Source organism: Kitasatospora sp. NPDC127060 (assembly GCF_042724935.1).
In the GTDB taxonomy this organism is placed as follows: domain Bacteria; phylum Actinomycetota; class Actinomycetes; order Streptomycetales; family Streptomycetaceae; genus Kitasatospora.
The window spans coordinates 56,558-101,385 of the sequence record NZ_JBHXEG010000022.1 but is presented as its reverse complement, the minus strand read 5'-3'; the positions used below and the strand labels follow the sequence as shown (position 1 = coordinate 101,385).

Below are 44,828 nucleotides of genomic sequence, written 5' to 3'. Positions count from 1 at the left end.
CGCGGGGACGGGTCGCGATCCGGCTGTCCGACCGGTCCCCGCGCGGGCGGGGTCGGGGGCCGTTCGTACTCGGGGCCGAATCGTTCCCGCAATCGGCGGCGGCGGTCGACGAACCACAGCGCCGCGACGACGAGGACCACCACGACGGCGATCGGCACGATGATCGCGACGAGTTCTCCTGTCGACATCGGGCCCTCCTTGCTTCTTCTTCGGTTCTTCTCCGGGGTGGCGCGCGGCGCTGTCCACGGGGGGGCCACCGAGGTGGTCGTCGTCTCCTCCGATCCGCGGGGTCAGCCGGGTTCGGCCCGGGAGACGTAGTCCCGCAGCCGTTCCACCAGCGGGCGCTCGGGGGGCGGGAGGCGGTCGGCGGGACGTTCGGTCGGGGGCTGGTGGCGGGGCCGGCCGGAGGAGCGTTCCTTGGCCTCGCGCGCGCGGGCGGCGAGCTCCCGCAGTTCGGCCTCGGTGGTGACGGCCCGTACGGCCGGGAAGAGCCGGGCGTCCTCGTCGCCGGCGTGCCGGGTGACCTCCTCGGTCAGTCGGGCCACCAGGCGGTCGAAGTGGGGCGAGTCGACCCCGGTCGGCCGGAGTTCCTGCAGCAGGGCCTCCACCGCGCGGTGGTCGGCGAGTTCGCGTTCCGCCACGGCCGGTCCGTCGGCCATCCGGTCGCGGACCAGCGGGTAGAGGTGGAGTTCCTCGGCGCGGGTGTGGCGCACCAGTTGGTCGGTCACCTGGTCGGCCAGCTCCTTGCGGCGCGGGTCGCCGTGGGGCAGGCCGCTGAGTTCGCTGAAGTGGACCAGTACGGCCCGGTGGTCGGCGGTGAGCTGCTCCAACAGGTCCTCGTCGTGGTGCACGGCTCAGCCCTCCAGGGCGTCGGCGATGCGGTGCAGCACCCCGCCGCCGCTCGGGTGGCGCGGGGCGGTCTCGCCCACGGCCTGCATCCGCTCGCCGAGTTCCCGCAGTTCCTTGCGGCCGAGCGTGGCCCGTACCTTCGGGAACCAGTCCGCCTCCTCCTGCTCGATGTGCCGTTCGACGGCGTCGATCAGGACGGTGGTCTTGGCGTCGTAGCCTCGTCGCCGGGGGACATCCGGCTCAGCTCCTCGCAGAGGAGGTCGGCGACGTGGTGCTCCTCCTTGGCCCGGTCCATCTCCTCGGCGAGCCCTTCCACCTCCCGGCGGATCCTGGGGTAGACGAGTTCGTCCTCCAGGTAGGTGTGGACGGTCAGCGACTCGATGATCCGTCCGACCGTCCCGGCCCGGGCCTGGTCGTCGCCGTCCTGGGCGCGCGCCCGGTACTCGCGGAACAGGCCGCGGACCTCCTTGTGGTCCTCCCGCAGCAGGACGATGGCATCGTTCGACATCGCTCGGTCCTCCTCTTCAACTCCCCCGCAGGCCCGGCGTGTCCCCGGCCGGGGCCGGGCCAAACGCGGGCCGCGGAGAGGACCAACCCGGAGCGGGCCGCCGACCACCGTGGAACCCGGCTCCCGCCATGACGGTCGTCACGGCAGGTCGATGATCATTTGGGCTGGCGTCGGTGTCCGGTCGATTGCGATGATGAGCGACCTGGCGGGGTGAGGTGCCCCACGGGTGTTCGAAGGGGGGGCGCTGATGTCGCCGCACGAGATCGGGTTGTACGCGAGTGCCGCGGTGGTGGTCGGGGTGGGGTTGCGGACGCTGCTGCTGGTCGGGACCGCGGACGGTGCCGGAGCCGGCGGTTCGGCGGGCGGCGGTTCGGCGGGCGGCGGCACCGGACCGGCTGAGGTGCTGGCGGTTGTCCGGGCCGCCCTGGCGCGGCGGCCGTGGGTGACCGCCGTGCTGTTCGCCGTCATGGCGGTGATGGCCGTGGTCCAGTACGCGGTACCCGGCGTCGTCGAGGGTCTGATGCGCCGGCCGGACGCGCTGTCGGACGGGCAGTGGTGGCGTGCCGGGACGGCCCTGCTGGTGCAGTCCTCCGGGATCGGGCAGATCGCGTTCAACCTGGCGGCCCTGCTGGTGATCGGCGCCGTCGCGGAGTCGGTTCTCGGCTGGTGGCGGACCTTGTCCGTCTTCCTGGTCAGCGGTGTGCTGTCCCACGTGGTCAGCCTGGCCGGCTGGTCACCGCGCGGCGGTGGCGACTCCGTGGCCGTGTGCGGCCTGCTGGGGGCTCTCGCCGTCACCTGTCTGCTCCGCAGGAGCGACCTGGGGCTGCCGTTCAAGGGCGTCTGGATCGTGCTGCTCATCCCTGCGGTCGGGGTGTTCCTCTGTCTGCTGCACAACAACCACGGCGCCGGTCTGGTGGCGGGCTGCCTGCTCGGCGTGGTCCTCGCGCCCGGCACGAGGATTCCGCTGCCGCGGCCGGTCGCGGCGTAGCCCGGGCCGATTCCCGCCGGGCCGGTGTGGAACCGCGGATCCGGGGCAGACGCGGTCCCGAGGCCGTAAGCGTCGGCCCGTTACCGGAAACCGAGTGGAGGAGTGCACCCCATGGGTACCGAGGACAAGCTGCGCAACATGGCGGAGAAGGCCAAGGGCAAGGCCAAGGAGGCCGCAGGGAAGGTCACGGGCGACCGGGTGGTCGAGGCCGAGGGCCGGGGCACACAGATGAAGAGCGACCTCAAGCAGGCCGGGGAGAAGGTCAAGGACGTGGGGAAGGACTGACGCCCGTACCCGTCGGCGAGCCCGTCCGGGCGCCAGGGGTGCCAGGAGGTCGCCAGGCGTGCCAGGAGGTGAGGACGATGAGCACCACGGGGGAACCCGTGCCGGCGGACCCGCCTGAGCCGGTCGAGACGCCGGAGTCCCGGATGACCGGCGAGGGCGGTCCGCCACCGGAGCACGAGCAGGACAAGGGGCCGCAGGACGGCCCCGAGTTCGAGGTGACGGAACCGGCCCACGAACCGGAGTCCGGTCGCCGCTGACGCGGCGAACAGCGGTCCCGGGCGTGTCTGACGATTCCCGCCGGGCGCGCGAATTGTCAGACACGCCCCAGGAGCCGCTCGCCGTCCTGGGCGCGCAGGACCTCACAGAGCGCGCGCAGGGCGGCTTCCGCCTGGTCGATCTGCGGGTCGGTGATCCGGACGGACGGCTCGATCCGCAGGGTGGTCGCCGCGCTGGCGGTCGGGAAGACCCGTAGCGCGTGGGCGTTGAGGAGGTGGCCGGCGGCGGCGTAGCCGAGCACCCCGGCCCGGGAGAGTTCACTCAGCACCGGTGACGGGGAGTCGCTCTGGTCGCGCAGTTCCAGGCCGAGCATCAGTCCGCGGCCGCGCACGTCCACCACGACGTCCTTGAAGTCGTCGCGCACACCGGACAGTCGCTCCAGGATGCGTTCTCCCCGTTCGGCGGCCCGCCGGTACAGGGCGCCGCCGTCCGCCTCCAGCAGGTCGAGGGTGCGGGCGGCGATCAGGGTGGAGAAGGCGTCCTTGGCGAAGGTGGAGCTGTGCAGCAGCTCGAACTCGGGCCGGTGGCGCCGCTGGTGGACCAGCGTCACCGCGGCCTTGGCGAGGCCGCCGCCGAGGCTCTTGGCGAGCACGTAGTAGTCGCCGCGCAGCCCGATGGCCGAGCTCGCCAGGAAAGTGCCGGTACGGCCCATGCCGCTCTGCACCTCGTCCACCACGATCGGGCAGTCCGCCTCGGCGCAGATCCGCTGCACCTCGCGCGCGTACCCGGCGGTGAGCGGCCGGACCCCGCCCTCGCCCTGGATCGGCTCCAGCAACAGCGCGCACAGCCTGGGCAGTTGGTACTCGACGACGTCCACGGCGCCATCGGAGACGGCGAGGCCGAGCAGTGCCCGGCGCTCCTCGGCGACCGCCGTGGCCAGCGTCTCCGGGTCCTCGGCGGGGACGAAGCGACAGGGGGCGGCCAGGGCACGGAACGGCTCCCGGACGGCCGGGTTGTGGGTCAGCTGGACGCTGCCGACCAGCTTGCCGTGGAAGCCCCCGGCCAGCGCGAGCAGCACCGGCGGCTCCTCGCCGCGGGCCAGGTTGACGGCGCTGACGGCGGCGGCCAGCGCCTCGAAGTCCCCGCCGCCGGCCAGCCGTTGGGCGGCCGCACTGAGGGGCGCGCCGTCGCGGACGGCCCGGCGGGCCCGCTCGATGCCCTCGCCGATCCGTTCGAACAGCGCGGCCGCCTTCAGGCCGCGGTCCAGTTCGGCGTGCTTGACCGCGGCCTCCACCGCCTCGGCCCCGCTGTTGGCGAAGACAGCCAGGTAGCGGCCCGGGTCACCGGTCTCCCGGCGGAGGATGTCATTGAGCCGGCGGGCGACGGTCTCGGCGTACGGGTGCAGCGAGAACTGCGCGTGCACCGGCACCTGAGCGGCCAGCAACTCCTGTGCGAGAGCCGCCACTTCGGGGTGGTTGTGGCCGAGGATCGTCGCGCCGAAGCCGCCGACGAGGTCGAGCACGGGGATCTCGCCGCCGTCGTCGCCGCGCCGGTAGAGGGTGTCGCCCTCGGCGCGAACGTACTCGACGGCCAGGCCCAGGGTTTCCAGCTGGGCGCGGAGGAAGGGTTCGGCCAGACCGGTGGTGTTCATCGCGGTGCCTCTCTGGGGTGCCGGTCAGAGCCGGGTGTCGATGAAGCGGAGCAGTTCGTCGTCGTCGGCGTCGGCCAGTTCGTCGGCCGCGAGGGTGGCCGCCGCCGCGGCCCCCGGAGCGGCCCCCGGAGCGGCAGCGGCCGGGTCGAGCCGCTGGAGCAGGGTGCGCAGCCGGGCGGCGTGTTCCTCGCGGGCAGCCCCGTCCAGGGCGGCGAGGGCGTGCTCCAGGGTGTCCAGCGCGGCGGTGGCCGCCCGCTGCTCCTGGACGGAGCCCAGGAGGTGGCGCAGCCGCTCTGCGACGGCGGCCGGGTTCGGGTGGTCGTAGACCAGCGTCGCGGGGAGCTTGGCGCCGGTCAACCGGGCCAGCCGGTCGCGCAGTTCGAGCGCCATCAGGGAGTCGAAGCCGGCGTACTCGAAGGGCTCCTCGGCCGGGATCCGCTCGTCCGCCCCGAGCACCTCGGCGGCTTCGGCCCGGACCAGCTCCAGTAGGGCGCCCGGGTCGGTGGCGACCAGCCGTACCGGCTGCGGTTCGGCGCCGCCGGGCGCCGGGGCCGCCGGGTGCGGCGCGGCGAGGTCCCGCAGCAGCGCCGGAGCGGGTCGGCGGATCGCGGCGGCTTCCAGGGCCAGGGGCACCAGTACCGGACGGCCGTCGGCGATGCCCGCGTCGAACAGCCGCAGCGCCTCGGCGGGCTGGAGCGGCCGTACGCCGGTGCGGGCCAGCCGGGCGCGGTCCGCCCGGCCCAGGGCGGCCGTCATGCCGTCGGGGGCGTCCCAGGAGCCCCAGGCCAGCGATACGGCGGACCGGCCGGCGGCCCGGCGGCGGGCCGCGAGGGCGTCCAGGAAGGCGTTGGCCGCCGCGTAGCCGGACTGGCCGGCCGTCCCGACGATTCCGGCGGCGGAGGAGCAGAGCACCAGGGTGACGGGGAGGTCGCGGGTGGCCTGGTCCAGCCAGAGGGCGGCGTCCGCCTTCGGGCGCAGCACGGTGGCGAGCCGCTCGGGGGTCTGTGCGCCGACCACGGCGTCCTCCAGGACTCCGGCGGCGTGCACGACCACGGTCAGCGGTGCCTCGGCCGGGACGCCCGCGACCAGGGCGCGCACCTGCTCGCGGTCGGCGGCGTCGCATCGGACGGCCTCCGCGTGTGCGCCCAACTCGGCCAGTTCGGCGCACAGTTCGGCGGCGCCGGGTGCCTCGGGGCCGCGCCGGGAAGCGAGCAGGAGCCGACGGATGCCGTGCCCGGTCACCAGGTGGCGGGCGATCTGCCGGCCCAGCAGTCCGGTGCCGCCGGTGATCAGCGCGGTACCGGCGCCATCCAGCGCCGGACTGTCCGCCCCGGGTGCGGCCGCGACCAGACGGGGCACCCGGACGGCCGGGCCACGGAGGGCGAACTGCGGCTCGTCCGCCGCCAGCGCCTCGCCCAGGGCCGCGCCGACGGCTCGGGCGCACGCCTCGGGGCTCGCGTCGGCGGGCAGGTCGAGGTCGACGAGGAGGAGTCGGCCGGGGTGCTCGGTCTGCGCCGAGCGCACCAGTCCAGCCACCGCCGCCTGGGCCGGGTCCACCGGCTCACCTTGCTGGGTCGCCACGCCGTATCGGGTGGCCACGACCAGGCGGTGGTCCTCGTGGCGGGGCTCGGCCAGGAAGGCCTGGACGGCCGCCAGCACCCGGGCGGTCGCGCGCCGGGCGCGCTCGGCATCGTCGTCGGCGGCTGCGGCTGCGGCTGCGGCTGCGGCTGCGGCCTCGGGCACCGGCAGGAGCAGTAGCCGGCCCGAGGACTCCGGCGCCGCCGCCAGGTCCGCGACCGGCGTGACGGGGACGGGCTCCGCGCCCCGCACGGGCAGGTCCCGCCAGGCGACCCGGAACAGTGCGCCACCGCCGGCCGCCTGAGCCTGAACCTGCGCCTGGGCCTGGGCCTGGGCCTGGGCCTGCGGCGTCTCCGGCCAGTACCGCCGCCGCTGGAACGGGTAGGTCGGCAGGTCGACCCGGCGCGCGTCGGGCGGGAGCAGCGGCGTCCAGTCGACGGGCACGCCCCGGACGAACGCCTCCGCGAGCGAGCGGGCGAACCGGTCCCGCCCGCCGTCGCCGCGGCTGAGCGTCCCGCAGACCACGGCCGCCGGGCCCGCCCCGGTGTCGGCGAGGGTGGCCTCGATGGCCGTGCTCAGCACGGGGTGGGCGGAGATCTCGACGAAGGCCGTGCAGCCGTCGCCGGCGAGGGCCCGTACCGCCGGTTCGAAGCGCACCGGGTGGCGCAGGTTGCGGTACCAGTAATCCGGGCCGACCGGGCCGGTGTTCCACCCGCCGTCGACCGTCGAGTACCAGGGAACCGCCGGGGCCGAGGCCGGTACCCCGGCCAGGTGGCGGAGCAGCTCCGGTTCCAGCTCCGCCACCTGCGCGGTGTGGGAGGCGTAGTCGACCGGGATCATCCGGACGTCGATGCCGCGGCCCGCCAGTTCGCCGTGGAAGGCGCTGAGCGCCGCGCTCGCCCCGCCGACCACGGTGCGCTCCGGCCCGTTCACGGCGGCGATCTCGACTCCCCGGCCGCAGGCGCGGATCCAGTCCCGGACCCGGCGTTCGGGCAGCGGTACGGAGAGCATCCCGCCGCTGCCCGCGAGCCGCTCGCCGATGGCCCGGCTGCGCAGCGCGACCGTCCGGGCGGCGTCCGCCAGGGTCAGGGCGCCCGCCACGCAGGCGGCGGCGATCTCGCCCTGGGAGTGGCCGAGCACGGCCGCCGGGCGGACGCCGTAGGACTCCCAGAGGGCGGCCAGCGAGACCATCACGGCGAAGGACACCGGCTGGGCGACGTCCACCCGGTCCAGTGGCGGGGCGTCGGGCGCGCCGTGGACGACGCCGGCGAGCGACCAGTCGACGTACCGGGCGAGGGCCTGCTCGCAGGCCGCCATCCGCTCGGCGAAGACCGGCTCGGCCTGCCACAACTCCCGCCCCATCCCGGCCCATTGGGTGCCCTGGCCGGGGAAGACGAAGACCACGTCCTGGTCCGCCCGGTCGGCCGGTACGGCCCCGGTGACCAGCCCGGGTGCCTCCCCGCCCGCCGCCAGGGCCCGCAGCGCCGCGCGCACGGCCGCCGGGTCCGCGGCCACCACGACGGCCCGCCGTTCGAACAGGGATCGCCCGGCAGCCAGCGAGAGCGCCACGTCCTGCGGGCGGGCCCCACCGTCCAGCAGTTCGGCCAGCCGCCCGGCCTGGGCCGCCAGCGCCTCCGGCGTCCGCCCGGACAGCAGCAGCGGCACGAGCGGCGGCACCGACGGCACCGACGACGGCGCCGACTCGGCGTCAGGGGCGCCCGCCTGTTGCGGGGGGGCCTGTTCCAGCACCACGTGAGCGTTGGTCCCGCTGATCCCGAAGGAGGAGACCGCGGCCCGGCGCGGCCGCCCGCGCTCCGGCCAGCGGCTGGTCCCGGTCCGTAGTCGCACCGCGCCGCCGGACCAGTCGACCCGGCTGGTCGGCCGGTCGACGTGCAGGGTGCGCGGCAGCACCCCGTGCTGCAGCGCCAGCACCGTGGCGGCCACGCCGACGGCGCCGGCCGCCGCCTGGGTGTGGCCCAGGTTGGACTTCACCGAGCCGACCAGCAGCGGCTCGGTGCGCTCCGGCCCGTAGGCGGCGATGAGCGCCTGGGCCTCGATCGGGTCGCCCAGCACGGTGCCGGTGCCGTGCGCCTCGACCGCGTCGACCTCGTCCGGGCCGAGTCCGGCGTCGGCCAGGGCCCGGCGGATCACCCGCTGCTGGGCGGGGCCGTTGGGCGCGGTGAGGCCGTTGGAGGCGCCGTCCTGGTTGACGGCGGAGCCGCGCACCACCGCGAGCGGGCGGCGGCCGGCCCGACGGGCGGCGGAGAGCCGTTCCAGGACGAGGACGGCCGCGCCCTCGGCCCAGCCGGTGCCGTCCGCGGCTTCGGCGAAGGGCTTGCACCGGCCGTCGGGGGCGATGGCGCGCTGGCGGGAGAACTCGACGAAGGCGTCCGGCGTCGCCATCACGGTCGCGCCGCCGACCAGTGCCGTGGTGCACTCGCCGGCCCGCAGCGAGCGCACCGCCAGGTGCAGGGCCACCAGCGAGGAGGAGCAGGCGGTGTCCACCGCGACGGCCGGACCGTGGGTGCCCAGGACGTACGCGACCCGGCCGGCCGCGATGCTGGTGGCGCCGCCGGTGACCCGGTAGCCGTCGGCCGCGCGGGAGACCGGGACGCGCTCGGTGTAGCCGTTGGCGAACACCCCGGTGAACACCCCGACGTCCTGGCCGCGCAGGGCGGTCGGGGCGATGCCCGCGTGCTCCAGCGCCTCCCAGCTGGTCTCCAGCAGCAGGCGCTGCTGGGGGTCCATCGCGGCGGCCTCGCGCGGGGAGATGCCGAAGAAGTCGGCGTCGAAGAGCGCGGCGTCGGCGAGGAAGCCGCCGTGCCGGGTGTCGGAGCGGCCGGGGGCCTCGGGGTCCGGGTCGCCGAGCGTGGCGAGGTCCCAGCCGCGGTCCTCGGGGAAGCGGGTGACGGCGTCCCGTTCCTCGCTGAGCAGTTGCCACAGCGCCTCGGGGGTGGTGATCCCGCCCGGCAGCCGGACGGCCATGCCGGTGATCACGACCGGGTCGTCCCCGGTGGCTGCGGAGGGCGTCGGGTCCTCCTCCGCCGGGGCGGCTTCGCCGAGGCGGGTGCGCAGCAGCTCGACCACGGCGGCCGGGGTCGGGTGGTCGAAGGCCAGCGTCACGGGCAGCGTCAGGCCGGTGGCGGCGGCCAGCTGGTCGCGCAGCAGGACGGCCTTGAGCGAGTCCATGCCGAGTTCGGCGAAGCTCGTGGTGGCGCCGTGGCGGCGGCCGGGCGGGAAGCCGAGCGCCGTCTCGGTGGCGGCGGCGACCAGGGCGGGCAGGCCGTCCCGGCCGGTCGGGCGAGGGTCGGTCGGGCGAGGGCCGGTCGGGCGCGCCGCCGCCGACCCGTCCTCGACGGTGGGCAGCAGGGCCCGCAGGGCCGCCTGGTCGGCCTTCCCGGCACCGTTGCGCGGGATCTCCCCGACCAGGTGCAGCCGGACCGGGAGCTTGTGCGGCGCCAGCCGGTCGGCGGCGAACTCCCGCACCGCGTCCAGGGTCGGGGCGTCGCCGGGCTCGGCCACGGCCACCGCCACCACGGTCTCGCCCCACTCCCGGTGCGGCGCCCCGAGGACGGCGACCTCCCGCAGGCCGGGGCAGCCGGCCAGGGCGCGTTCGACCTCGGCAGGGTAGACCTTCTCGCCGTTCTGGATGATGACGTTCTTCAGCCGGTCGACCAGGTACAGGCAGCCGTCGGCGTCCAGCCGCCCGAGGTCGCCGCTGCGGAACCAGCCCTCGGCGTCCCGCAGGGTTTCCTCGCCGCGCCAGTAGCCGGGCGAGACGTGCTTGCCGCGCACCCACACCTCGCCCGGCCGGTCCGGCCCCGCGACGTCCGCGCCGGTCTCCGGGTCGACGATCCGCAGCTGGGTGAAGGGCATCGCCCGGCCCGCCGAGCCGGCCTTGGCGACGGTGAGTTCGGCGGGCAGGTAGCTGGCGAAGCAGGCGGTCTCGGTCAGCCCCCAGGCCTGCTGGAGCATCACCCCGCGCGCGGCGTAGTCGAGGACCAGCCCCGGCGGCACCGGCGCGCCGGCCACCACGGCGCCGCGCAGCGCGGAGAGGTCGGCGGCGGCGAAGCCGGGCTGGCGGGCGAGCAGGGCGTACATCGAGGGGACGGCGAAGAAGGTGTCGACCTTCAGTTCGACCAGGTCGCGCAGGGTGCGCTCGGGGTCGAAGCGCCGGCGCAGCACCGTGGTGCCGCCGTGGCCGAGGTTGCGCAGGGTGAAGCAGTTGAGCCCGCCGATGTGCGACAGCGGGGTGACCACCAGGTTGACGTCGTCCTCGCGGGTGGCCATGGCCGCGTCGATGTTGGCGGCGTTCCACCAGATGTTGCCGTGGGTGAGCCGCACCCCCTTGGGGCGGCCGGTGGTGCCGGAGGTGTACAGCAGGACGGCGAGGTCCTCCGCGTCCAGCGGCGCGGGTTGGCGCGGCGGCTGGGCGGCGGCCAGGGCGGGGCCGAGCGGCGTCCAGGGCGGGCCGGGCGGTTCGATGACCGGGGCGGCCGGGTCGTCGTCCACCAGCAGCAGCCGCGCGCCGGACTCCCGGTCGACCAGCGGCGCGTGGCCCGGCTCGGCCACCACCGTGTGGGCATCGCAGTCCCGCAGCAGTTCGGCCACCTCGGCCGCGCCGAGCCGGTGGTTGACCGGGACGAACACCGCGCCCAGCCAGCTGCAGGCGAGGTAGGCGACCAGCAGCGTCGGGCTGTTCAGCCCCAGGTAGGCGACCTGGCGGCGGGCCGTCACCCCGCCCTCGGCGAGCACCTCGGCGAGCCGCCCGGCCCGGTCCAGCAGCTCGGGGTAGCCGATGGCGGCTTCCTCGTAGTGCAGGGCCGGGCCCGCTCCGGGCCGGCGGGCCGCGCGGCGCAGTGCGTCGATCGGGGTGATCTCCAGATGCATGGTCGTCCTCCTGGTCGGGCGGGGCGCGGTCAGGCGGTGGGTGCGGGCGGGCCGGTGGGTGCGGCGCCGGCCGGCGGCGGCGGGAGCCAGCCGGTCCGGACGAAGAAGTCCACGTAGCGCCGGAACAGCGGCAGGTCGATCGGCGGGCAGGCGATGCCGGTTCCGGCCAGGGCCCGTTCGGCGGCGGAGACGTCCATCAGCGGATGGACGGCCTCGTGGCCGGCGATCCGCTCGAACGGGTCGAGCAGCGGGGTGAGCGCGTTGCCCGGGTCGGCGCGCACCGCGCGCTGCCAGGCCGAGAGCTCCACCTCGGGCAGCGAGTAGCCCAACTCCCTGAGGTATCCGGTCATTTCGCCGTACCCTTCGGTGCTGGTGTTCTGCAGGTGGAAGGTCCGGCCGGCGTTCCCGCGCTGCCCGGCGAGGGTGGTGATGGCCGCGCTGATGTAGTCGACGGGGGCCAGGTGGACGGCGCCCGCGGCCGCCAGCCCGGCCGGGACGGCCCCGGCCTGGACCAGGCCCTTGAGGCTCAACCAGAAGAAGTCCCTGGTCTGGCAGGCACCGTGGACCTGGTCGCCGCAGATCACGTCGGCCCGGTAGACCGTCACCGGCAGTCCGCGCTCCCTGGCGATCGCCACCACCTGCTCGGCCACCCACTTGCTCTGGGCGTAGCCGTTGGCCAGCGCCTGCGGCGGGCCGGTGGGGGCCGAGACGGCGCGCGGGCCGGGCGCCGGGGCCAGGGGCGTGAAGACGGCGGTGGAGGAGACGTGGTGCACCGGCACGGTGCGGTGCCGGGCGGCCAGCCGGAGCACCTCCCGGGTGCCGTCCACGTTGGCGGCCCGCAGTTCGGCGTACGGGCGCAGCCAGTTGACGGCGGCCCCGGCGTGGTGGACCACGTCGACGGTCCGGGCCAGCCGGTCGAACTCCAGCTCGGTCAGGCCGAGTCGGGGCTGCGCGAGGTCGCCGACCACGATCGCGAGCCGGTCCTGGTCGATCTCCTCCCACACCCGGTACCAGCCCAGCCGCTCGCGCAGCCGCTCGGTGGCCGCGGCGTGGTCGGCGGCGCGCACCAGGCAGTGCACGGTCGCCTTGGTGGAGCGCATCAGGTCGCGCAGCAGGAAGGCGCCGAGGAAGCCGGTCGCACCGGTCAGCAGCACCTCCCGGGGCTCGGCGGCCTCCTCGACCACCTCGGCGGCCGGGCGGACGTCCTCGTCCAGACGGACGTCAGCCGCGAAGCCCCCGGCACCGGCGGCCGTCTCGGCCCCGGCGGGTGTCTCCGGCAGGGCGAGCTCCGACACCAGGTGGTCCGCCAGCGCGGCCGGGGTCGGGTGCGCGAACACCGCCCCGGGCGCCAGCCGCAGGCCGGTCAACGCGTCCAGCCGGTTGCGCAGTTGGACGGCAGCGAGGGAGTCGAAGCCCAGCGCGGGGAAGGCGTCCTCGGCGCCGACGGCCGCGGCGTCGGGGTGGCCGAGCACCCGGCCGGCTTCCCTGCGGACCAGGTCGACGGCCTCGGCCCGGCGCCGCTCCGGCGACAGCCCGGCGATCGTCCGGGCCAGGGACTCCACCGCCGCCTCGTCCGTCCCGGCGCGGGGCCGCGGCGGCAGCGGGGCGAGGCCGGTGAACACGGTCGGGAGGTCGGCGGGCCGGCGCCGCAGCACGGCGAGGTCCAGCGGGGCGGCCAGCACGGCGGCCCGCCGGCCGTCCAGCGCCGCGTCCAGCAGCGCCGGGCCGTCGGCCGCGGTGACCGGGCGCAGCCCGCTGCGGGCGATCCGCCGCAGGTCCGCCTCACCCAGGTGTCCGGCCATGCCGCCCCCGCCCTGCCAGAGGCCCCAGGCGATCGCGGTCGCGGGCAGGCCGAGTCCGGCCCGGTGTTCGGCGAGGGCGTCCAGGAAGGTGTTGGCGGCGGCGTAGTTGGCCTGGCCCGGCCCGCCGACGATCCCGGCGACCGAGGAGAACAGCACGAAGGCGGACGGCCGGTGCGGGAGCGTCAGCTCGTGCAGGTGCCAGGCGGCGTCCACCTTGGGGCGCAGCACCGCGGCCAGCCGCTCGGGGCTCAGCGCGCCGAGCAGGCCGTCGTCCAGCACCCCGGCCGCGTGCAGCACGGCCGTCAGCGGCCGGTCGGGCGGGACGGTCGCCAGCAGTGCGGCGAGCGCGGCCCGGTCGGCGACGTCGCAGGCCGCCACGGTGGCCCGGGCGCCGAGCGCGGCGAGTTCGGCCACCAGGGCGGGCGCCCCCGGGGCCGCGAGCCCGCGTCGGCCGGTGAGCAGCAGCCGTGTCACGCCGTGGCGGCGCACCAGGTGACGGGCGAACACCGCGCCGAGGGCGCCGGTGCCGCCGGTGATCAGGACGGTGCCGCCGGTTGGCACGGCCCCGGCCCTGGGCGAGGCCCCGGTTCCGGCACCGACACCGACACCGACACCGGTTCCGGTTCCGGTTCCGGTTCCGGTTCCGGTTTCGACACCGACACCGGTTCCGGACGAGGCCCCCGGCACGGCCCGGGCCAGGCGCGGGACCAGCAGCCGGCCGGCCCGGACCGCCGCCTGGGGTTCGCCGGAGGCGAGCAGTGCGGGAAGGGCGGCGGCAGAGGCCGGGTCGTCGTCGAGGTCGACCAGGACGATCCGGTCGGGCGCCTCGGACTGGGCCGAGCGCAGCAGGCCCCATACGGTGGCGGCGGCCGGGTCGGTGACCCCGGCCACGGCGCCGCTGGTCGCGACGACCAGCGGTACGGTGGCGGTGCGTTCGTCCGCCAGCCATGACTGGGCCAACTGGAGTGCTTTCAGGGCCAGTTGATGAGCCTGGGTCGGGACGCCGCCGCCGGGCGCGGGCACCAGCGGGGCGAGCACGGCGTCGTACTCGCCGATCGTGTCCATTGCCTCCGCGAGGTGCGCGACCCTGCGGGCCGAGGGCGGCACGAACGCGGTGCCGTCGGTGAGCACCGCCCAGGTCACCGGTGGCACGGACGGCGGCGGGGTCACCGGGGTCCAGTCCAGCTGGAACAGCCCGTCCCGGGCGCGGGACCGTTCCTCCGCAGACACCTGGTCCTGCTCGGTCGGCGGCCGCAGGACGACGGTGGCCACCGAGGCGACCGGACGGCCGCCGGGGTCGGTCAGCCACAGCGCCGTGCCGTCCGGCCCGGGGGTGATCCGGGCCCGTACCCGGGTGGCGCCGGTGGCGTACAGCCGGACCCCGCGCCACTCGGCGGCGCGCCCGGGACCGGCGCAGCGCAGCACCGTGTCCAGCAGCTCCGGGGGCAGGCCCCAGTCCTCCGCCGGATCCTCGGTCAAAGCCACCTCGGCGAACGACTCCCCGTCCGAACGCCAGAGCGCCGTCACTCCGTCGATCTCCGTGGGCACCGCTTCCGCGCCCGGCGGCGGCCACGCCTCACCGTCGGGGGCCGGCTCGGCGGAACCCCGGCTGAGCGCGCCCGTGGCGGTCGACGTCCAAGCCCCGCTCTCCCCCGCCCGGGTGTGGACCGCGAAGGCGCGCCGCCCGTCGCCGTCCGCCGGGGCCAGCACCAACTGCGCCTCCACCGCACCGTGTCGGTCATGGACGATCAGTTCGTCGAGCACGCCGTGCCCGGCCTCCTCCCCCGCCCGCAGGGCCAGTTCCACCAGTTCGGCCGACGAGCCGCCGGGGAGGCGTCCGCCGAACACCAGCTCGCCGCGCCCGGCCAGCTCCGTCACACCGGTCAGCAGCGGGTGTCCGAGCGCCCGCCCACCGGGACCGGCGTCCTGGCGCGTGGCCCGGGAGGGCGTCAGCCAGTACCGCTGCCGTTCGAACGGGTACGTCGGCAGCTCGGCCGCCGCCCGCCGGGCCGGGCCGAGCACGGCCCGCCAGTCGACCGGCACCCCGGCCGCCCAGAGCGCGCCCAACGCCCCGATCAGGCCGGGTGCCTCGGCCGAGCCCGCCCGTACGCTCGGCACCGCCGTAACCGGCCGCCCGCCGCCGTCCAGGCAGGCCTCGATCAGCGGCGACAGCACCGCGTCCGGGCCCACCTCCAGGGCCGCCCCGACCCCCTGGGCCGACAGGGTACGGACGGCGTCCAGGAAGCGGACCGGGCGGCGCAGTTGGGCGGTCCAGTGGTCGGGAGAGCACAGCTCCCCGGCGGTGGCGAGGCGCCCGGTCACCGTGGACACCAGTGGCAGCGTCGGGGCGGCCAGCCGGACGCCCGCCACCGCCCGCCGGAACTCCGGAAGCATCGGGTCCAGCCCGGCCGAGTGCACCGCCCGGCTGATCGTCAGCCGACGGGCCCGGCGGCCGCGGCGCTCGACCTCGACGGCGACCTCACCCACCGCCGCGGCGTCGCCGGACACCACCACCGAGGCCGGGCCGTTCACCGCCGCGAGCGACACCCGCCCGCCGTGCCGCGCCAGCAGCTCGACCGCCTCCGCCTCGGAGGCCTCCAGCGCCACCACCGCCGCGTCGGCGGGCAGTGCCTCGACCAGCCGGCCGCGGACGGCGAGCAGGGTCGCGGCGTCCGGCAGCGCCAGCACCCCGGCGACGTGGGCGGCGGCCAGTTCGCCGACCGAGTGCCCGGCCACCACGTCGGGCCGCACTCCGACGGACTCCAGCAGCCGGAACAGCGCGACCTCGAAGGCGAACACCGCCGCCTGCGCGTACCCGAACCGCTCCAGCGCTCCCCCGCCGGCCAGCACCTCGCCGAGCGGCGCCGGCAGGTGCGGGTCCAGCGCGGCGCAGACCTCGTCGAAGGCCGCCGCGAACGCCGGGTACGCCCGGTGGAGGCCGCGGCCCTGCTCCGGGCGCTGCGAACCGTGCCCGGGGAACACGAAGGCGAGCCGCCCCGGCCGTACCGGCTCCGCGCCCGGCTTCCCGTCCGCCTCCTCGGCGAGCGCGCGCAGCGCGCGCAGGAGGGCGTCCCGGTCGGCGCCGACCAGGGCGGCCCGGTGCTTGAGCGCGGCGCGACCGGTGGCGAGGGTCTCGGCCACGTCCCGGGGCGAGGCCTCGGGGCTCCGTGCCAGGTGGTCCAGCAGCCGGGCGGCCTGGGCGCGCAGGCCGCTCGCCGTCGCGGCGGACAGCAGCCACGGTACGGCGGGAAGCGGGGCCGCCTCGGGCGCCGGTTCGGTCTCGGGTGCCGGTTCGGTCTCGGGTGCCGGTTCGGTCTCGGGCGCCCGCTCGGCTTCGGGTGCCCGCTCGGCTTCGGGCGCCTGTTCCAGCAGCACATGGGCGTTGGTCCCGCTCACACCGAATCCCGAGACCCCGGCACGGCGCGGCCGGTCCGCCGATGGCCAGGGCCGCCGCTCGGTGAGCAGCTCGACCCCGCCCGCCGCCCAGTCGACCAGCGGCGTCGGCCCGTCCACGTGGAGCGTCGGGGGCAGCACGCCGTGCCGCAGGGCCTGCACCGTCTTGATCACCCCGCCGATCCCGGCGGCGGCCGTCGCGTGCCCGAGGTTGGACTTGACCGAGCCCAGCAGCAGCGGCCGTCCGGCCGGGCGGTCCGCGCCGTAGACGGCCTGCAGGGCCTGCGCCTCGATCGGGTCGCCGAGCCTGGTGCCGGTGCCGTGGCCCTCGACGGCGTCGACCTCGCCGGGGGTGAGTCCGGCGTCGGCCAGGGCGCTGCGGATCACCCGCTGCTGCGCGGTGCCGCTCGGCGCGGTCAGCCCGTTGGAGGCGCCGTCCTGGTTGACGGCCGTGCCGCGCACCACCGCGAGCACCCGGTGGCCGTGGCGGCGGGCGTCGGCGAGCCGCTCCAGCAGGACGAGCCCGGCGCCCTCGGCCCAGCCGGTGCCGTCCGCCGCCGCCGCGAAGGACTTGCAGCGGCCGTCCGGGGCCAGGCCGCGCTGCCGGGCGAAGTCCACGAAGCCGAGCGGCGAGGCCAGGACCGTCACCCCGCCTGCCAGGGCGAGCGTCGATTCGCCACTGCGCAGCGAGCGCACGGCGAGGTGCAGGGCCACCAGCGAGGAGGAGCAGGCGGTGTCCACGGTGACGGCCGGGCCGTGGAAGCCGAAGGTGTACGCGATCCGGCCGGAGACGACGCTGCCCAGGCGCCCGGTCAGGAGGTAGCCCTCGTACTCGGCCGGGGTGTCCGGGCCGAGGTAGGACTGCTCGGTGGCGCCGGCGAACACCCCGACGTCGGTGCCGCGCAGGGTGGTCGGGTCGATGCCCGCGTGCTCGAACACCTCCCAGGCGGTCTCCAGCAGGAGCCGCTGCTGCGGGTCCATGGCGGTGGCCTCGCGCGGGGAGATGCCGAAGAACCCGGCGTCGAAGCGGGTGGCGGTGTCCACGAAGCCGGCCTCCCGGGCGTAGGACGTGCCGGGCACCTCCGGGTCGGGGTCGTAGAGGGCGTCGAGGTCCCAGCCGCGATCGGTGGGGAACGGTGTGACGGCGTCCCGGCCGTCCAGCACCAGCCGCCACAGGTCGTCGGGCGAGGCGACGCCGCCGGGGAGGCGGCAGGCCATGCCGACGATCGCGATCGGCTCACCCGCGGGCGGGGGCGACGGCAACTGCGGCTGAGCGGACTCCAGTTCGGCGATCCTGCGTCGTGCGTCGCGCAGGTCGGCGGTGACCCAGCGCAGGTAGTCGACGAGCTTCTCCTCGTCCGACATGGTGGCTTCCTCTCTCGGCGGGCGTGCTGTCAGCTCCGGATCGACCGGCGCCGTCAGGTCCGGGCCCGGCCGAGCTCGTTGTCGATGAGGTCGAACAGCTCGTCCTTGGTGGCGGTCTCCAGCCGCCCGAAGCGGTCGAGGAGGTGCCGCAGGCGTTCGGTGACGGCGAGTACTTCCGCGCCGCCGGCCGGCAGGCCCGCCAAGGCCTCCTCCAGCCGGTCGACTTCGGCGAGCGCGGTCAGCCGGTCGGTGCCGGACGGCCGGTCGGTGCCGGACGGCCGGTCGGTGCCGGACGGCCGGTCCGCTGCGGCCATCAGGTCGAGCAGCAGATCGGCCACGGCCTCCGGGGTGGGATGGTTGAACAGCACGGTGACCGGAAGCTCCAACCCGGCCAGCGCCGCCAGTCGGTTGCGCAGTTGGACGGCGGTGAGCGAGTCGAAGCCGAACTCCCGGAAGGGGCGGCCGACTTCGATCGTCATCGGGTCGGCGATCCGCAGGACGGCCGCCGCCTCGGCGCGCACCGCGTCCAGCAGGTGGGCGCGTCGCTCCCCGGCCGGTAGGTCGGCGACGTGCCGGGCGAGCGCCCCCGCGTCGCCCGCCGCCGACGCAGACGAAGCGGACGAACCGGAGGAGGCCGAAGAGGTCTCGGGGTCAGCGGTCGTGGTCGGCTCCAGCCAGTAGCGCTCGCGCTGGAACGGGTAGGTCGGCAGGTCGACGTGCCGGGTGCCGCTCCCCGCGAAGAAGGCGGACCAGCCGACGGCCGCCCCGGCCACGTACCGCCCGACCAACGCCCGGACGACGGCGTACGGCGCCTCCTCGCCGGGCGCGGCCTCGGCTCCCAGGACCAGTACGTCCTCCAGTCCCTCCGCGATCGGGCCCTCACCCGCCAGGGCGCGCTCGGCCCAGCCCTCCGCGTCCGCCCACCGCTCGACGGGCTCCTCACGACCGCTCGCGGCCGAGATCAGGGGCAACGTCGGCGCGGCGAAGGCCAGCGCCGCGACCTCGCGCCGGAACTCCGCGCGGGCCGCCGGCTCGTCGCCCTGCCGGAGCAGGCGCTCGCGGGCCGCGAGCAGGGCCACCGCGTCCGGCGCCGAGAGCACCCCGGCGAGGTGGGCGGCCACCACTTCGCCGCCGCCCCGGCCGACCAGTGCCGCCGGGCTCAACCCCCAAGCGACATACAGCCGGTGGAGCGCCATCTGCGCCGCGAACCCGCCCGCGGCGGCCTCCTCGCCGGCGTCCCCGACCGCCTCCTGGTACGCCTCCTGGTACGCCGTCGCGAACACCGGGAAGGCGGATCGGAGTTCGGCCACCGCGCCAGGACCGGGCCCGTCCCCGTCCGGGCACAGGAAGACCGTCCGCGCCTGCCGCTCCGCGCGCCGGGCCTCGCCCGCAGCAAGGTCTCCGGCCAACTCGCCCAGCGCTTCGACGAGTTCGGCAGCCGTCCGGCCGACCACCGCCGCCCGGTACGGCAGCGCCGCCCGGCCGACGCCCAACGTCCGGGCGACGTCCCGGTGATCCGGAGCCGGGCCCGGCCCGCCGACCAGCGACAGCAGATCGCGCGCCCGCTCCGCCAGAGCCCGGGCGGAGCGGGCCGAGAGCACCCACGGCACCACCGGCGGCGCGGCCCGCACTGCCGAGGGGTCGACCGGCTCCTCCGGCGGGGCCTCCTCCAGGATCACGTGCGCGTTCGTTCCCCCGAGCCCGAAGGAGGACACCGCCGCCCGGCGCGGACGGTCGACCGTCGGCCAGTCACGGGCCTCGGTGAGCAGGGCGAGCGCCCCCGACTCCCAGTCCACGTGCGGGGAGGGCTGTTCGGCGTGCAGCGTCGCGGGCAGTCGGCCGCGCCTCAGCGCCTCCACCGTCTTGATCACCCCGCCCACCCCGGCGGCGGCCTGGGCGTGCCCGAGGTTGGACTTCAGTGAGCCCAGCCAGACCGGCCGCTGCGCCGGGCGCTGCCCGTACGTGCGCAGCAGTGCCCGGGCCTCGATCGGGTCGCCGAGCGCCGTCCCGGTGCCGTGGGCCTCGACGGCGTCGATGTCCTCGGTGGTCAGGCGGGCGTCCGCGAGGGCGGCGCGGATCACCCGTTCCTGGGCGGGACCGTTGGGCGCGGTGAGGCCGTTGGAGGCGCCGTCCTGGTTGACGGCCGAGCCCCTGACGACGGCGAGCACCCGCCGACCGTCCCGGCGGGCGTCGGACAGCCGGGCGAGCATCAGCAGCCCGGCGCCCTCGCCCCAGCCGACGCCGTCGGCGCTCGCCGAGAAGGCCTTGCAGCGACCGTCCGGGGCGAGGGCCCGCTGGCGGGAGAAGCCGAGGAAGGCGGCGGCGGTGGCCATCACCGTGACGCCGCCGGCCAGGGCGAGGTCGCACTCGCCGCGGCGCAGCGCCGCGCAGGCGAGGTGGAGGGCGACGAGCGAGGAGGAGCAGGCGGTGTCGACGCTGACGGCGGGGCCCTCCAGGCCGAAGGCGTAGGCGAGTCGGCCGGAGAGGACTCCGGGGGCGCTGCCGCTGAACAGGTAGCCCTCGAAGTCTTCCCGGGGCAGATCGGGCCGGCTGCCGTAGTCGTTGTACATCACTCCGGCGAACACCCCGGTTCGGCTGCCACGGAGGGTTTCGGGCGCGATCCCGGCGTGTTCGCAGGCCTCCCAGGCGATTTCCAGCAGGATGCGCTGCTGGGGGTCGGTCCCGAGGGCCTCCCGCGGGGACATGCCGAAGAATTCGGCGTCGAATCGATCGGCGCCGTACAGGAATCCGCCTTGTTCGACGTAGCTCGTGCCGACGGTGTCGGGGTCGGGGTGGAACAGGGAATCGAGCGGCCAACCCCTGTTCGCCGGGAATCCGGAAACGGCGTCGACGCCCTCGGCGACCAGTTTCCAGAGCAGTTCGGGCGAGTCGGCGCCGCCGGGGTAGCGGCAGGCGGTGCCGATGATCGCGATCGGTTCGCACTGGCGCTCCTCCAGGGCCCGCAGCCGCTCCCGGGTGTCGACGGCGTCGGCGACCACGCGCTTGAGGTACTGGCGCAGGGTGTCATTGTCGGCCACGTGGGTCTCCGGTCCTGGGGCGGGCGGGCGGGGGCGGCGTGGGATCGGACGATCGCGCACGCACCCTAGCCGGGTAGCTGATCTCTATCAGATCTGACCCGCCGTCAACATTTCGAGCAGGAAAGTATGCAGAGCATGCAATCGGCTCGGCTTTTCCAAGGCAACGTCAAAATGTCTGTTCCATAGGCCAGTTCGGATACGATCACCGGGCCTCCCCGCCCATTCCGACACCTCGGGAACGCTCTTGGCACTCGGCAGGTCGACCCGGCTGCCCTCGCTCACCGGTCTGCGCTTCATCGCGGCGGCAGCGGTGGTGGCCCAGCACTCCAGCCTGATCTGGTCCCACGGGCACGGCGAGAACGCAACCCTGCTCCGACTGGGCTTCGCCGCGGTGACGTTCTTCTTCCTGCTCAGCGGCTTCCTGCTGACCTGGGCGTGGCGGCCGGACCAGCCGGTCCGGGTGTTCTGGCGCCGCCGGCTGGCCCGGATCATGCCCACCCACCTGGCGACCCTGCTCGCCGGGGTGCTGCTGCTCGCGGCCGCCGGGCAGGCCGTGCCCCTGCGGGCCTGGCTGCCCAACGCGCTGCTCCTGCAGACCTGGCCCCCCGACTTCGACCTGCTCGACCCCGGGGTGAACGGGGTTTCCTGGTCACTCTGCTGCGATCTGGCCTTCTACCTCCTGTTCCCCGCCGTCGCCCGCCGCGCGGCCGCGATCCGCCCCGAACGGCTCCGGCACTGGGCCGCCGCGATCGTCGCCGTGATCCTGCTGATCCCGCCACTGGTCACGGCGGCGCGCCCGCTGCTCGACGGGCCGCCCTTCGGACTCGGCGTGACGCTCCGTCAGATCTGGTTCTGCTACACCTTCCCGCCCGCGCGGATGCCGGAGTTCCTGCTCGGCATGGTGCTGGCCCGGCTGGTCCGGGAGGGCCTGCTCGACCGGGTCCGGACCTGGCACGGCGCCGCCGCCTTCGCGCTGCTCTACCCTCTCGACCAGCTCTCCCCCCTGCTGTTCGGCGTCGCCGCGATCACCGTCCTCCCGCTGGCCGCGCTGATCGTCGGGGCCGCCAACGCCGACCGCCTGGGCCGGCCCTCCCGACTCGCCCACCCGCTGGCCGAGCGGCTCGGGGCGCTCTCGTTCGCGCTCTACCTGACGCACTACCTGGTGATCGAGCACGGCGACGCGCTGCTCGACCCGCACGGCACCGCCGACGGGCTCCGCCCACTGCTGTACACGGCCGTCCTGGCCCTCACCTCGCTGGCGGCCGCCTGGCTGCTGCACGCCGTCGTCGAGGAGCCGATGGTGCGCGTCCTGAACGAACCGCGCCGCGCCCGGCCCGCCGAACTCCTCGCCACCGCCGACCGGAGGGAAACCCCTTGACCACCGCCCGCACCCCCGTCGCCGTGCTCGGCCTCGGCCTGATGGGCACGGCCCTCGCCGACGCCTTCCTGGCCGCCGGGAACCCCACCACGGTCTGGAACCGTACGGCCGCCCGCGCCGACGGCCCGGCCTCCCGGGGCGCCCGGCGCGCCGCCACGCCCGCCGAGGCGGCGGCGGCCGCGCCGCTGGTCGTGCTCTGCCTCGCCGACCACGACGCCGTCCGCGAAGTCCTGGACGCAGCCGGCGGGTCCCTGGCCGGCCGGGTCCTGGTCGACGTCACCTCCGGCACCTCCGACGACGCCGCCACCGTCGCCGACGCCGCCGCCCGCCACGGCGCGCAGAGCCTCGACGGCGCGCTGCTGGCCACACCCGACACCATCGGCCTCGCCGGGACCACCGTGCTCTACAGCGGGCCCGAGCCGGCCTTCCGCGCCCACGAGCAGACCCTGACCGCGCTCGGCGGCTGCCCCGCCTACCTCGGCGAGGGCACCGGGCTCGCCTCGCTGCACGACCTCGCGCTGCTGGCCGTCCTGTGGTCCGGCCTGAACGGCTTCCTGCACGCGACCGCGCTGCTGCGCACCGCCGGGATCGGCGCGACGGAGTTCGCGCCGAGCGCCGAGCTGCTGTTCGGCAGCATGGGCGCCTTCCTGGCCCGCTACGCCCGGCAGGTCGACGAGGGCGACTACCCGGCCGAGGACTCGGCGCTGCGCACCCACCTGGCCGCCGCCGCCCACCTCCTGGCGGAGAGCGAGCGGCGCGGCCTCAACCCCGTCCTGCCCCGGCAGCTGGCGGCCGTCATGGCGGCGGTGGCCGCCGGCGGCCACGCGGCCGACAGCTACGCCGCCGTGGTCGGCCACTTCGCCGAGCCGACGGCGTAGCCGGGTCCGACCGCGCAGGCCGGGTCCCACCCCGCGGGCCGGGTCCGACCGCGCGGGCCGGGCTGTACGGGCCGTGCGGTCGGGGGCTACGCCCCGGTCGCCGCCGCCTCCCGCAGCCGTCCGGCCGCGAGCAGTTCCGCCACCAGCGCGATGTCCCGCTCCATCCCCCGGTCCCCGTCCATCATCGGCGACACCGCGCGCACCGCCGCGTGCACGGCCGCCGTCGGGCCGCTGAGCCGTTCGGCGCCGCGCAGGTCGGCGGCCTGGCAGAGGGCGAGCAGATGGATCGCCGCCGTCTGGCGCACCAGTTCGACGACCGTCCGGGCGTCCCGGGCGGCGATGGTGCCCATGCTGACCTTGTCCTGGTTGTGGGCCTCGGTGGAGCGGGAGAACGAGGTCGCGGGCATGGTCAGTTTGAGCGCCTCGGCGACCAGCGAGGAGGCCGCCAACTGAAGGGACTTGAAGCCGTGGTGCAGCCCGGCCTCCCAACTGTCGTCCGGGAAGCGCTGGATGAGGTTGGCGGTGAGGCCGTTGTTGTACTTCTCGTCCACCACCAGCTGCAACTGCCGTTCCAGCAGGTCGCCCACGCTGGCGGCGGCGGTCTTCAGCGAGTCCATCGCCTGGCCGATGTGCCCGCCGTAGAAGTTGCCGCCGTTGACGACCGCGCCCGCCTCGGTGTCGAACAGCGGGTTGTCGTTGGAGGAGTTGATCTCCACGTGGGTCCAGTCGGTGGCGAAGCCGAGGGTGTCCCGCAGCACGCCGTTGACGTGCGGGGCGCAGCGGATCGAGTACCGGTCCTGGACGGCCTCGGCGAGCCGGCGGTAGCCCGTCCCGTCGGGCATGACGTCGGCAGGGCCGGCGTCCTCGTCCCCCGCGAAGGGGCCGGTGCCGTCCCGCCCGAGCAGCCGGCGCACCGTCCGGGCGGATTCGGCGCTGCCGGGGTGCGGCTTGTGGTCGAACACGAACGGGTCGAAGTGGCGCGGGTTGCCGTTCAGGACCTGCGAGGCGAGCGCCGTGCACAGGTCGGCGGCGAAGGCGAGTTCGGTCGCGTCGCGCAGTGCCAGTACGGCGAAACCGGCCATGAAGGAGGTGCCGTTGACCAGGGCCAGCCCCTCCTTGGAGGCGAGCACCACCGGTTCGAGTCCGGCCTCCGCGAGCGCCTCGGCGACGGGCCGGGCCTCGCCGCGGTGGAGCACCGTGCCGTGCCCGGTGAGCATCGCGCCGAGGTAGCTGAGCGGGACGAGGTCGCCGCTCGCGCCCACCGAGCCGCGCTCCGGCACCACCGGCAGGATGTCGGCTTCCAGGCAGTCCAGCAGCAGTTGGACCACCTCCGGGCGGATCCCGGAGTTGCCGCGCGCCAGGCAGTTCGCCCGGGTGATCACCGTGGCCCGCACCACGTCCGGTGAAGCCGCCGGGCCGAGGCCGCAGTTGAAGCCGCGGATCAGGTTGGCCTGCAGCGCCTCCACCTTGCGCGGCGAGATCTGCCGGGTGTTGCTGTCGCCGAAGCCGGAGGTGACGCCGTACACCCGCTGCCCCGAGTCGACGATCGCGTTCTTGAGGTCCACCGACCGCTTCATCCGGTGCACCGCGCCGTCCGCCAGCACCACCCGCCACGCCTCCGGCCGGCGCGCGGCCGCCGCGGTCTCCTTGACGGTCAGCGAGCGGCCGTCGAGCAGCAGTTCCGCTCTGGGCGCACCGGTGGCGGCCGGGCGGTGCTGGGTCCTCTGCGGGCTCCGGGTGCGGTCAGACGACAACTCGACTCTCCTGTCTATCGACCGCCCGAGGCCTTGAACCGGCCTCGGGCGGGCCTCGGGCGGGCCTTCGGGCGGGCCGTGGTGACGCGACGACGGACACCCGCGGCCGACGGGGGGAACGACTTCGACTCCCCACTGTTGATCTCCTATCACCCTACGTCACCAACGGTCGCCGAACGCCCGCGGCCCGCACCCCCGGGGGTCGGGGTGCGGGCCGCGGAGCTTCAGGGCGGGTCAGTGCCGCTCGAGCCGGTGCCAGTTGGGCCAGTGCCGCTCGAGTCAATGCCGCTCGAGTCAATGCCGGTTGGTCAATGCCGGTTGGCCGGGGCACAGCGGAAGCTGGCGGCGTCCGCGATGTCGCCGTGGCCGGTGTAGCGGGAGACCAGCGGGTAGGCGCAGAGGTTGCGGCTGACCGTCCGGCCGTCGGCGGTGTTCAGGGTCGCGGGGAGCGTCTGCGGCGCCTTGCCCTGCTCGACCCAGGCGGTCAGCGCGGTGAGGTCGGCGGTCTTGCCGGAGAGGCCGCAGTGGGCGGTGCCCGGGGCGAGGAAGAGCCGGTAGAAGTCGTCGACGTTCGAGGCACCGCCCATCCGCCGCTCGACCTGCTTGCGGTAGCGCACCGTGCCGGCGGCCGGGATGAACTCGTCGGCCGTGCCGTGCCAGCTGAGCAGCTTGCCGCCGGCGTCGCGGAAGGCGGACAGGTCCGGGTCGGCGGTGCCGATGACCTGGTCGTATTCGGCCACGGACTGCTGGAACAGCTGGGCGAACCGGTCGGTGGTCAGGGTCGTGACGTCCAGCGTGGGCTGCTTGGCGACCCAGGTGGACACCCACTTGGCGGGCACCGGGAACGGCGCGCCCACCGGCTTGCCGGCGTCGTCCGTGGTGTGGCCGGCGAGGGCGCTCAGGTCGGCCCCGATCGGCGTGCCGGCCCACAGCTTGCGGCCCGAGGAGGTGCGCGGACCGTCCCAGATCCGACGCACCACCTCGGCGTCGGCCGCGCTGATCGTCACCTGCTTGCCGCCGCACTCGATGGTGGTGCCGATCAGCCGGCGCGGGTTGAAGCCGCACTCGTCGGGCCGGGACACCAGGCCGTCCCGGGCGCCGTCCAGCCCGTCGCAGGCCTGCACGGCGGCGGCGGTGAAGGCCTCGAACTCGCACTTCGTCGGGTAGACGTGCGCCTCGTTCATCACCACCTGCGGCCACAGCGTGGCGACTTCGAACTGCGTCCAGTTGACGGCGGGCGCGTTGGCGAGGATGCCGTTGTAGTCCTCCGGGTACTTCTGGGCCTCCATGTAGCCCTGGCGGCCGCCGGTGGAGCAGCCGTTGAAGTACGCGTACGAGGCGGCCCGCTGGTAGTGGGCGGCGATGACGTCCTTGGCGACGACGGCGGCCTCGTGCTCGGAGCGGGAGGCGAAGTTCTCCAGCAGCGTCGAGTCGACGGTGCCGTCGCTCTTCAGCCCCCACCCGGCGTCGATGTAGGTGCTCACCCCGGCGTCGGTGGTGGCGGCCGCGTAACCGCCCTTGAGGGCGGCGGCCAGGTTGCTGCCGTAGTCGCCGGCGGCGTAGGCGCTGCCGCCGACGGTCTGCAGCCGGCCGTTCCAGTTCTGCTGCGGCAGCCAGACCCGCACCTTGGCGTGGTCGCCCTGGCCGGGGTGGGTGAGGGTCACCGTGACGTCGCAGAACGCGGGGACGTCGGGAACGTGATCGGCCTTCAGCGGGAACACGGCGGGCACGTCGACGGTGCCCGCCGGGTGGGCGACCGCGGTGACGGCCTCCACCTGCGTGCCGTCCGGGGCCGCCACCGCGGGGGCGGCGCAGCTGTAGCCGGCGGGCGTGCCGGTGTCCGCCACCGCGCCGGGGGCGTAGAGCACGGCGGCCAGCGGCAGGCCGGCCGCGAGAACGGTCAGGATTCGTTTCATCGGGATTCCGTTCGAGAAGGTGAAGTTGCCCCAGGTGCGGCGGCGTTGACGAGTCGGAGGTCGGGTGCGGAGCCGGGGCCGTGGTGTTCCTCCGGCAGCCAGTGCGGGTGGTGGCGGCGCGCCCAGGACCGGCTGACGTAGCCGGTGCGCATCCCCCGCCGCGACTCCCGGTCCCGCAGCGCCCGGCGGATGTGCCCGACCAGGACGGCGGCCACCGCCCAGGCGAGGCAGTCGTGGACGAAGATCGCGCTGGTGCGGGAGACGAACGGCAGCAGCCGGGTGAACCACATCAGCAGCCCGGTGGCGGCCATCACCAGCACCGCTCCGGCGATCCAGCCGGCGTACAGCTTCTGCCCCGCGTTGAACTTGCCCGCCGGCCGGTCGTACGGCCCGGTCAGCCGCCGGCGCGCGGCCCGCAGCCACTGCCGGTCGTACGGCGCGAAGCGGTTCAGCCGGCGCAGGTCGGCGCGGAACGCGCGGGAGAGCAGGCCGAGCAGCACGGGCACCGGCAGCAGGATGCCGGACCACTCGTGGAGGGTGGCCACCAGCCTTCGCCGGCCGACGAGTTGGGCCAGCGGACCGAGGTAGAGGCAGGCCGCGGCGGCCACGCACACCAGCATCAGCAGCCCGGTGCTCCGGTGGACCAGCCGCTGCGCCCGGGTGAACCGGCGGACCCGGCCGCCCGGTTCAGGCGGCGGCGCCGCGGTCGGCGCCGTCGAGCCAGCCGTCGACCGCATAGCCGTACTCCTCCCAGTAGCCGGGGATCACCCGGTCGGTGACGGTGATGCCGGACAGCCACTTGGCCGACTTGTAGAAGTACATCGGCGCCACGTACAGCCGCACCGGGCCACCGTGCTCGTGACTGATCGGCTCGTCCTGCATGTTCAGCGCGACCAGCACGTCCGGACGCCGGGCCTGCTCCAGGGTGAGGCTCTCGCTGTACGCCCCGTCGAAGCAGGTGAACCGGAGCGCCTTCCCCTCGGCGCGCACTCCGGCGGCGTCCAGCAGCTCGGCGAGCCGCACCCCCCGGAAGGGCGTGTCCGCCACCCGCCAGCCGTCCGTGCACTGCACGTCATGGACGATCCGGGACTGCGGCAGCGCCCGCAGCTCCGGCAGGCTGTAGCTGCGCGGCCGGTCCACCAGGCCGTCGATCCGCAGGCTGTAGTCGGCCTCGCCCTTGCGCGGCACCGAACTGACGACGCTGTAGTACCGGAACCCGCCGGGATCCGGCAACAGCCCGGTGAGCCCGGTCGGATCGTGCTGCGAGGCCGCCGCGAGGAAGCCCTCCCACCCGCGCTGGAGGTACGGCGCGGCCGCCAGCCCGGCGATCCCCGCGGCGAAGGTCCCCAGCACCGTCCGCCGCCCCACTGGCGCCCCCCGGGCGCGCCGGTCGTACTGCTCTGCCATGGTCCCGCCCCAGGTGCGACAGGTGCGCCGACGGATCACCGGCACACGAGTAACTGTTCTGAACGGTTATTAGATTGGCACCCGCTCCGGTCACCCGTCAACCCGGTTACCGCATCGACGGTGCGGGCGCATCACGGAACGCGCCGACTGACATGCTGTTGCACCAAAAGGATCCCGGATGGCTCAACTCGACAGCACCCGGGCCGCCACCGGGCAATCCTGCGACTTCATCACCTGTCTATAGAGTTACGAACCAGAGGCACTCAGCCCCTGCCGGTCTCCAACCTCACCGATCTGCTGGCCGTCGCCGCCAGCGGACTGAGCTTCACCCGCTTCGCCGCCCTGATGACACTGCCCTGGCTGGCGGCCGTCGCCGTCGAGTACGCGGTGCCGCGCCGCTTCTTCGCCACCGACCTGGACACCGCCGCTCCCACCCCGGCCCGGACCCAATCCCCGGAGATGCCGCTGTTCGCACTCCTCACCGTGGCCGGCACCCTGGCCGGCTTCGTGCTCACCTCCGCACTCGGCGTCGACCCGGCCTGGGCGGCACTGGCCGGCGCCCTCCCTGCTCGGCACCGCGGCACTCGCCGCCGTGCCGGCGAACGTCATCGACAACCTGCCCGCCACCCTCGTCCTGCTCCCGCTGGCCCTCCCCTCCGGCCCGGGTGCCGTCCTGGCCGTGCTGCTGGAGGTGAACATCGGGCCCAACCTGACCTACGCCGGCTCCCTGGCCACCCTGCTGTGGCGGCGCATCGTCCGCGAACACGACACCGACATCGGACCGGGCGAGTTCACCCGGCTCGGACTGCGAGTTCACCCGGCTCGGACTGCTGGTCGTGCCCGCCGCCCTGACCCCGGCCGTGGCGGCACTGCGGGGGTCCCGGCAACTCATCGGAACGTGAGGAGGCCGACCAGCGTGACGGGCGACCCCGCCCACCCCGGCCCGCACAGTCTCGGGCCCGCCACCCGATTCGTCGTCGACCACGCGCCCTGCGCGGTGCTGCTGGTCTGGCCGGAGCGCGCCGTCAGTCCAGCGCCGTGATCCGGTTGCTGAGCGTCCCGAGCCCCTCGATCGAGCACTCCACCACGTCACCGGGGGCCAGGTAGCCCGGCGGGTCGGCAGCGAAGCCCGTCCCGGCCGGCGTGCCGGTCAGGATGACGTCGCCGGGCTCCAGCGGGACGATCCGGGAGATCGCGGCGATGGTCTCCGGGATCGAGAACACCAGCTGGTCGGTACGGGAGACCTGCCGGGGCACGCCGTTGACGCTGAGGGTGATCGCCAGGTCGTGCGGGTCCGGGACTTCGTCGGCGGTGGTGATCCACGGGCCGAGCGGGCAGCTGCCGGGCAGGCTCTTCGACAGGTAGTACTGCTTGTGCCGGGTCTGGAGGTCGCGCGCGGTGATGTCGTTGGCCACGCAGTAGCCGAAGACGTGGTCCAGCGCCGCGGCCTCCTGGACCCGCCAGGCGCGGCGGCCGATCACCACCGCGAGCTCGACCTCCCAGTCGATCTCCCGCGAGAGCGAGAAGTCGATCCCCAGCGGGCCGACCGGGGCGGCCACGCAGCGGCGGTCCTTGGTGAACACCACCGGGTGCCGGGGCCTGCGGTACTCCCGGCCCGCCGCCCGGTAGGCCTCCTCGCCGTGGTCGGTGTAGTTGAGCCCCAGGGCGAACAGGTTGTTCACCGGGCGGGGCAGCGGTGCCAGCAACTCGACGTCGGCCAGGGGCAGCCGGGGCCCGGACGGGCCACGCCCGGCCAGCTCCGCCCAGGCCTCCGGCCCACGGCGGAGCAGCTCGGGCAGGCCGGGCAGCTCTGACAGGCCGGCCGGCCCCGGCCGGCCGGCGGCGGGCAGCGTCAGGGCGCCGCCGTCCGGGTCGACCAGCGCGAGTCTCTCCGCTCCGCCGGTCCGGATGGTCGCGAGGCGCATCGTTTCTCCTTGTCGCGCGAGGCGGGACGGGCGGGCACCGGAAACGGTCACGGTGCCCGCCCCGTCCCTCGGGACGGATCGGTGGACGGATCGGTGGACGCCCCGGCCGGGCCGGCGTACGGCCCCGGCCCGGCCGGGGCGTCGACCGGGTCGCGGGTGCCGCCGGGCTCAGTCGAGCAGGCGGTCCAGCTGCTGGGCGACCGTGCCCCGCAGCACCTCGGACGCTCCGCCGGCCATGGTGAGCATCCGGGCGTCCCGCATCAGCCGGGCCAGCGGCATCTTGTCCGACAGCCCGTTGGCGCCGCACACCTGGGCGGCGGCGTTGGTGATCCGCTGGGCGAGGTCGCCCGTCACGTACTTGGCCATCGCGCTCGGCGCACCGGTGTCGTCCCCGGCGGCCCACTCGCCCGCGGCCCAGTCGGTGAGTGACCGCGCCGCGCGCAACTCGCTGACCAGGGGTGCCAGCGCGGTCTGCATGGCGAGGTGGCCCGGGGAACCGGCCGGAAGGCGGGCGCTGGCGTAGTCGAAGGCCGTCCGCAGCGCGCTCTTCGAAAGGCCGAGGCAAATCGCCGACTGGCCCAGCCGCTTTCCGTTGTAGTGCCGCATTATCCGGCGCAGCGAAGTCCGGTCGAAACCGAGGACGACCTGCTCGACGGGTACGAACACATCGTGGTAGCGGACGTGGAATTCGCCCAGTCCGCGCAGCCCCAGCTTCTCCTTGCGGTCGTCGATCTCGACCGTTCCGTCCCCGGCGCCGAGCCGGGTGCGGTCCACCAGGAAGAGGCCGACCTCGCGTGATTCGGCGGAGGGCTTGGCGACCACGAAATGCACCGTCCGGCGGGCCGCGCCGGTGATCCAGTCCTTCTCGCCGCTGATCCGGTAGCCGCCCTCCACCGGGGTGGCCACGGTGGTGAAGCGGGCGACGTTCGAACCGGTCTGCGGCTCGCTCATCGCGAAGGCGGCCTGCTGCTCGCCGGTGGCGATCGCGTCGAGGTAGCGCTCGCGCAGCTCGCGGCCCGCGTACTCGCGCAACATGCCGATCTGGCCCATGTTCTGGTCCATCACCGCCTTGGCGACGGACGGCGAGACCCGGGCCAGCTCCTCCAGCACCTGGAGCAGGAAGCGCACCCGCTCGGGCCCGCCGTGGGGCTGGTCGGCGCGGTAGCCGAGGGAGTTGGCGAACAGGCCGCGGCGGGCCATTTCGGCGAAGAGTTCGGTGCCGATCTCGTCGCTGCGGTCGATCAGTCCGGCGACCGGGGCGACTCTTTCCCGGGTGAAGCTCCGGACGTCGTCCAGAAAGGCAGCGGCCTCGGTTCCAGTGGTCTGGTCGAGGTGGTCAGCGGCGGAGGGACGCTGCTGAACGGCTAAGGAAGTCACGGATTTGCCCTTTCCTCGGAGGAGAGGTTGCAGGCTCGCGCCGATCGCACATCCCGGCGCGAGCGGAACCGACAATGCCACTCCCCGAACCCCGTCATGTTACCGGCAAGTAAACTGTCCAGTCCGGACCGGTGGTATGCGTCACAGTCCGGTATTCGGCTGATCCTGCGTCAACTAACGTTCGAGCGCCGGAAGGTGACCATTCGGCTGGCACACGCGGCCCCCACGCGCCACCATCCCGACTCCGCCCCGACTCCGCCCCGTCCCCGTCCCCGTCCCCGTCCCCGTCCCCGCCCCCGTCCCCGTCCCCGGAAAGGGTCCGCCGATGACGCTGACGTTCTCCACCCTCCTCGTCCTGATACTGATGGGCGCCGCGGCCGGCGGCGTCGGCGCGCTGACCGGGATCGGCGGCGGCGCGGTCGTGGTCCCGGTCCTGGTGCTCGGCTACGGCGTGTCGTTCCGCTCGGCGGTGGCCGTCTCGCTGGCCGCCGTCATCGCCAACTCGGCCACCGGCTCAGCCACTTACCTGCGCCAGGGCCTCACCCACAAGCGCCTGGCGTTCAGCCTGGAGGTGACCACCACCATCGGCGGCATCGCCGGCAGCCTGGTCACCGCCTTCATCCCGCGCCCGGCCCTGGAGGGCGTCTTCGGCCTGAGCCAGTTCCTGTCCGCCGAACTCACCCGCCGCCGCAAACGACTCCCCTCCCCCGCAGGGGCGTTGGCGACCGCCGAGACCCCGCCGGACGCCCTCACCCGGCACGGCCTGCGCGCCTGCGAGGGCCCGGACGCGCTGACCGGCCTGGTCGCAGGCGAGAGCGACGGCACCGCCCGCGCCTACCGGGCCCGACGCCCGTTCCTCGGCGCCGGCGCCTCCATGGTGGCCGGGATGCTCTCCGGCATGCTCGGCATCGGCGGCGGCTTCCTCAAGGTGCCGGCGATGACGGTGGGCATGGGCGTGCCGGTCCGAGTCGCCACCGCCACCAGCCAGTTCATGATCGGCATCACCGCGGTGGCCAGCTTCGTCGTCTACTACGCGGCCGGCGTCGTGCAACCGCTGCTGGTCGCCCCGATCGTGCTCGGCATCACCACCGGGTCACTGCTCGGCTCCCGGCTGTCCGGCCGGATCTCGGTGGGCACCATCGAGGTCGTCTACTCCACGGTCGTGCTCGCCTCCGGCCTCTCCTTCCTCCTCGGCGCCTTCGGAGTGATCAATGTCTGACCTCCCCGCCACGACCACCGGGCCCGCCCCCACCACCGGCGCTCCGACCCCGGACCCGCTGGCCGGGGAGGCCCGCACCAACCGGCTCACCGCCACCGCGCTGCTGGCCACCACCGCCGTCGCCCTGGTGCTGATCCTGGCCGGCCTGATCACCTCGCTGGCCGCCGGCGACCGCACGGCCCGCCCGCTCGCCCTCGCCGACCTCACCTCCCGGCACAGCGCCGGCCCGCTGCTGCTCGGCCTCGGCCTCCTCACCCTCGCCCTCGCCCCGGGCGTCGGCATCCTGGTCACCGTGGCCCGCTGGCTCCGGGCCGGTGACCGGCGGCACGCCCTGCTCGCCGCGCTCGTGGTGGCCCTGCTGTTGGGCGGCTCCCTGCTCGGCTGACGCCGGGCCGCCTGGGCGTTTGGCCTCCCCCGTATGCCCGGCCTCGCCGCACGCCCGCCCCGGAGGCAGGCTGGATGGAGCGGGCCCTCCGTCCGGCGGACGGCAGAACAACGGGCGGCACGCGGCAGGCGGCGGCCGACAGGCGGCACGCGGCAGGCGGCGGCCGACAGGCGGCAAGCGACGGACGGCAGACGGCGGACGGCAGGAGTCGGCGATGGACACGACGCGACCGGAACCGGGCAACAGCGGGGCCTGGGTGGTGGCCCACCCCGGTCCGGTGGCTGCGGCGGGACCAGGGCCGCTGGAGTGGGAACGCCGGCCGCTCCCCGAGCCCCGGCCCGAGGAGATCCTCCTCGACGTCGAGGCGTGCGGGGTGTGCCGCACGGACCTGCACCTGGCGGAGGGCGACCTCGCCCCCAGGGTGCCCAGGTGCACGCCCGGACACGAGGTGGTCGGACGCGTACGGGCGGTCGGCTCCGCCGTCGAGGGCTTCGCGACCGGCGACCGGGCCGGAGTCGCCTGGCTGGCCCGCACCTGCGGTAGCTGCGCCCACTGCCGGAGCGGACGCGAGAACCTCTGCCCGCACTCGCGCTACACCGGCTGGGACCGGCACGGCGGCTACGCCCACCACCTGACCGCCGACGCCCGCTTCGCCTACCGGATGGCCCAGGGCCCGCCCGCCGAGGAACTCGCCCCGCTGCTGTGCGCCGGGATCATCGGGTACCGCGCCCTGGAACGGGCCGAGCTGCCGCCCGGCGGACTGCTCGGAATCTACGGCTTCGGCGCGTCCGCCCACCTCACCGCCCAGATCGCCCTCGCCCGGGGCGCCCGGGTGGCCGTGTTCACCCGCGCCCCGGCGGCCCGACGGCTGGCCCTGGAACTCGGCGCGGCCTTCGCCGGGGACTCGTACGACCCCGCACCGGAGCCGCTCGACGCGGCCGTCCTCTTCGCCCCGGTCGGCGAACTGGTACCGGTCGCCCTGGCCGCCCTCGGCCGCGGCGCCACTCTCGCGGTCGCCGGCATCCACCTCAGCGACATCCCCACCCTCGACTACCAGCGCCACCTCTTCCAGGAACGAACGCTGCGCAGCGTCACCGCCAACACCCGGGCCGACGGCCGCGCGTTCCTCGCCGAGGCCGCGCGGGCCCGCCCGATGGTGCACGTCAACCGCTACCCGCTGCGGCAGGCGGACACCGCACTCAGGGACCTCGCTGCCGACCGGGTGACCGGCGTCGCCGTCCTGCTGCCGTAGCCACTCGCGGGCCGGGCCCGGGCGCCCGGTCGGGCGGCGGCGCGGTCAGGCGGCGACGTCCGCCCGCGCCCCGTCCTGGTGGCCGGACCCTCGGCCCGCCGTGAGGGCGCGCCGGATCCACCAGCCGGCGGTGTACAGGGCGAGGGCGGCGATCAGTCCGGCGCCCGCGCCCTTCGCCGCGTCGGACAGCACCCCTTCGAGGACGGCGCCCAGCGGCTGCCCGGCCGTCGCCGCGTCCGGCCCGGCGTGCCACCGCCAGGCGTGGGCGACGGCCCCGGCGGCCGCGCACAGGGCCAGCGAGAGCAGGACCCTGCGCGGCGCCGCGCCCGTACCGACCCGCAGCCGGGCCCGCCCGCGCCACCCGTACACCGCGATGGCCGCCAGGCCGCCGACGGTGCTCATGTGCTGCAGCGCCCGGGCCCAGGTGAGGCCGCCCGCCAGGGTGGACTCCAGCCAGGGCGTGCGGGTGACCACGAAGCCGTCGACGTGGGTGAAGGAGTCCCAGACCAGGTGGGTGGCGATGCCGATCAGCGCCGACAGCAGCACCCAGCCCGCCCGCCGGACCACCGCCCCCGCCGCCCGGGCCCCCGCCGGGCCGAGCGGCAACGACGGTAGTGACGCCGTTGCCGACAGTGACGCCAACGGCCGGTGCCCGGCCAGGAACATCGCCCACAGCGCCAGGGTGTACGGCAGGCCGACGGTCAGGGCGCCCGGCAGGCTGTGGGTGGTCGTGGCGTTGGTGAACGGCTCGTACCAGGACTGCGCGCCGACGGGCAGCCCGATGGTGGAGACGAAGTAGGGCATGTCCGGCGCCACGGCTCCGGCGACCAGCGCGGCCCGGCTGAAGGGCCCACGCAGCAGCGGCAGCACAGCGGCGGGGTGGGACAGGGTGAACGGCATGGGCATCCTCTCGCGCGGACTGATAGTCCGTCGAACGGAATGCTACGTCAAACGGACTAATACCTGCGCGCCGATCCCCGCCCCCGGTCGGCGGGCCGTATCGGCGCCGAGGCGGTCGAGCGGGCACACGGAGCAGGGCGCTCACCGGGCGACGGCTGACCGGCCGGGCCGCTGAGCACGGGGCCCACCGGGCGGTCAGAAGTGCCGGCAGCAACGGCCCGCCGCCCGTAGGCGGCGTCCGCTCCGGCGCGATCCCAGCCGTCCCGCCCCCGGGGCGGCGCTCAGGACGACCGGCGGAAGGCCAGCCCCAGGCGGCCGGCGAGCGGGACGGCCGCCAGGGCCGCCACCAGGACGGTCGCCAGGCAGGTGACGGCGGTCGGGTCGCCCCAGGCGGTGGTGCCGGCCTCGGCGAGCAGCGGCGGGCAGGCCAGGGCGAGTGCGGCCAGTTCGCGGCCGCCGTGGGATCGGCGGTGCCAGGCCGAGGCGGCGCCCGCCGCCGCGAGCACGAGCAGGGGCCAGCAGCCGTAGTCGGTGCTGACCCAGGGCAGGACGTGGGCGCCGACGGCGGCCCGGGGCACCAGGACGAGCGCGATCACGGCCCCGGCCACCCCCGCCGGTAGCGCGCCCGCGCCGTCCGCGCGCCGGTCCGGTGGGCAGGCGAGCAACAGGGCCGCCGCCAGGGTGGCCGCGGCGGGGGCGGCGACCGGGTCGCCGAACGCGGGCCCGCCGGCCACGGCGGCCGCCGCGAAGGCGAGCAGTCCGAGCACCGTGCAGGGCAGACCCACCCGTCGGCGGCCGGCCAGGGCGGTGGCCGCGCCCGCGAAGACGAGCAGTGCGGAGCCGAGCAGCGCGCCCCAGGCCCCGGACAGGTCGACCCGCAGCTGGGAGAGCACCGGCGTGGGCGAGGTGACCAGGGCGGTGTACCAGCGCAGCAGGTGCAGCCCGCAGGCGGTGGCCGAGGCGGCCAGGACGAGGGGGTGGGCCAGACCGAGTGCCCGTGCGGCGGGGCCGGCCGGCCCGAGCCCCGCGCGCATCCGCAGGGCCTGGGCCGCCAGTTCGCCCGCGTCCCGCAGGCGCGAGCGCAGCGGCTCGCCGGCCGTCATCTCGTGGAAGGTCGCGGCGATCTCCTCGCCGTGGGCCCGGCGGTGGGCGGCGGGGTAGAGCCGGAGGACGTGTTCGATCATGTGCCGGTGGCCGCCGGCCGGGCGGCGGAGAGGCGGCGGGCGGCCTCCCTGGCGGTCGCGGCCAGGCGTTCGGCTTCGGCCGCCAGTCGTTCCCGCCCGGTCGGGGAGAGGGTGAAGATGCGCCGGGCCCGGCCGTCGACGACCTCCTCCCGGTCGACCTCGATCAGCCCGTCGGCCAGCAGCCGGTCCAGCGCCCCGTACAGGGCACCGGTGCGCAGGGCGACCCGGCCGTCGGTCATCGCCTTGATCTCCTGGGCGATGGCGTATCCGTGCCGGGGGGCGTCCGCGAGGGCGGTCAGGACCATCACGGTGGGTTCTTGCATCACACGCTCACTCACCCCATGAAGATAGTCATTCCGCCGGAGCATCTCAACGAACCCCGGACGGGGCCGCGCTCCGGCCCGACTGGTGGCGGATCCGTGAACCTGCCCGGAACGGCGGGGGCGACCCCCGATCATCGAGCCAGACAGTCCGTCCGCCCCCTGGAGGCCCCGTGTCCGACCTGCCCACCTCCGTCACCCTGCTCGACCGGCTGGGACTACCCGACCTCGCCCGCGAAGCCGCCCGCCTCCAGCCCGAACTGGTCGCGCTCCGGCGGGAGTTGCACCAGCACCCGGAGCTCGCGCTGGACCTGCCGCGGACCCGCGACCGACTGCTCACCGCGCTCGACGGGCTGCCGCTGGAACTCACCCTCGGCACCGGGCTGAGCTCGATCACCGCCGTGCTGCGCGGCGGCCGCCCCGGCCCGGCCGTGCTGCTGCGCGCCGACATGGACGCCCTGCCCGTCCAGGAGAGCGCGGGAGTGCCGTACGCGTCCACCGTCCCCGGCGTGATGCACGCCTGCGGGCACGATCTGCACATGGCCGCACTGGTCGGTGCCGCCCGACTGCTGGCCGAGCGGCGCGCCGGGCTGGCCGGGGACGTGGTGCTGATGTTCCAGCCCGGCGAGGAGGGGGCGGGCGGCGCCCAGCTGATGGTGGACGCGGGCGTGCTGGAGGCGGCCGGGGATCGGGTGGTGGCCGGGTACGCGCTGCACGTGGCCGCCGCCATGCTGCCGGGCGGGCTGGTCGCCACCCGCCCGGGGCCGGTGCTGGCCGCCTCCGACACCCTGCGGGTCACGCTGCGCGGGCGCGGCGGGCACGGGTCCAGCCCGCACTCGGCACTGGACCCGGTGCCAGCGCTGTGCGAGGCGGTGCTGGCCCTCCAGACGATGGTGACCCGGCGGATCGACGCCTTCGACCCGGTGGTGCTCACCGTCGGCACGCTGAGCGCCGGTACGGCCGCCAACGTGATCCCGGACGAGGCGCGGTTCTCGGCGACCGTCCGCTCCTTCTCGCCGCACGCGCGCGAACTGGTGCACCGCGAGGCGCTGCGGGTGGTCCACGGGATCGCGGCGGCCCACGGGCTGGAGGCGGTCGCCGAGGTGGAGCCCGGCTACCCGGTGACCGTCAACGACCCGGTGGAGGCGGGGTTCGCGGCCGCACTGGCGGCCCGGCTGCTCGGGCCGGAACGCTTCGTCGAGATGCCCCAGCCGATCGCCGGCTCCGAGGACTTCGGCGTGGTGAGCGCACTCGTGCCGACGGCGTACCTGATGCTCGGAGCCACGCCGGCCGACGGCCGCGACCCGTTCACCGCACCCTACAACCACTCCCCCGACGCCGAGTTCGACGACGGCGTCCTCGCCGACGGCGCCGCGCTGCTGGCCGGCCTGGCCCTGGGGCGGCTGGCCCGGGAATGACCGCCCCAGAGCGGTCGGCAGCCGAGGAGATTCGGTGTGCCCGCGGTGCTCTGACGGTGTCGCAGCTGCTCAGGGCACCACGGCCGGTGACGGGCCACCGCGCGGAGATCTCATTCGTCGCGTTCCGTTCAAACGCCGCTTACCCCATCATGGAACCGTGTCTGCGCGCCTACGCGCGTAGCTCTCCCCTGTACTTCCCCACACCACAGAGGACTTGACCCATGTTCAGACGCATCGACGCGGTACGTCCGCTCGCCCTCGGCGCCGCCGCCCTGACGGTGCTCGCCGGCGCGGGCGCCGCACCCCACCCGGCCGCCGCGGCCCCGGCGAAGAGCGCGACCACCGCCGCCACGACCACCCAGCACCGCGTGCTGTTCGACAACAGCAAGGCGGAGACCGCCGGCAACGCGGACTGGATCATCAGCACCAGCCAGCCGGACCCGCTCGGCCAGAACGCCAGCCCCCAGTCCGAGACCGACTGGACCGGCGCCATCTCCAGCTGGGGCGTCGGCCTCCAGAAGACCGGCCAGTACAGCCTCAAGACCCTGCCGAGCGGCTCCACCATCACCTACGGCACCGGTGGCGCGCTGGACCTCGCCAACTTCGACGAGTTCGTGCTGCCCGAGCCGAACATCCGGCTCAGCGACGCCGAGAAGACCGCGGTCATGACGTTCGTCCAGAACGGCGGCGGACTCTTCCTGGTCTCCGACCACACCAAGAGCGACCGCAACAACGACGGCTGGGATTCCCCCGCCATCATCAACGACCTGATGACCAGCAACTCGGTCAACAGCAACGACCCGTTCGGCCTGTCGGTCGACCTGCTCAACATCCAGACCGACAACCCGACCGCCGTCAACGATGCCGCCGACCCCGTCCTGCACGGCCCCTTCGGCACCGTCACCGGCAGCATCATCCGCAACGGCACCACCTTCACCCTCAAGCCCGCCGACAACCCCACCGTCAAGGGCATCGTCTACCGCACCGGCTACTCCGGCACCACCGGCGCCTTCTTCGCCACCAGCAGCTTCGGCAAGGGCCGGGTCGCGATCTGGGGCGACAGCTCCGCCATCGACGACGGCACCGGCGAGCCCGGCAAGACCGTCTACGACGGCTGGAACGACCCGGCCGGCACCGACGCCGCCCTCGCCCTCAACGCCACCGCCTGGCTCGCCGCCGGCAGCGGCGGCGGCACCACCGGCAGCGTCACCCTCAGCAACCCCGGCGCCCGGACCGCCACCGTCGGAACCGCCACCACCGTCCAGCTCTCCGCCGCCGACACCGCCGGCGGCACCCTGAGCTACGGCGCCACCGGCCTGCCCGCCGGCCTCGGCCTCAACAGCACCACCGGCCAGATCAGCGGCACCCCGACCACCGCCGGGACGTACGCCGTGACGGCCACCGCGACCGACTCCACCGGCCCCTCCTCCTCCGTCACCTTCACCTGGACCGTCCAGCCCACCGGCGGCAGCACCGGCTGCACCGCCGCCCAACTGCTCACCAACCCGGGCTTCGAGGCCGGCACCACGGCCGGCTGGACGGAGACCAACACCGGCGGCAGCAGCACCATCAACAGCAGCTCCAGCGAGCCCCCGCACTCCGGCGGCTACGACGTCTGGCTGGACGGCTACGGCAGCGCCAACACCGACACCCTCGCCCAGACCGTCACCCTGCCGACCGGCTGCAGCACCTACACCCTCGGCTTCTGGCTGCACGTCGACACCGCCGAGCCCACCACCAGCGCGTACGACAAGCTCACCGTGACCGCCAACGGCACCACCCTGGCGACCTACTCCAACGTCGACGCCGCCGCCGGCTACCAGCAGCACACCCTCGACCTCGCCGCCTACGCCGGCCAGACCGTCACCCTCAAGTTCACCGGCGCCGAGGACTACACCAAGCAGACCTCCTTCGTCCTCGACGACACCGCCGTCAACGTCGGCTGACCCGACACCGGTTGCCCTCCCCGCACCGGGGAGGGCAACCCCAGCCGGAACCTCCTGGTCCGAAAGCCGCCAGCCAGCGCCGTCGCGGCGCCGCAGACTGGGTCCGACGCGGCCACCCCGACGGACCGCGGTGAGGAACCGAGAACGATGACCGTCCGCACGACGCCCGTGAGCACCCGATCCGGCACCGCCGCCCTCGCGCAGGCCCGGCAGCGCGTCGAGGCGGCCGACTGGCCGGCCCTCACCGAGGAGCTCGACGCCCACGGCTGCGCGCTCACCCCGCAGCTCCTCAGCGGCCCGGAGTGCCGCGACCTGGCCACCCTGTACGAGCACGACGAGCTGTTCCGCAGCACCGTGGACATGGCCCGGCACCGCTTCGGCTCCGGCCAGTACCGGTATTTCACCCACGAGCTGCCCGAGCCCGTCCACGCCCTGCGCCAGGCCCTCTACCCACGGCTGCTCACCATCGCCCGCGGCTGGGCCGAGCAGCTCGGCCGGCCCGCGCCCTGGCCCGACACCCTCGACGAGTGGGTAGAGCGGTGCCACGCGGCCGGACAGGCCAAGTCCTCGCAGATCCTGCTGCGTTACCGGGCCGGCGACTGGAACGCGCTGCACCGCGACCTCTTCGGCGACCTCGTCTTCCCGCTCCAGGTCGTCATCGGACTCGACGAACCCGGGACCGACTACACCGGCGGCGAGTTCCTCCTCGTCGAGCAGCGCCCCCGGGCCCAGTCCCGCGGCACCGCCACCGTCCTCCGGCAGGGCCACGGCCTGGTCTTCACCACCCGGGACCGGCCCGTCCGCTCCACTCGGGGCTTCTCCGCCGGCCCGGTGCGCCACGGCGTGAGCACCGTGCGCTCGGGCCTCCGGCACGCCCTCGGGCTCGTCTTCCACGACGCCTGAGGCCGCACCATGACCGACCCCGATTCGCCGTCCGCGGCACGGACCTACCGCCCGGCCGGCCCGGACGGCCTCGCCCACCCCAGCAGCCGGCCCGGCACCCTCGGCGGCCACCGGCGCGCCCCGTCTACGGGCGCCTCGACTGCCCGTCCGCCCGACACGCCCTCGCCGCCGGCTACCGACCGCAGCCCGCACCGACGAGCGGCGCGCCGAAGACCTACACCGGCGACGAGGCCGCCGACCACCGACCGGACACCGGCCACCGGTCACCGGCCGATGTTCTCCACACCGCGGGAACTGGGGCGGACCCTCCTCGACGCCGCCGGGGACGGCGACCCGTAGCCGCGCCCGGGCCGCGGACGCCGGTCAGCGCCCGGCTCGGGTGAAAGCACCGCCGAGGTAGCGGTGCTCCGGGTCGTCCGGGGCGAGTTCACCCAGTTCGGCGATCAGCTTCTCGGCGTAAACCTCGGCGTCGTCCTGCGGCCGGTAGCCGAGGGCCCGGGCGGTGGAGAGGTCCCACCAGGCGCGGGTGTTGGCGGAGATGCCGTAGGCGACGGTGTGGCCGGTCACCGGGCCGGTCAGGGCGGCGTGCACCAGGCGGGCGCAGTCGCCGGGGCTGAGCCAGGTGGAGAGCATCCGGATGCTGCGGGGCGCGGGGGTGAAGGAGCCGATGCGCAGCGAGACGGTCTCCATCCCGTGCCGGTCGGCGTACAGCGAGGCGAGGTCCTCGCCGAAGCACTTGGAGAGCCCGTAGTAGGTGTCGGGCCGCTGCGGGGCGTCCACCGACACGGCGCTGCCGTCGGCGGGCCGCTCGGTGAAGCCGGTCGCGTGGTTGCTGCTGGCGAAGACGATCCGGTGCACACCTGCGGCCCGGGCGGCCTCGTACAGCCGGTAGGTGCCGTCGATGTTGGCGGCCAGGATGTCGGCGAACGGCGCCTCTCCCGGGATCCCGGCCAGGTGGACCACGGCGTCGACGCCCTCCGTCGCCGCCGCGAGCGCCTCGGCGTCCCCCAGCTCGGCGGTGATCGCGTCGGGCTCGCCGGGCACCGGGAGGCGGTCGAAGCAGCGCAGCCGGTAGCCGTAGGCGGGCAGCAGCTCGCGCAGGCAGCTGCCGATGCGGCCGGCGGCGCCGGTGAGCAGGACCAGGCGGGGCTGGTTCACCATTCCGTGGTTCTCCCATGATTGATCGACGGCTCGTCGCCGGGTCCACGCAGGCGAACTCGGCGACGAGCGACGATACCTGACGCGGGGCCAGGGCTCGCGGCAATATTCGGGCCGTCCCACGGCCGCCCCGTCCCACGCCCGCCCGGCCCACGCCCCGCCCGATCGACCGCAGGGGCGGCCGGCGTCCCGACCGGGATCCCCGTGGCACAGAGCCGCGGCCCCGGCCCGCGCGTCCACCGCTCACGGCCTGGCGGACGAACGAAGGGGCACCGGCCGTGCGGAGCACCACCGCGGGGGCGTAACGGTCGCATGGCGCTCCGGGTGCGTACCGGTCGGCAGGCCGGGCAGACGCGTCCACGCGGGCCGTTCGGTGACCGGGTCCGCACACGGCACGACGCGGAGGAGGACGGCATGAACCCGGTCGAACGCGCTCTGCGATCGGTGGACCGCTTCCAGCAGCGCCACCGGCCCACCGCCGTGGTGTTCGGAGTGGTCAAGAAATACGGCGACGACCGGGGCGGGCTGCTCGCCGCGCTCGTCAGCTACTACGGCTTCCTCGCGCTGATCCCCTTGCTGCTCCTGTTCAGCACCGTGCTCGGCTTCGTCCTGCACGGGAACCCCGGCGCGCAGCGGTCCGTCCTCGACTCGGCGCTCGCCGACTTCCCGATCATCGGCGACCAGCTCCGCCAGAACGTCCACTCGCTCCAGGGCAGCGGGTTCGCACTGGCCGTCGGCGCGCTGTTCCTGCTGTACGGCGCGCTCGGCATCGCCCAGGTGCTCCAGCACGCGATGGCCGAGATCTGGAACGTCCCGGGCGTGCGCCGGCCGGGCTACTGGCCGCGGCTGGCCCGCAGTCTGCTGCTGCTCGCGGTGCTCGGCGTCGGCGTGGCGCTGGGCACCGGGGCGGCCTCGCTGGTCACCGTCTCGCTCGGCGGTACGGCGGCCCGGATCGGCGGACTGGTGGTCTCCGCTCTGCTGAACGCCGCCCTGTGCCTGGCCTGCTTCCGGGTGCTCACGCCCCGCGGGGTGCCGACCCGCGCCCTGCGGCCGGGCTGCCTGCTCGCCGGGCCGCTGTTCACCCTCCTCCAGGCGTTCGGATCGCTGCTGGTCGTGCACGAGCTGCGACACGCCGGCCAGGTCTACGGGTTCTTCGCGACCGTGATCGGCCTGCTCGCCTGGATCTACCTGGCCGCGCAGATCACGGTGTACGCCGCCGAGGCGAACGTCGTGCTGGCGCGTCGGCTGTGGCCGCGCAGTCTGCTCCAGCCGCCGCTGACCGACGCCGACGAACAGGTGCTGAGCGCCATCGCCCGGCAGGAGGAGCGCCGCCCGGAGCAGCAGGTCGACGTCGCCTTCACCGACGGTTCCTTCACCGACGGTTCCTTCACCGACGGCGACGCCCCGGAGGCGCGGGACGACGACGGGGGCACCGCTCCCCCGCCGTCATCGGCGGCCTGACACCCGCGCTCCGGTCGTCAACGGACCGGCAGCACCCGGGTGTGCTCCTCGCGGACGGCCTCCAGGGCGTTCGGCCGGAGGCCGAGCAGCTTGAGGATGGTCGGCGCGATCTGCTTGGTCTCGACCTTCTCGTCCCGGCGGACGCCGTCCGGGGTCGCGGCACCGGAGACCACCAGCGGGACGTCGAGGTCGTCGGGGTGGGCGCCGCCGTGCTCGGCGATCTTGCTGCCGCCGGTGTAGACGACGCCGTACTGGGCGACGCCGAAGACGTCCGGAACCCGGGGGTCGCCCGGGTCGACGCCGAAGTGGTCGGCGGCCTCGTCGCCGGCGTAGATCTTCTGCACGCCGCTCTCGGTGAAGGGGCGGGGCTTGCCGTCGATGTCGACGCCGTTGCCGTGCTGCGCCAGCAGGTAGTCCTTGGCGAACCCGGTGGCGGTCGCGGAGCGGTCGTTCAGCCAGAGCAGCACGCCGTCGTCGTCCACGGCGTGGGCGACCAGGTCGCCGGCACCCGGGTGGGCGGCCTTCCAGGCAGCGTTGAGGCCGTCCAGCAGCGGACCGTCGTCGATCCGCTCGAGCGCGGCCGGGTCGGTCGGGGACTGGCCGTGCTTGGCGGAGAGGATGACGGTGGTGGAACCGTCCAGGTGCTGCTTGCGCAGTTCGGCGGTCAGCGCACCGATCTGCTGGTCGACGTACGCCAGGTTCTTCTCCACCAGCGGGCCGGGCACGCCCTTGGCGACGTAGCCGCCCCGCAGTCCCTGGGAGCTGGCGAGCTTCTGCGCGGTGGAGACGGACTGGAAGTTCAGGCCGAACACCGCCGGGGTGCCGACCAGCTGCGCGCGGCCGTGGTCGTAGCCGTCGATCTGGTTGAGGACGGCCTGCACCTTGTAGGAGTCGTACTGCTCGGTGGCCTGGTTGTCCTTGGTCCAGTCGCCCTTGTAGCCGGTCGCCTTGCTGTTGATTTCGGGGGTGAAGAGGTCCTGGATGCCTTCACCCGAGGGGCCGTTGAGGATGTCGTAAGCGGCGTGCTTGTCCGACCACGCGGTGCGCAGCCCGGCCTGGCGGGCCACCTCGAAGACGGTGTTCACCTGGAGGTAGGAGTGCGGGTAGACCGGCCGGCAGGTGTCGGGGTCGACGGGCAGCTTGGCCGGGTCGATCAGGGTCTGCGGGCGGCCGGTCATCCGCAGGATGGAGCCGGGCAGGCCGGGCAGGCCCTGGCCGGCGTCGAGGGCGTCCTGGTTCTTGTCCAGGTCCTCGGTGAGGTCCACCTCGACGCCGGGCTTGGCGCTCTCGCAGTCGGTGGTGCCGGCCGGGAGCAGCGCGGCGTCGTAGGTGTCGTCGTAGTAGACGCCGGTGGTGCCCGGGCCGCCGCCGGTCAGCTGGGCGACCATGCCGGGGAAGGAGTCCGAGGGGTCGGTGGTGCTGGCGTGGGTGAACTCCACACCGCCGCGGACCAGCCGGGCGAGCGCCGACTGCGGGTGCTCGGC

28 protein-coding genes and 3 pseudogenes (1 of these 31 cut by a window edge) are annotated in these 44,828 nt (G+C 75.1%); 13 read left to right on the top strand and 18 right to left on the bottom strand.

All coding sequences use genetic code 11. The annotated features are described in order from the left end of the window. The 3 genes and pseudogenes from ACFWIS_RS15360 to ACFWIS_RS15350 form a co-directional block, all read right to left on the bottom strand. A pseudogene (locus tag ACFWIS_RS15360) lies at positions 1–188 on the bottom strand (hypothetical protein); the annotation flags it as partial. A 102-nt stretch (positions 189–290) separates the two neighbouring features. Further along, positions 291–851, bottom strand: coding sequence for a hemerythrin domain-containing protein (locus ACFWIS_RS15355; protein WP_380461520.1), 561 nt, complete (start codon positions 849–851; stop codon positions 291–293). Between the two features lie 188 nt (positions 852–1,039). Further along, a complete protein-coding gene (locus ACFWIS_RS15350) occupies positions 1,040–1,357 on the bottom strand; it encodes a hemerythrin domain-containing protein (RefSeq protein ID WP_380461519.1) in 318 nt (105 codons plus the stop codon). A 247-nt stretch (positions 1,358–1,604) separates the two neighbouring features. Here ACFWIS_RS15350 and ACFWIS_RS15345 point away from each other — a divergent pair, with 247 nt between their 5' ends. From ACFWIS_RS15345 to ACFWIS_RS15335, 3 genes are all read left to right on the top strand, one after another. Then, the gene (locus tag ACFWIS_RS15345) at positions 1,605–2,345 is read left to right on the top strand and encodes a rhomboid family intramembrane serine protease (RefSeq protein WP_380461518.1); all 741 of its coding nucleotides are present in this window, start codon (positions 1,605–1,607) and stop codon (positions 2,343–2,345) included. Positions 2,346–2,456: 111 nt separating this feature from the next. Continuing rightward, positions 2,457–2,630, top strand: coding sequence for a CsbD family protein (locus ACFWIS_RS15340; protein ID WP_380461517.1), 174 nt, complete (start codon positions 2,457–2,459; stop codon positions 2,628–2,630). Positions 2,631–2,707: 77 nt separating this feature from the next. Beyond that, positions 2,708–2,887, top strand: a complete 180-nt coding sequence (locus ACFWIS_RS15335) for a hypothetical protein (RefSeq protein ID WP_380461516.1) — start codon at positions 2,708–2,710, stop codon at positions 2,885–2,887. Between the two features lie 56 nt (positions 2,888–2,943). On the opposite strand, the gene ACFWIS_RS15330 is transcribed toward ACFWIS_RS15335, so the two are convergent. The 4 genes and pseudogenes from ACFWIS_RS15330 to ACFWIS_RS15315 form a co-directional block, all read right to left on the bottom strand. Continuing rightward, the gene (locus ACFWIS_RS15330; RefSeq protein WP_380461515.1) at positions 2,944–4,497 is read right to left on the bottom strand and encodes an aspartate aminotransferase family protein; all 1,554 of its coding nucleotides are present in this window, start codon (positions 4,495–4,497) and stop codon (positions 2,944–2,946) included. 24 nt (positions 4,498–4,521) lie between these two features. Then, positions 4,522–10,965: an SDR family NAD(P)-dependent oxidoreductase gene (locus ACFWIS_RS15325; RefSeq protein ID WP_380461514.1), complete on the bottom strand. Its 6,444-nt coding sequence runs from the start codon at positions 10,963–10,965 to the stop codon at positions 4,522–4,524. A gap of 29 nt (positions 10,966–10,994) precedes the next feature. After that, positions 10,995–17,525, bottom strand: coding sequence for a thioester reductase domain-containing protein (locus tag ACFWIS_RS15320; protein WP_380461513.1), 6,531 nt, complete (start codon positions 17,523–17,525; stop codon positions 10,995–10,997). Positions 17,526–17,578: 53 nt separating this feature from the next. Further along, positions 17,579–20,560: pseudogene (locus ACFWIS_RS15315) on the bottom strand (type I polyketide synthase); the annotation flags it as partial. Positions 20,561–20,807: 247 nt separating this feature from the next. Here ACFWIS_RS15315 and ACFWIS_RS15310 point away from each other — a divergent pair. Both ACFWIS_RS15310 and ACFWIS_RS15305 read left to right on the top strand, forming a co-directional pair. Further along, positions 20,808–21,941, top strand: coding sequence for an acyltransferase family protein (locus ACFWIS_RS15310; RefSeq protein WP_380461512.1), 1,134 nt, complete (start codon positions 20,808–20,810; stop codon positions 21,939–21,941). Further along, on the top strand, positions 21,938–22,819 hold the full coding sequence (locus tag ACFWIS_RS15305; RefSeq protein WP_380461511.1) for an NAD(P)-binding domain-containing protein: 882 nt from the start codon (positions 21,938–21,940) through the stop codon (positions 22,817–22,819). Before ACFWIS_RS15310 ends, ACFWIS_RS15305 begins: the two co-directional genes overlap by 4 nt. An 86-nt stretch (positions 22,820–22,905) precedes the next feature. Here the strand turns inward: ACFWIS_RS15305 and hutH are convergent, their stop codons facing one another. The 4 genes from hutH to ACFWIS_RS15285 form a co-directional block, all read right to left on the bottom strand. Continuing rightward, complete coding sequence (gene hutH, locus ACFWIS_RS15300) at positions 22,906–24,573, bottom strand: histidine ammonia-lyase (protein WP_380461510.1); 1,668 nt, start codon at positions 24,571–24,573, stop codon at positions 22,906–22,908. A gap of 308 nt (positions 24,574–24,881) precedes the next feature. Then, complete coding sequence (locus ACFWIS_RS15295) at positions 24,882–26,489, bottom strand: DUF6351 family protein (protein WP_380461509.1); 1,608 nt, start codon at positions 26,487–26,489, stop codon at positions 24,882–24,884. After that, complete coding sequence (locus ACFWIS_RS15290) at positions 26,486–27,226, bottom strand: cytochrome b/b6 domain-containing protein (protein ID WP_380461508.1); 741 nt, start codon at positions 27,224–27,226, stop codon at positions 26,486–26,488. Before ACFWIS_RS15290 ends, ACFWIS_RS15295 begins: the two co-directional genes overlap by 4 nt. Continuing rightward, positions 27,177–27,896 (bottom strand): molybdopterin-dependent oxidoreductase, encoded by a 720-nt coding sequence (locus ACFWIS_RS15285; RefSeq protein WP_380461507.1) that lies wholly within the window; start codon positions 27,894–27,896, stop codon positions 27,177–27,179. The genes ACFWIS_RS15290 and ACFWIS_RS15285 overlap by 50 nt, the downstream gene beginning before the upstream one ends. Positions 27,897–28,166: 270 nt before the next feature. Here ACFWIS_RS15285 and ACFWIS_RS15280 point away from each other — a divergent pair. After that, positions 28,167–28,719 (top strand): annotated as a pseudogene (locus ACFWIS_RS15280) (arsenic transporter); the annotation flags it as partial. Between the two features lie 202 nt (positions 28,720–28,921). Here the strand turns inward: ACFWIS_RS15280 and ACFWIS_RS15275 are convergent. Next, complete coding sequence (locus ACFWIS_RS15275; protein ID WP_380461506.1) at positions 28,922–29,821, bottom strand: fumarylacetoacetate hydrolase family protein; 900 nt, start codon at positions 29,819–29,821, stop codon at positions 28,922–28,924. Between the two features lie 168 nt (positions 29,822–29,989). Beyond that, positions 29,990–31,198, bottom strand: a complete 1,209-nt coding sequence (locus tag ACFWIS_RS15270) for an acyl-CoA dehydrogenase family protein (RefSeq protein ID WP_380456036.1) — start codon at positions 31,196–31,198, stop codon at positions 29,990–29,992. A gap of 325 nt (positions 31,199–31,523) precedes the next feature. Between ACFWIS_RS15270 and ACFWIS_RS15265 the strand changes: the two genes are divergently transcribed. The 3 genes from ACFWIS_RS15265 to ACFWIS_RS15255 all read left to right on the top strand — a co-directional run bounded on the left by ACFWIS_RS15265 (position 31,524) and on the right by ACFWIS_RS15255 (position 34,054). Then, complete coding sequence (locus ACFWIS_RS15265) at positions 31,524–32,417, top strand: sulfite exporter TauE/SafE family protein (RefSeq protein ID WP_380456033.1); 894 nt, start codon at positions 31,524–31,526, stop codon at positions 32,415–32,417. After that, positions 32,410–32,802: a hypothetical protein gene (locus ACFWIS_RS15260; protein WP_380456031.1), complete on the top strand. Its 393-nt coding sequence runs from the start codon at positions 32,410–32,412 to the stop codon at positions 32,800–32,802. The genes ACFWIS_RS15265 and ACFWIS_RS15260 overlap by 8 nt, the downstream gene beginning before the upstream one ends. 214 nt (positions 32,803–33,016) lie before the next feature. After that, complete coding sequence (locus ACFWIS_RS15255; protein WP_380456028.1) at positions 33,017–34,054, top strand: zinc-dependent alcohol dehydrogenase family protein; 1,038 nt, start codon at positions 33,017–33,019, stop codon at positions 34,052–34,054. Positions 34,055–34,099: 45 nt separating this feature from the next. Here ACFWIS_RS15255 and ACFWIS_RS15250 read toward each other — a convergent pair whose 3' ends face one another. The 3 genes from ACFWIS_RS15250 to ACFWIS_RS15240 all read right to left on the bottom strand — a co-directional run bounded on the left by ACFWIS_RS15250 (position 34,100) and on the right by ACFWIS_RS15240 (position 36,461). Then, positions 34,100–34,954 carry a DUF4184 family protein gene (locus tag ACFWIS_RS15250; RefSeq protein WP_380456026.1) on the bottom strand — a complete coding sequence of 285 codons (855 nt, stop codon included), beginning with the start codon at positions 34,952–34,954 and terminating at the stop codon, positions 34,100–34,102. Between the two features lie 281 nt (positions 34,955–35,235). Continuing rightward, complete coding sequence (locus ACFWIS_RS15245) at positions 35,236–36,138, bottom strand: hypothetical protein (protein WP_380456023.1); 903 nt, start codon at positions 36,136–36,138, stop codon at positions 35,236–35,238. Further along, positions 36,135–36,461 (bottom strand): PadR family transcriptional regulator, encoded by a 327-nt coding sequence (locus tag ACFWIS_RS15240; RefSeq protein WP_380456020.1) that lies wholly within the window; start codon positions 36,459–36,461, stop codon positions 36,135–36,137. Before ACFWIS_RS15240 ends, ACFWIS_RS15245 begins: the two co-directional genes overlap by 4 nt. Before the next feature lie 179 nt (positions 36,462–36,640). Here ACFWIS_RS15240 and ACFWIS_RS15235 point away from each other — a divergent pair, with 179 nt between their 5' ends. The 3 genes from ACFWIS_RS15235 (at position 36,641) to ACFWIS_RS15225 (ending at position 40,725) form a co-directional block, all read left to right on the top strand. Further along, positions 36,641–37,876, top strand: a complete 1,236-nt coding sequence (locus ACFWIS_RS15235) for a M20 family metallopeptidase (RefSeq protein ID WP_380456047.1) — start codon at positions 36,641–36,643, stop codon at positions 37,874–37,876. Positions 37,877–38,097: 221 nt separating this feature from the next. Then, entirely contained in the window at positions 38,098–39,822 is a 1,725-nt protein-coding gene (locus tag ACFWIS_RS15230) for a putative Ig domain-containing protein (protein WP_380456017.1), read from the top strand. 147 nt (positions 39,823–39,969) lie between these two features. Continuing rightward, entirely contained in the window at positions 39,970–40,725 is a 756-nt protein-coding gene (locus tag ACFWIS_RS15225; RefSeq protein ID WP_380456014.1) for a 2OG-Fe(II) oxygenase, read from the top strand. 363 nt (positions 40,726–41,088) lie between these two features. Here ACFWIS_RS15225 and ACFWIS_RS15220 read toward each other — a convergent pair whose 3' ends face one another. Next, positions 41,089–41,883, bottom strand: a complete 795-nt coding sequence (locus ACFWIS_RS15220; RefSeq protein ID WP_380456045.1) for an NAD-dependent epimerase/dehydratase family protein — start codon at positions 41,881–41,883, stop codon at positions 41,089–41,091. A 414-nt stretch (positions 41,884–42,297) separates the two neighbouring features. On the opposite strand from ACFWIS_RS15220, the gene ACFWIS_RS15215 reads away from it, so the two are divergent. Then, positions 42,298–43,344, top strand: a complete 1,047-nt coding sequence (locus ACFWIS_RS15215) for a YihY/virulence factor BrkB family protein (RefSeq protein WP_380456012.1) — start codon at positions 42,298–42,300, stop codon at positions 43,342–43,344. 17 nt (positions 43,345–43,361) lie between these two features. Here the strand turns inward: ACFWIS_RS15215 and ACFWIS_RS15210 are convergent, their stop codons facing one another. Further along, positions 43,362–44,828 carry the 3' portion of an alkaline phosphatase family protein gene (locus ACFWIS_RS15210; protein ID WP_380456009.1) on the bottom strand. 171 nt of this gene lie beyond the right edge of the window, so only the last 1,467 of its 1,638 coding nucleotides appear in the window; its start codon lies off the right edge, out of view; its stop codon occupies positions 43,362–43,364.

Excerpts from the sequence above, each read along its gene's own strand:
- ACFWIS_RS15350 (WP_380461519.1), bottom strand. The coding sequence starts at position 1,357 with ATGTCGAACGATGCCATCGTCCTGCTGCGGGAGGACCACAAGGAGGTC.
- ACFWIS_RS15345 (WP_380461518.1), top strand. The coding sequence starts at position 1,605 with ATGTCGCCGCACGAGATCGGGTTGTACGCGAGTGCCGCGGTGGTGGTC.
- ACFWIS_RS15340 (WP_380461517.1), top strand. The coding sequence starts at position 2,457 with ATGGGTACCGAGGACAAGCTGCGCAACATGGCGGAGAAGGCCAAGGGC.
- ACFWIS_RS15335 (WP_380461516.1), top strand. The coding sequence starts at position 2,708 with ATGAGCACCACGGGGGAACCCGTGCCGGCGGACCCGCCTGAGCCGGTC.
- ACFWIS_RS15330 (WP_380461515.1), bottom strand. The coding sequence starts at position 4,497 with ATGAACACCACCGGTCTGGCCGAACCCTTCCTCCGCGCCCAGCTGGAA.
- ACFWIS_RS15325 (WP_380461514.1), bottom strand. The coding sequence starts at position 10,965 with ATGCATCTGGAGATCACCCCGATCGACGCACTGCGCCGCGCGGCCCGC.
- ACFWIS_RS15320 (WP_380461513.1), bottom strand. The coding sequence starts at position 17,525 with ATGTCGGACGAGGAGAAGCTCGTCGACTACCTGCGCTGGGTCACCGCC.
- ACFWIS_RS15295 (WP_380461509.1), bottom strand. The coding sequence starts at position 26,489 with ATGAAACGAATCCTGACCGTTCTCGCGGCCGGCCTGCCGCTGGCCGCC.
- ACFWIS_RS15290 (WP_380461508.1), bottom strand. The coding sequence starts at position 27,226 with ATGCGGTCGACGGCTGGCTCGACGGCGCCGACCGCGGCGCCGCCGCCT.
- ACFWIS_RS15285 (WP_380461507.1), bottom strand. The coding sequence starts at position 27,896 with ATGGCAGAGCAGTACGACCGGCGCGCCCGGGGGGCGCCAGTGGGGCGG.
- ACFWIS_RS15275 (WP_380461506.1), bottom strand. The coding sequence starts at position 29,821 with ATGCGCCTCGCGACCATCCGGACCGGCGGAGCGGAGAGACTCGCGCTG.
- ACFWIS_RS15265 (WP_380456033.1), top strand. The coding sequence starts at position 31,524 with ATGACGCTGACGTTCTCCACCCTCCTCGTCCTGATACTGATGGGCGCC.
- ACFWIS_RS15260 (WP_380456031.1), top strand. The coding sequence starts at position 32,410 with ATGTCTGACCTCCCCGCCACGACCACCGGGCCCGCCCCCACCACCGGC.
- ACFWIS_RS15255 (WP_380456028.1), top strand. The coding sequence starts at position 33,017 with ATGGACACGACGCGACCGGAACCGGGCAACAGCGGGGCCTGGGTGGTG.
- ACFWIS_RS15250 (WP_380456026.1), bottom strand. The coding sequence starts at position 34,954 with ATGCCGTTCACCCTGTCCCACCCCGCCGCTGTGCTGCCGCTGCTGCGT.
- ACFWIS_RS15245 (WP_380456023.1), bottom strand. The coding sequence starts at position 36,138 with ATGATCGAACACGTCCTCCGGCTCTACCCCGCCGCCCACCGCCGGGCC.
- ACFWIS_RS15240 (WP_380456020.1), bottom strand. The coding sequence starts at position 36,461 with ATGCAAGAACCCACCGTGATGGTCCTGACCGCCCTCGCGGACGCCCCC.
- ACFWIS_RS15230 (WP_380456017.1), top strand. The coding sequence starts at position 38,098 with ATGTTCAGACGCATCGACGCGGTACGTCCGCTCGCCCTCGGCGCCGCC.
- ACFWIS_RS15225 (WP_380456014.1), top strand. The coding sequence starts at position 39,970 with ATGACCGTCCGCACGACGCCCGTGAGCACCCGATCCGGCACCGCCGCC.
- ACFWIS_RS15215 (WP_380456012.1), top strand. The coding sequence starts at position 42,298 with ATGAACCCGGTCGAACGCGCTCTGCGATCGGTGGACCGCTTCCAGCAG.